General features: G+C 71.1%; 58 protein-coding genes (2 of these 58 running past the window's edge). 33 read left to right on the top strand and 25 right to left on the bottom strand.

Annotated features, from left to right (window positions below):
- Positions 1–312, bottom strand: partial view of a DMT family transporter gene (locus CLV67_RS19125; RefSeq protein ID WP_106320188.1) — the start only. The gene continues 576 nt to the left of window position 1, outside the view; the window shows 312 of its 888 coding nt (coding positions 1–312); the start codon lies at positions 310–312; the stop codon falls past the left edge of the window.
- 70 nt (positions 313–382) lie between these two features.
- Between CLV67_RS19125 and CLV67_RS19130 the strand changes: the two genes are divergently transcribed.
- Positions 383–1,297 carry a LysR family transcriptional regulator gene (locus tag CLV67_RS19130; RefSeq protein ID WP_106320190.1) on the top strand — a complete coding sequence of 305 codons (915 nt, stop codon included), beginning with the start codon at positions 383–385 and terminating at the stop codon, positions 1,295–1,297.
- On the opposite strand, the gene CLV67_RS19135 is transcribed toward CLV67_RS19130, so the two are convergent.
- From CLV67_RS19135 to CLV67_RS19145, 3 genes are read right to left on the bottom strand one after another with little or no spacing between them, the layout of a single operon-like run.
- Positions 1,287–1,802, bottom strand: coding sequence for a GNAT family N-acetyltransferase (locus CLV67_RS19135; protein WP_106320192.1), 516 nt, complete (start codon positions 1,800–1,802; stop codon positions 1,287–1,289). The genes CLV67_RS19130 and CLV67_RS19135 overlap by 11 nt on opposite strands.
- 34 nt (positions 1,803–1,836) lie before the next feature.
- Positions 1,837–2,418 carry a DUF305 domain-containing protein gene (locus tag CLV67_RS19140; protein WP_106320194.1) on the bottom strand — a complete coding sequence of 194 codons (582 nt, stop codon included), beginning with the start codon at positions 2,416–2,418 and terminating at the stop codon, positions 1,837–1,839.
- A complete protein-coding gene (locus CLV67_RS19145; RefSeq protein WP_106320196.1) occupies positions 2,403–3,161 on the bottom strand; it encodes a lytic polysaccharide monooxygenase in 759 nt (252 codons plus the stop codon). Before CLV67_RS19145 ends, CLV67_RS19140 begins: the two co-directional genes overlap by 16 nt.
- 103 nt (positions 3,162–3,264) lie before the next feature.
- Here CLV67_RS19145 and CLV67_RS19150 point away from each other — a divergent pair, with 103 nt between their 5' ends.
- Positions 3,265–3,606 (top strand): VOC family protein, encoded by a 342-nt coding sequence (locus CLV67_RS19150; RefSeq protein WP_106320198.1) that lies wholly within the window; start codon positions 3,265–3,267, stop codon positions 3,604–3,606.
- A gap of 39 nt (positions 3,607–3,645) precedes the next feature.
- A complete protein-coding gene (locus CLV67_RS19155) occupies positions 3,646–3,948 on the top strand; it encodes a DUF1905 domain-containing protein (protein ID WP_106320200.1) in 303 nt (100 codons plus the stop codon).
- Here CLV67_RS19155 and CLV67_RS52710 read toward each other — a convergent pair.
- A complete protein-coding gene (locus CLV67_RS52710) occupies positions 3,895–4,695 on the bottom strand; it encodes a TetR/AcrR family transcriptional regulator (RefSeq protein WP_106320202.1) in 801 nt (266 codons plus the stop codon). The genes CLV67_RS19155 and CLV67_RS52710 overlap by 54 nt on opposite strands.
- 52 nt (positions 4,696–4,747) lie before the next feature.
- Between CLV67_RS52710 and CLV67_RS19165 the strand changes: the two genes are divergently transcribed.
- The gene (locus tag CLV67_RS19165; protein WP_106320204.1) at positions 4,748–5,419 is read left to right on the top strand and encodes an SGNH/GDSL hydrolase family protein; all 672 of its coding nucleotides are present in this window, start codon (positions 4,748–4,750) and stop codon (positions 5,417–5,419) included.
- A gap of 686 nt (positions 5,420–6,105) precedes the next feature.
- Here CLV67_RS19165 and CLV67_RS19170 read toward each other — a convergent pair.
- Positions 6,106–8,373, bottom strand: a complete 2,268-nt coding sequence (locus CLV67_RS19170; protein WP_239166407.1) for a putative bifunctional diguanylate cyclase/phosphodiesterase — start codon at positions 8,371–8,373, stop codon at positions 6,106–6,108.
- A 48-nt stretch (positions 8,374–8,421) separates the two neighbouring features.
- On the opposite strand from CLV67_RS19170, the gene CLV67_RS51985 reads away from it, so the two are divergent.
- The gene (locus CLV67_RS51985; RefSeq protein WP_106320206.1) at positions 8,422–10,194 is read left to right on the top strand and encodes a methyl-accepting chemotaxis protein; all 1,773 of its coding nucleotides are present in this window, start codon (positions 8,422–8,424) and stop codon (positions 10,192–10,194) included.
- A 39-nt stretch (positions 10,195–10,233) separates the two neighbouring features.
- Entirely contained in the window at positions 10,234–10,896 is a 663-nt protein-coding gene (locus tag CLV67_RS19180) for a phosphatase PAP2 family protein (protein ID WP_106320208.1), read from the top strand.
- Here the strand turns inward: CLV67_RS19180 and CLV67_RS19185 are convergent.
- Positions 10,887–12,275 (bottom strand): sulfatase-like hydrolase/transferase, encoded by a 1,389-nt coding sequence (locus tag CLV67_RS19185; RefSeq protein ID WP_106320210.1) that lies wholly within the window; start codon positions 12,273–12,275, stop codon positions 10,887–10,889. The genes CLV67_RS19180 and CLV67_RS19185 overlap by 10 nt on opposite strands.
- Before the next feature lie 92 nt (positions 12,276–12,367).
- Here CLV67_RS19185 and CLV67_RS19190 point away from each other — a divergent pair, with 92 nt between their 5' ends.
- Complete coding sequence (locus CLV67_RS19190; RefSeq protein WP_170153926.1) at positions 12,368–12,973, top strand: hypothetical protein; 606 nt, start codon at positions 12,368–12,370, stop codon at positions 12,971–12,973.
- A gap of 126 nt (positions 12,974–13,099) precedes the next feature.
- Positions 13,100–13,489, top strand: a complete 390-nt coding sequence (locus CLV67_RS19195; protein ID WP_106320214.1) for a hypothetical protein — start codon at positions 13,100–13,102, stop codon at positions 13,487–13,489.
- Between the two features lie 22 nt (positions 13,490–13,511).
- Here CLV67_RS19195 and CLV67_RS19200 read toward each other — a convergent pair whose 3' ends face one another.
- From CLV67_RS19200 to CLV67_RS19210, 3 genes are all read right to left on the bottom strand, one after another.
- Positions 13,512–14,687, bottom strand: a complete 1,176-nt coding sequence (locus tag CLV67_RS19200) for an alpha/beta hydrolase (protein WP_106320216.1) — start codon at positions 14,685–14,687, stop codon at positions 13,512–13,514.
- A gap of 75 nt (positions 14,688–14,762) precedes the next feature.
- The gene (locus tag CLV67_RS19205; RefSeq protein ID WP_106320218.1) at positions 14,763–15,437 is read right to left on the bottom strand and encodes a response regulator; all 675 of its coding nucleotides are present in this window, start codon (positions 15,435–15,437) and stop codon (positions 14,763–14,765) included.
- Positions 15,434–16,564 carry a sensor histidine kinase gene (locus CLV67_RS19210; RefSeq protein WP_106320221.1) on the bottom strand — a complete coding sequence of 377 codons (1,131 nt, stop codon included), beginning with the start codon at positions 16,562–16,564 and terminating at the stop codon, positions 15,434–15,436. The genes CLV67_RS19205 and CLV67_RS19210 overlap by 4 nt, the downstream gene beginning before the upstream one ends.
- Positions 16,565–16,617: 53 nt before the next feature.
- On the opposite strand from CLV67_RS19210, the gene CLV67_RS19215 reads away from it, so the two are divergent.
- Positions 16,618–17,259, top strand: a complete 642-nt coding sequence (locus CLV67_RS19215; RefSeq protein WP_106320223.1) for a 4a-hydroxytetrahydrobiopterin dehydratase — start codon at positions 16,618–16,620, stop codon at positions 17,257–17,259.
- A 121-nt stretch (positions 17,260–17,380) separates the two neighbouring features.
- Here the strand turns inward: CLV67_RS19215 and aceB are convergent, their stop codons facing one another.
- Together aceB and aceA are read right to left on the bottom strand one after the other, a co-directional pair.
- Entirely contained in the window at positions 17,381–19,006 is a 1,626-nt protein-coding gene (aceB, locus tag CLV67_RS19220; RefSeq protein WP_106320225.1) for a malate synthase A, read from the bottom strand.
- Positions 19,007–19,035: 29 nt separating this feature from the next.
- A complete protein-coding gene (gene aceA / locus CLV67_RS19225; RefSeq protein WP_106320227.1) occupies positions 19,036–20,319 on the bottom strand; it encodes an isocitrate lyase in 1,284 nt (427 codons plus the stop codon).
- A 128-nt stretch (positions 20,320–20,447) separates the two neighbouring features.
- Here aceA and CLV67_RS19230 point away from each other — a divergent pair, with 128 nt between their 5' ends.
- Positions 20,448–21,917, top strand: coding sequence for an XRE family transcriptional regulator (locus CLV67_RS19230; protein WP_203737177.1), 1,470 nt, complete (start codon positions 20,448–20,450; stop codon positions 21,915–21,917).
- A 129-nt stretch (positions 21,918–22,046) separates the two neighbouring features.
- Here CLV67_RS19230 and CLV67_RS19235 read toward each other — a convergent pair whose 3' ends face one another.
- The 3 genes from CLV67_RS19235 to CLV67_RS19245 all read right to left on the bottom strand — a co-directional run bounded on the left by CLV67_RS19235 (position 22,047) and on the right by CLV67_RS19245 (position 24,875).
- Positions 22,047–22,556, bottom strand: coding sequence for a DUF402 domain-containing protein (locus CLV67_RS19235; protein WP_106320231.1), 510 nt, complete (start codon positions 22,554–22,556; stop codon positions 22,047–22,049).
- Positions 22,553–22,939 (bottom strand): RidA family protein, encoded by a 387-nt coding sequence (locus CLV67_RS19240; RefSeq protein WP_106320233.1) that lies wholly within the window; start codon positions 22,937–22,939, stop codon positions 22,553–22,555. Before CLV67_RS19240 ends, CLV67_RS19235 begins: the two co-directional genes overlap by 4 nt.
- A 484-nt stretch (positions 22,940–23,423) precedes the next feature.
- Complete coding sequence (locus tag CLV67_RS19245; protein ID WP_106320235.1) at positions 23,424–24,875, bottom strand: ATP-binding protein; 1,452 nt, start codon at positions 24,873–24,875, stop codon at positions 23,424–23,426.
- Positions 24,876–24,969: 94 nt separating this feature from the next.
- Between CLV67_RS19245 and CLV67_RS19250 the strand changes: the two genes are divergently transcribed.
- The 3 genes from CLV67_RS19250 (at position 24,970) to CLV67_RS19260 (ending at position 26,666) form a co-directional block, all read left to right on the top strand.
- On the top strand, positions 24,970–25,155 hold the full coding sequence (locus tag CLV67_RS19250; RefSeq protein ID WP_106320598.1) for an antitoxin: 186 nt from the start codon (positions 24,970–24,972) through the stop codon (positions 25,153–25,155).
- A 105-nt stretch (positions 25,156–25,260) separates the two neighbouring features.
- Positions 25,261–26,076, top strand: a complete 816-nt coding sequence (locus CLV67_RS19255; protein ID WP_106320237.1) for a class I SAM-dependent methyltransferase — start codon at positions 25,261–25,263, stop codon at positions 26,074–26,076.
- A gap of 32 nt (positions 26,077–26,108) precedes the next feature.
- Positions 26,109–26,666 (top strand): hypothetical protein, encoded by a 558-nt coding sequence (locus CLV67_RS19260; RefSeq protein WP_106320239.1) that lies wholly within the window; start codon positions 26,109–26,111, stop codon positions 26,664–26,666.
- Between the two features lie 119 nt (positions 26,667–26,785).
- Here the strand turns inward: CLV67_RS19260 and CLV67_RS19265 are convergent, their stop codons facing one another.
- A complete protein-coding gene (locus tag CLV67_RS19265) occupies positions 26,786–27,202 on the bottom strand; it encodes a hypothetical protein (protein ID WP_106320241.1) in 417 nt (138 codons plus the stop codon).
- 122 nt (positions 27,203–27,324) lie between these two features.
- Here CLV67_RS19265 and CLV67_RS19270 point away from each other — a divergent pair, with 122 nt between their 5' ends.
- Positions 27,325–30,204, top strand: coding sequence for an AfsR/SARP family transcriptional regulator (locus CLV67_RS19270; protein ID WP_106320243.1), 2,880 nt, complete (start codon positions 27,325–27,327; stop codon positions 30,202–30,204).
- On the opposite strand, the gene CLV67_RS19275 is transcribed toward CLV67_RS19270, so the two are convergent.
- The gene (locus tag CLV67_RS19275; protein WP_106320245.1) at positions 30,197–31,123 is read right to left on the bottom strand and encodes an alpha/beta hydrolase family protein; all 927 of its coding nucleotides are present in this window, start codon (positions 31,121–31,123) and stop codon (positions 30,197–30,199) included. The genes CLV67_RS19270 and CLV67_RS19275 overlap by 8 nt on opposite strands.
- 66 nt (positions 31,124–31,189) lie before the next feature.
- Between CLV67_RS19275 and CLV67_RS19280 the strand changes: the two genes are divergently transcribed.
- Positions 31,190–31,588, top strand: coding sequence for an SRPBCC family protein (locus CLV67_RS19280; protein ID WP_106320600.1), 399 nt, complete (start codon positions 31,190–31,192; stop codon positions 31,586–31,588).
- On the opposite strand, the gene CLV67_RS19285 is transcribed toward CLV67_RS19280, so the two are convergent.
- Both CLV67_RS19285 and CLV67_RS19290 read right to left on the bottom strand, forming a co-directional pair.
- Positions 31,585–31,872: a DUF1905 domain-containing protein gene (locus CLV67_RS19285; protein WP_106320247.1), complete on the bottom strand. Its 288-nt coding sequence runs from the start codon at positions 31,870–31,872 to the stop codon at positions 31,585–31,587. The genes CLV67_RS19280 and CLV67_RS19285 overlap by 4 nt on opposite strands.
- 2 nt (positions 31,873–31,874) lie before the next feature.
- A complete protein-coding gene (locus CLV67_RS19290) occupies positions 31,875–32,216 on the bottom strand; it encodes a hypothetical protein (RefSeq protein ID WP_106320249.1) in 342 nt (113 codons plus the stop codon).
- Between the two features lie 260 nt (positions 32,217–32,476).
- Here CLV67_RS19290 and CLV67_RS19295 point away from each other — a divergent pair, with 260 nt between their 5' ends.
- The 12 genes from CLV67_RS19295 (at position 32,477) to CLV67_RS19350 (ending at position 43,715) form a co-directional block, all read left to right on the top strand.
- A complete protein-coding gene (locus CLV67_RS19295; RefSeq protein WP_239166408.1) occupies positions 32,477–33,598 on the top strand; it encodes an ABC transporter substrate-binding protein in 1,122 nt (373 codons plus the stop codon).
- The gene (locus CLV67_RS19300) at positions 33,591–34,487 is read left to right on the top strand and encodes an ABC transporter permease (RefSeq protein ID WP_203737178.1); all 897 of its coding nucleotides are present in this window, start codon (positions 33,591–33,593) and stop codon (positions 34,485–34,487) included. The genes CLV67_RS19295 and CLV67_RS19300 overlap by 8 nt, the downstream gene beginning before the upstream one ends.
- A complete protein-coding gene (locus tag CLV67_RS19305) occupies positions 34,475–35,242 on the top strand; it encodes an ABC transporter permease (RefSeq protein WP_106320253.1) in 768 nt (255 codons plus the stop codon). The genes CLV67_RS19300 and CLV67_RS19305 overlap by 13 nt, the downstream gene beginning before the upstream one ends.
- Positions 35,239–36,255: an ABC transporter ATP-binding protein gene (locus CLV67_RS19310; protein ID WP_106320255.1), complete on the top strand. Its 1,017-nt coding sequence runs from the start codon at positions 35,239–35,241 to the stop codon at positions 36,253–36,255. The genes CLV67_RS19305 and CLV67_RS19310 overlap by 4 nt, the downstream gene beginning before the upstream one ends.
- A 113-nt stretch (positions 36,256–36,368) precedes the next feature.
- Positions 36,369–37,757: a cellulase family glycosylhydrolase gene (locus CLV67_RS19315; RefSeq protein ID WP_106320256.1), complete on the top strand. Its 1,389-nt coding sequence runs from the start codon at positions 36,369–36,371 to the stop codon at positions 37,755–37,757.
- 98 nt (positions 37,758–37,855) lie between these two features.
- Positions 37,856–38,224: an ArsR/SmtB family transcription factor gene (locus CLV67_RS19320; RefSeq protein ID WP_106320258.1), complete on the top strand. Its 369-nt coding sequence runs from the start codon at positions 37,856–37,858 to the stop codon at positions 38,222–38,224.
- Positions 38,221–38,850: an SRPBCC family protein gene (locus CLV67_RS19325; RefSeq protein WP_106320259.1), complete on the top strand. Its 630-nt coding sequence runs from the start codon at positions 38,221–38,223 to the stop codon at positions 38,848–38,850. Before CLV67_RS19320 ends, CLV67_RS19325 begins: the two co-directional genes overlap by 4 nt.
- Before the next feature lie 10 nt (positions 38,851–38,860).
- Complete coding sequence (locus tag CLV67_RS19330; protein ID WP_106320261.1) at positions 38,861–39,202, top strand: MmcQ/YjbR family DNA-binding protein; 342 nt, start codon at positions 38,861–38,863, stop codon at positions 39,200–39,202.
- Between the two features lie 34 nt (positions 39,203–39,236).
- Positions 39,237–39,986: an arylamine N-acetyltransferase family protein gene (locus tag CLV67_RS19335; RefSeq protein WP_106320603.1), complete on the top strand. Its 750-nt coding sequence runs from the start codon at positions 39,237–39,239 to the stop codon at positions 39,984–39,986.
- Between the two features lie 138 nt (positions 39,987–40,124).
- Positions 40,125–40,811: a hypothetical protein gene (locus tag CLV67_RS19340; protein WP_106320263.1), complete on the top strand. Its 687-nt coding sequence runs from the start codon at positions 40,125–40,127 to the stop codon at positions 40,809–40,811.
- A gap of 109 nt (positions 40,812–40,920) precedes the next feature.
- Positions 40,921–43,071: a sensor histidine kinase gene (locus CLV67_RS19345; RefSeq protein WP_239166413.1), complete on the top strand. Its 2,151-nt coding sequence runs from the start codon at positions 40,921–40,923 to the stop codon at positions 43,069–43,071.
- The gene (locus tag CLV67_RS19350; RefSeq protein ID WP_106320267.1) at positions 43,068–43,715 is read left to right on the top strand and encodes a response regulator transcription factor; all 648 of its coding nucleotides are present in this window, start codon (positions 43,068–43,070) and stop codon (positions 43,713–43,715) included. The genes CLV67_RS19345 and CLV67_RS19350 overlap by 4 nt, the downstream gene beginning before the upstream one ends.
- Positions 43,716–43,737: 22 nt before the next feature.
- On the opposite strand, the gene CLV67_RS19355 is transcribed toward CLV67_RS19350, so the two are convergent.
- Positions 43,738–44,775, bottom strand: a complete 1,038-nt coding sequence (locus CLV67_RS19355) for an ABC transporter substrate-binding protein (protein WP_106320269.1) — start codon at positions 44,773–44,775, stop codon at positions 43,738–43,740.
- 205 nt (positions 44,776–44,980) lie between these two features.
- On the opposite strand from CLV67_RS19355, the gene CLV67_RS19360 reads away from it, so the two are divergent.
- Genes CLV67_RS19360 through CLV67_RS19370 form a run of 3 tightly spaced genes read left to right on the top strand, consistent with a single transcriptional unit; the run spans position 44,981 to position 47,810 of the window.
- Positions 44,981–45,931 (top strand): FecCD family ABC transporter permease, encoded by a 951-nt coding sequence (locus CLV67_RS19360; RefSeq protein ID WP_239166409.1) that lies wholly within the window; start codon positions 44,981–44,983, stop codon positions 45,929–45,931.
- Positions 45,928–46,968: a FecCD family ABC transporter permease gene (locus tag CLV67_RS19365; RefSeq protein WP_106320273.1), complete on the top strand. Its 1,041-nt coding sequence runs from the start codon at positions 45,928–45,930 to the stop codon at positions 46,966–46,968. The genes CLV67_RS19360 and CLV67_RS19365 overlap by 4 nt, the downstream gene beginning before the upstream one ends.
- A gap of 23 nt (positions 46,969–46,991) precedes the next feature.
- Positions 46,992–47,810 carry an ABC transporter ATP-binding protein gene (locus tag CLV67_RS19370; RefSeq protein WP_106320275.1) on the top strand — a complete coding sequence of 273 codons (819 nt, stop codon included), beginning with the start codon at positions 46,992–46,994 and terminating at the stop codon, positions 47,808–47,810.
- A gap of 1 nt (position 47,811) precedes the next feature.
- Here the strand turns inward: CLV67_RS19370 and lhgO are convergent, their stop codons facing one another.
- The 5 genes from lhgO to CLV67_RS19395 all read right to left on the bottom strand — a co-directional run bounded on the left by lhgO (position 47,812) and on the right by CLV67_RS19395 (position 53,012).
- The gene (lhgO, locus tag CLV67_RS19375) at positions 47,812–49,005 is read right to left on the bottom strand and encodes an L-2-hydroxyglutarate oxidase (RefSeq protein ID WP_106320277.1); all 1,194 of its coding nucleotides are present in this window, start codon (positions 49,003–49,005) and stop codon (positions 47,812–47,814) included.
- A gap of 134 nt (positions 49,006–49,139) precedes the next feature.
- A complete protein-coding gene (locus CLV67_RS19380) occupies positions 49,140–50,504 on the bottom strand; it encodes a HAMP domain-containing sensor histidine kinase (RefSeq protein ID WP_106320279.1) in 1,365 nt (454 codons plus the stop codon).
- A 20-nt stretch (positions 50,505–50,524) separates the two neighbouring features.
- Complete coding sequence (locus tag CLV67_RS19385) at positions 50,525–51,223, bottom strand: response regulator transcription factor (protein WP_106320605.1); 699 nt, start codon at positions 51,221–51,223, stop codon at positions 50,525–50,527.
- 8 nt (positions 51,224–51,231) lie between these two features.
- On the bottom strand, positions 51,232–51,633 hold the full coding sequence (locus CLV67_RS19390) for an FMN-binding protein (protein WP_106320281.1): 402 nt from the start codon (positions 51,631–51,633) through the stop codon (positions 51,232–51,234).
- Positions 51,634–51,644: 11 nt separating this feature from the next.
- On the bottom strand, positions 51,645–53,012 hold the full coding sequence (locus CLV67_RS19395; protein WP_106320283.1) for a ferredoxin reductase family protein: 1,368 nt from the start codon (positions 53,010–53,012) through the stop codon (positions 51,645–51,647).
- A gap of 179 nt (positions 53,013–53,191) precedes the next feature.
- On the opposite strand from CLV67_RS19395, the gene CLV67_RS19400 reads away from it, so the two are divergent.
- The 3 genes in view from CLV67_RS19400 to CLV67_RS19410 are tightly spaced (at most 28 nt apart) and all read left to right on the top strand, a layout consistent with a single transcriptional unit that may run on beyond the window.
- Entirely contained in the window at positions 53,192–53,764 is a 573-nt protein-coding gene (locus CLV67_RS19400) for a DUF4956 domain-containing protein (RefSeq protein ID WP_106320285.1), read from the top strand.
- A complete protein-coding gene (locus tag CLV67_RS19405) occupies positions 53,761–54,528 on the top strand; it encodes a polyphosphate polymerase domain-containing protein (protein WP_106320287.1) in 768 nt (255 codons plus the stop codon). The genes CLV67_RS19400 and CLV67_RS19405 overlap by 4 nt, the downstream gene beginning before the upstream one ends.
- 28 nt (positions 54,529–54,556) lie before the next feature.
- Positions 54,557–55,644: the 5' portion of a carbohydrate-binding domain-containing protein gene (locus CLV67_RS19410; RefSeq protein WP_106320289.1), read on the top strand. It continues 793 nt past the right edge of the window; the window shows 1,088 of its 1,881 coding nt (coding positions 1–1,088); it begins with the start codon at positions 54,557–54,559; its stop codon lies beyond the right edge, outside the window.

The following is a 55,644-nucleotide window of genomic DNA, read 5'->3' on the forward strand; positions in this document are numbered from 1 at the left end:
GACGACCGGCTCGATCGCGATCAGGATGCCGGTCAGTGACGAGGTGATGTGCTGCTCGCCGTAGGTGATCAGCAGGAACGGCCCGACGATGTGCACCGCGGAGAGCAGCGCGACCACGCGCATCCGCCCGCGCAGCGCACCGAGCGTGCCGCGCATCAGGGCGAACGGGATCAGCACTGCGGCGGCGATGGCGGTACGGCCGGCCACCACGACCACCGGTGACAGGTCCTCGATCGCGATCTTGATGAGGAAGTACGGGATGCCCCACAGGAACGAGCAGAGCACGAAGAGAAGCCAGGCCAGACGATTCACTCCTACAGCCTGGGGCCGTACGGTAGTAAGCGGAAGTGGCCACCTACTGATGCCGTGTTAAGGATTACTTATGATCGACGCGCGCCGCCTGCAGGTGCTCACCGAGGTCGCCCGCCAGGGCAGCTTCAACCGCGCGGCCGCCGAGCTGCGTCTCACGCCGTCTGCGGTCTCCCAGCAGATCAGCGCCCTGGAACGGGCCGTCGGCACCCCGGTCGTACGGCGCAGCACCCGCGGCGTCGAGCTCACCGAGGCGGGCCGGGTCCTCACCGAGGCCGCCGACGCCATCGCGGCCGAGCTGCTCAGTGCCGAGCAGGAGATCGCGCGCCTGTCGGCCCGGACCGAGCGGCTGACGGTGGCCACCTTCACCAGCGGCGGGCAGCGTATCCTGCCGCACGCGCTCACCCGGTTCACCGCCCAGCGGCCCGACGTGGAGCTCACCGTCATCGAGAGCGAACCGGAGGCGAGCCTGCCCCTGGTCCGGTCCGGGGCGGCCGACCTGGCGCTGGTCTACCACTACGACGGCGTGCCGGCGATACCGCCCGGCGTCGAGTGGACGCCGCTGCTCGACGACCCGATGTGGATCGTGCTGCCGGCCGGGCACCGCCACGCCGGGCGCACCGCGCTCGCCCTGGCCGAACTGGCCGGCGAACGCTGGGTGCAGGGCTGCCTGTCGGTCGCCGAGATGGTCGAGCACTACGCGGCACTCGCCGGGTTCGAGGTGAACACCGCGTGCCGGGGCACCGACTACCAGTTCGCGCAGTCGCTGGTCCGGGCCGGGGTCGGCATCTCGATGATCCCCGAGGTGGCGCTCACCGCCGACGCCTCCGGACTCACCGCGGCCCGGCTCGTCCCACCCGGCCCCTGCCGTTACGTGGGAGCCGCCATCGCACGGCGGCGGCGCACCGATCCGCTCGTCGCGGGCCTGCTCGCGATGCTGCGCGAGACCGTGCAGGCGCTGCCCGCGACGCCGCTGGCTACAACGTGATCCAGTACCGCTTGAGGGCGCCCAGCTCGGTGTCGCGCACGTCCTCCAGGACGCCGCCGTTGCGCTCGATCGTGCGGGCCGAGGCGATGTTGGGGACGTTGCAGGTCACCAGTACCCGCTCCAGCCCGATCTTGCGGGCCTCCGCGAGGATCTCGCCGAGCGCCCAGGACGCCAGGCCGTGCCCACGGGCGGAAGGGCGCACGCCGTAACCGATGTGGCCGCCCGCCTCCAGCAGGAAGTCGTTGAGCTCGTGGCGCAGGGCGATCGCGCCGAGATAGCGGTCGCCCTCCACCATCCACCGGAACGTGCACGGCACCCAGCCCTCCGGAGCGGCGTGCTCGGCAGCGTTCAGCCGGGCCACCCACTCCGCGAAGCCCTCCGGCGTGTCCACCTCTCCGGCCTCACGCAGACCCGCGCCGTCCTGGTGGACGCCGCGGCCCCACTCGTCGCGGGACTCGATCCAGGAAGCGTGCAGGCGGGCGGTCGGTGCGATCAACTCAGGCATGCGCCGACCGTACCCACCTCGGTCTATCGGTTTTTCATCCGGCGGCCAACGCGAGAAGTCGCTGGATCTGCGATTGCCGCGCCTCCGTCATCTTCTTGGCGAGATCAACCGCTTGCGGGTACGAGCCACCGGTGGCCTCCATCCGGATGGTCTCCATGGCGTTGTGCAGGTTGCCGAGCAGCAGAGCCACGGCGGCGCGGTCGAACTCGGCGCCCTGGAATCCGCCCAGCCCGGTGAAGTCCTCCTCACGCAGCGAGTGCAGGTCCCCGTGCCCGGCGTGCAGCCCGGCCGACGGGTCCGCCTCGAGCGGCCGCTTCCACTGCTCGAGCCAGCCGCGCATCGTGTCGCTCTCGGTGCGCCACTGGCCGCGCAGCTCGCCGGCGACGGCCTTGATCTCCGGGTTGGACGCCCGGCTCTCGGCCATCTCCGCGACCCGGTCGCCCTCGGTGATCTGCGCCAGGCCCATCTGCAGGAACATCACGTCGGTGTCGTTGAACGAGGCGGACTGCGGGGCGGCCTGCGGCGAACCTCCGCACGCGGCCAGCAGCCCGAGCAGCAGCAGGGAGAGGGCGGCCCGGAGAACCGGACCGCCCGTTCCTGCTAGACGGCGGCCCACAGCGCCGCGGTGTACGGGGGCTCCCACCCGGCCAGCGCGGTGTGCGCCTGCCGGCACTGGTAGGAGGCTCCGTTGTAGGTGACCCGGTCACCGGCCTTGTACGCCGTACCGGCCGCCCACGTGGTCGAACCCGGGTTGGTCGGCGCCGGAGTCGTCGGCGCCGGCGTGGTCGGCCTCGGCGTGGTCGGGGTGGGGCTCGGCGTGGTCGGGGTGGGCGTCGGGTTGGTGGCCCCGCCGAAGTTCAGGTCCACGCACGAGTAGAACGCGTTGACCGTGTCGGAGATGTTCCACCGGGCCAGCACGGTCTGCCGTCCGCTGTAGCCGGCGAAGTTGACCGTGTGCTGCTTGGTGGCCCCGGGCTGGGCACCGTTGTCGTTGAAGGACGCCACCAGCTTGTTGCCGATGAAGTACTCCCACGTCGCGGTCCGGTGCCGGGCGGTGATCACCCAGTTGAAGGTGACGCTCGACCCGACGCTGGCGGCCGGCCAGTTCTTCGAGTTGTCGTTGAGGACGGTGAACCGGCTGCCGCCGCCGTTGCACTGCGTCGAGCCCTTGGGGGTCTCGACACTCTGCGGCTCGTAGACGATGTCACCACAGCCGGAGACCGCGCCGCTCGCGCAGTTGGCCTGACGGCTGGGCGGGGATGAGATGTAACCGTGCGCGGACGCCGGGGAAGCGGCCACGAAGAGGGAACCGCTGACCGCTGCGACGGTCAGTGCGGGAAGGGTGAACCTGCGTCGCATGCATTGCTCCTTGTGAAGGGGGCTGCGTGTTCACCAACGTAAATTAAAGAGTCTTAACAGTAAATACTGTTAAGGAATCTTTAGGGTCTCGTAGACTGTTGTGATGTCCGTAGACCTGTTCGCCGGAATCTCCGTGAGCGACTATCCGGCGGCGCTCGACTGGTACGAGAAACTGCTCGGCGAGCCGCCCGCGTTCTCCCCCAACGACGTCGAATCGGTGTGGCAGGTCGCCGAGAACCGGTTCGTCTACGTCGAGCACCGGCCGGCCCACGCCGGGCACGGCCTGATCACCCTGTTCGTCGGTGACTTCGACGATCGGATGAAGGCGATCACGGCACGCGGCCTGCAGCCGGACAGGGAGGAGACGTACGAGAACGGCGTGCGCAAGACCACCTACGTCGACCCGGACGGCAACGAGTTCGGCTTCGGCGGGGCACCGCTCTGACACGGCGTTCCTGTCGTACCCCCGTGGCATGCTGCGCGGGTGCGGGTGGAATTCGAGAGTGAGCTGTGGATCTGGGACGCGCGGCGCGACGAGAGCTGGACGTTCGTCAGCCTGCCCGTCGACGCCTCGGAGGAGATCCGCCATCGGGCCGGCGGCCTGCGGCGCGGCTTCGGCTCGCTGCGGGTGAGGGTCGCCGTCGGCGCGACGGTCTGGACCACGTCGATCTTCCCGGGCAGCGGGCGTGGCGCCTACGTGCTGCCGGTCAAGCGGGCCGTGCGCACCGCCGAGTCACTCGCCGCGGGCGACGTCGTCTCCGTCGCCGTCGAGCTGCTGGACCTCTGACTCCCGGAACGCCCTGCCCACCGACGCCTCGGCCCGGTCCAGGCGGTCCCCGGCCCCTACCGCGAACCCGACCAGGAAACGCCGCAGATCCGCATATCCGGCTGCCCGCCCCGCTCCTGCGCCATCCGGCCGTTCCGCGCCCGGCCGTTCCGCGCCCGCACCTTCTCCGCTTTGTCCTTCTCCGCTCCGTCCTTCTCCGCTCCGTCCTTCGCCATCCGGCCCTTCAGCAGCGGGACGTCCGGGATAGAAGCCTGCCAGTTCCAGGCTGACCAGGCCGTGCACCAGGCACCAGGACTGCCGGGTCAGCTCCCACGGCTCGGCAGCGCGGAACCGGCCGGACTCGATGCACCGCGCGATCGAGTCCCGCGCCACCCGCAGCGTGTACGCGCCGATCGCACGATCCTCGCCGCTCTGCTCGACGCCGGCCGCCCCGAACATCACCCGATACAGATGCGGGGCTCGGTGTGCGGCCCGGCGGTAGGCGAGCGCGAGAGCCGCACAGTCGGCCACCGCGTCATCGGTAGCCGGAACCCGCGCGAGCTCGGCGGCCAAGCGGGCGAACCCCTCGTGGATGATCGCGCGCACCACCGCCGGCATTCCGCCGAAGTGCGTGTACACCGCCATGGTCGACGTGCCCGCCGCCCGGGCCAGGGACCGCGCCGACAGCGCGCCGGGCCCCTCCTCCGCCAGCACCCGCGCACCCGCCTCGACGAGTTCCGTGCGAGGGTCTCGACCCTGCTTCACCACTCCCCTACCATAACGAGTGTTATGACATAACACTCGTTATGGAGGCGATGCCATGGTCAAGGTCCAAGCGGCCGGCGGCCCCGTGCACGGCCACTCCCCCGGCCCGGACCCCGAGCTACGCCTGGCCGTCCTCGGCGACTCCTCCGCGGCCGGTTTCGGAGCCCCGGACCACGAGACGGCTCTGGCAGGTCAGCTCGCCGGAGCCCTCGCCGGCCACCTCGGCCGAGCCGTCTCGTGGCGCGTCGCCGCCCGCGGAGGCGCCACCGCCCGTACCGTGGCCGCCCTGATCCCCGCCCTCTCGGACCCGACCACCGGCCGCCATCCCGACATCGTGCTGGTGGTCGTCGGCGTCAACGACACCACCCGGCTCCGCCGCCCGGCCGCCTTCCACCGAGACGTGAGCCGCCTGATCAGCAGCATCCGCGGCCACCTGGCCACATCGTCCGCGGGGACACGGATCCTGCTGGCCGGCCTTCCCCCTGTACACAGATTCCCAGCGCTGCCCGCACCGGTCCGCACGCTGTTCGGCGCCCACGCCCGCCGTCTCGACCGGCAGCTCGCCGCTCTCGCCGCCGCCTCGCCGGACACCCACCACCTGCCGGTCGGCGATCTGCCCCTGGACCAGCCGGGCCTGTTCGCCGAGGACGGCTTCCACCCCGCACCCGCCGCCTACCGGGTATGGGGCGAGATCCTCGCCGCCAGGGCCGCCCCACTACTGACCTGACGACGCCCGCCCCGAACTCGCTTCCCCCGTGGTCATCCGCGATCCGATCCACACCACGAATCACCACGAAGGCGCTTTCTCCGCAGCGTGGTGACCCACGCCCACCCGCAAGCCGCAGCCGCACCTCACCCACACGGGCGCGCTCAGGCAGGCAGCGTGGTGACCTGCGCCCACCCGCAAACCGCACCTCACCACGCTGCGCCCAGCCGCCCGCAACGTGGTGACCTGCACCCACCCGCACGCCAAAAGTCACCACACGGGCGCGCCCGGGCAGACAGCGTGGTGACCTGCGCCCACCCGCAAACCGCACCTCACCACACACGCAAGCGCTGCCCGCAGCGTGGTGACCTGCACCCACCCGCAAACCGAAAGTCACCACACGGGCGCGCTCAGGCAGACAGCGTGGTGACCTGCGCCCACCCGCAAACCGCACCTCACCACACACGCAAGCGCTGCCCGCAGCGTGGTGACCTGCACCCACCCGCAAACCGAAAGTCACCACACGGGCGCGCCCAGGCAGACAACGTGGTGACCTGCGCCCACCCGCAAACCGCACCTCACCACACACGCAAGCGCTGCCCGCAGCGTGGTGAACTGCGGTCGGAATCGGGCCGCGGGTCGCCCAAGGGCGGCGGGGACGACGGCCAAGAGGCGGGCGAGCGCCAGCTGAGACCGACCGCGGCACGTCAGCCGGCGGGGACGGCGGGGACGGAGGCGGCGGGGACGGAGGTGCGGGCGGCGGCGGGGACGGAGGTCAGCTGGGCCATGGCCGGGCGGCCGAAGTGGTAGCCCTGCGCGCGCCGGTATCCGAGGCGGTACAGCTCGGCCGCCTGCTCGGCGGTCTCGACACCCTCGGCCACGGCGACCAGGCCCAGGCCGTTCGCCACGTGGATGAGCGAGGTGGCGATGACGGCGTGGCGGCCGGCCATGGTGACGTTCTCGACGAAGGACTTGTCGACCTTCAGGATGCGGACCGGCAGGGTCTGCAGGAGCCCGAGCGAGCTGTGGCCGGTGCCGAAGTCGTCGAGCGCGATCTCGACGCCGAGCTCGGTGAGCTCGCGGACGGCCCGGACCGCGGCGCCGCCACCGAAGACCGCGGTCTCGGTGACCTCGACGATGAGACGGGCCGGGTGGACGCCGGTCTCGGCGAGGATGGCGGCGACCACGCCGACGAAGCCGGGTTCGGCCAGCTGGCGGGCGGAGATGTTGACGCCGAAGCGGTACGGCGCAACGCCGTTGCGCCACCAGTCGGCGTATTGCAGGCAGGTCGTCCGGAGGATCCACTCGCCCAGCTCGACGATGAGTCCGGTGCGTTCGGCGACCGGGATGAACACGTCGGGGCTCACGTAGCCGCGGTCCGGGCGCCACCAGCGCACGAGGCTCTCGACGGCCACGCAGTTACCGGTCGGCAGTTCGACGATGGGCTGGTAGACCATGTGGAACTCGCCGTTGTCGAGGGCGGTGCGCAGCTCGGCGCCGAGCCGGGCCTCCTCGTCGTTGCCCCGGTCCAGGTCGGTGGAGTAGCGGCGGTGCCGGCCACCGTCGGACTTGGCCGCGTACATGGCGACGTCGGCGCGGCGCAGCACCTCGACCGGGTCGGTGCCGTCGGCGATGCCGATGCTGGCGCCGACGAGCAGGTCGTGGCCGCCGGCCAGGATCGGCTGGTGGATGGCCGCGCGTAGGCGTACCGCGCATTCGTCGCCGATGTCGCGGGGCAGCATGACGGCGAACTCGTCGCCGCCCATCCGCGCCGCCACCGCGCCGGGCGGGAGTTCGGCGGCGATCCGTTTCGCGACGACGGCCAGGAGTTCGTCGCCGACGGCGTGGCCGAACCGGTCGTTGACGGCCTTGAAGCCGTTGAGGTCGAGCAGCAGCACGGTGGGTGCGCCGGCGGTGACGGCCTTGCCGAGCCGCTCCTCGAACGAGCGGCGGTTGGCGAGGCCTGTCAGCGCGTCGTGCATGGCGAGGTCGCCGAGCCGGGACGCCTGCACCTTGACGTACTGGACGAGACCCCACATCCGCAGCACCACCAGCAGGAACATCACCACCGCGCCGGTGCCGAGAGCCGCCCAGTCGATGCCGGCCGGGTCGCCGGTGCCCTGCAGGAACAGCAGGCCGGGGGCGATCAGCGTGAACGCGGCGAGGACGGCGAGCCGCCGGGCGCCGATCCGGTGCACGTCGAGGACGGTGTCGGGGCGCTGCCGCATGGACGGGTGCAGGGCGGCGGCGCCCCAGCACGCGTAGGCCATCAGGAAGCCGGAGTCGACGAAACCGCCGGTGTACTCGGCCGTGCTGGACATGGTCGTGTAAATCAGGTCGCAGGTCAGCATGATGACCGAGCCGACGGCGAGCAGCCGCAGGCTGGGGGTACGGTTGCCGGGCCGGGTCAGCATCCGGGCGACGCCTGCGGTCAGCAGCACGTCGGCCAGCGGGTACCCGATGGTGACGAGCCGCTCCAGCAGGGGCGCCCCGGCGTCGGAGAGGGTGGGGCCGACCACCCACACCCAGAAGATCAGGCCGATGCCGGTCGAGATGATCGCCGCGTCGATGAGGCCGCCGCGCTCCCGGTCGCCGTGGCCGCGGCCGAGTTTCGACAGCGACGCCCAGAGCAGCGGGTACGCGCACAGGTAGAGCAGGTCGGCCCAGTACGGATACGGGTACTCGCCGAGCCGCAGCTCGGTCACGTCGTAGGTGATGTCGCCCGAGACGAAGGTCAGCACCCCGGCCGCGAACAGCGCCCACGCCCGCCAGTGCCCGGGCCGGTTGCGCACGATGCCGACGATCATGACGGCCACCGACGACAGGCCCACCGTGTTGACGTAGATCTTGGCCGGCACGGTGTCATCGGGCACCAACGGGAAACAGAGAGCGGCGGTGGCAGCCACCACCAGCCAGCCCGCCCACAACGGCACCCGCTTCAGCACGACCTCCGCATCGTCCGTGACCGCGGTCACTTGAGAATCCGGCCTCAGAGGGTCCCGGTTCGAGCCGAACAGACCCGTGTGGGGCGATTCCGGCCGGCCGCGGCACTGCACCGTGGCGAATTACTTCCGGTGCTGGGTCTGGTCGCGGCCATGCTGGTCATCCTCGGGGTGCCGGTCTACCTGGTGACGGTGTCGGCGTTCGACCGGGTGGAGCGCGCCGAGGTGGGCCGGGAGGGCGAGGAGCTGCGGGTCGCGATCAGCGCCCAGGCGCAGCGGTTGCGTGACTTCGGCGTGACCAACTCGATCTGGACCGAGCTGTACGAGAACGTGGCGGCCGGCGACGCCCGCCAGTTCACGATCGACCTGCCACCGGATGTGCTGTCGGACCAGTACGGCATCTCCGGCGCGATGGTGGCCGGCAAGGACGGCCGGATCCGGGCGGGCGGGAAGATCTCGGGTACGGAATACGCCCCCGCTCCGGCACCGCTGGACGACCCGGCCACGCTGTCGGCGTACCTGCGCGACGGCGAGCCGGGCGAGTCGAAGTGCGGGCTGACGAGTGTGACCGGCACGCCGACCGAGTTCTGCAGCTTCCCGGTTTACCGGGACGAGGGCGCCGGACCGTCGAACGGCCACCTGCTGGTGTTCCGCGAGCTGGACGAGGCGGGCCTGGCGGCGCTGGCGGGACAGACCGACGACGAGATCACCATGCGGCCGGATCCGCGCGAGGACGCTGTGGTGCTCCGCGAGCTGGACAGCATGTTCGGCACGATCACGGTGACGACCGCGCTGGTGGACGACGCGATCGCGGTGGCCTGCACTCTCACCGGTGTGGACGGGGTGCCGGTCACCTTCGAGGGCCTCAACGAGCGGCCGATCCACGCCCAGGCCCACGCCACGCTGCTCCGGCTGGGCGTCGCGGTGCTGGTGGCGGTGACGATAGCGGGCGCGGCGATCAGCATGGCGATGCGCCGGGCGGTGCGCCATCACGTGAAGCCGCTACGGCGTACCACCGAGAAGATCATGAGTTCCCGGGACCTGACGCTGCGGGTGCCGCCGTCCGACGACGCCGACATCAACGTGGTCGCCGCCGCGATCAACGACATGCTCGCCGCGATCGACCGGCACGCCGCCGAATTGGCCGAGCTGCGGGCCCGTGAGGTGCGCGAACGTGAGCGGGAGGCGCGGGAGCGCGGGGCGCAGCGGGAGGAGATGCTGCGCCGGGTGGAGGCCGAGTCGGAGCAGATCATCGGCGGGGTGGCGTACCAGCTGGGTGACGCGGTCCGCGGGGTGGACGCGGTGAAGGCCTCGGTGCAGGACATCAACACCGGGGCGGTGGCCGCGCACTCGGCCACCGAGCAGATGGCCGACCACGCGGCGACGGCCGATCAGGCGGCCGAGGCGCTCACGGTGAGCCTGCCGGCGACCCGGGAGATGGTGGCGATGATCGCGTCGATCGCCGGGCAGACCCGGATGCTGGCGCTGAACGCGACGATCGAGGCGGCCAGGGCCGGGCACGCCGGGCTCGGGTTCGCCGTGGTGGCCGACGAGGTGCGCAAACTGGCCGACGACACGGCCGAGTCCACCGAGCGGATCACCGCCACGCTGAACACGCTGACCAGCACGGCAACGGACGTGTCCGGCGCGGTGGCCACGATGACGGACACCATCGCGAGCGTACGGGCGGCGATCGGCCAGGTCCGGGCGGTGGCCGACGCGCAGCACCAGACGATCACCGGGCTCGTCGATCAGGTGCAGAACGCGATCGGCCAGATCAACGACTTCTCCACCGATCGCACCCGCCTGACCGACCGCCCGGACGGAACGGGCAGCGGGCTCGAGTTGTTCTGACAGGAGCTTCGCAGGTTGGCTGTGGGGTAATGGTTCGTCATGCGGCCTGATCTTCCCGAGTTACGAGCCGGCGCAGTCGCCCTGGTGGCGGTTCTGCCGCTGATCCCGTTCGCCCTGATCGCGGTGCTCGTGTCCGGTGGCTGGGAGCCACTGCACGAGTTCGACCGGGATGTGACGGACGCGCTGAATCAGGCCGCCAACGCGAGCCCGCTCCTGACCACCGTGATGACCTGGCTGACGTATCTCTTCCACCCGAACGTCTTCCGGGCCGCCGCTCTCGTGCTGGTGATCTGGCTGGTCCGTCGCCGGGCCAGGCGGACCGCGGCGTGGGTGGCGGTGACGATGATCGCCGGTGGCCTGCTCGGTGGCCTGCTGAAACTGCTGTTCGAACGGGCCCGGCCCGAGCTGCCGGAGGCGGTGGCCTCCGCCGTCGGCTATGCGTTCCCCTCGGGGCACGCCCTGAACAGCGTGCTGGGCGTGGCCGTCTTCGTGGCCGTGTTTCCGAGGCTCGGGTGGCTCTGGATCATCCCGCCGATCACGGCGCTGACACGCGTCTTCCTCGGCGTGCACTGGACCAGTGACGTGATCGCCGGTCTTTTGCTGGGCGCCGCGGTCCCGGCGATCACGCTGGCCGTCTTCCGGCGGTTCGCCGCCCGGACCCCGCAGCGGGTGCCGGACGGCGAGCCGGTTCGTCAGCTGTAACGCAGCAGCGGGGCGTCGATCTCCTCCCACCGGGCCCGCAGTTCGGCGGTCAGCGCCGGCTGCCTGGCGGCGAGGTTGGCTTGCTCTCGCGGGTCGGTCTCGATGTCGTACAGCGCGTCGGCGCCGGTCGCCGTGAGCCGCAGGTACTTGTACCTCCCCCGCCGCAGCGCGCGCCCGGACCTCGTACGCCAGAAAAGGTCCCTCTCCGGGGCGTCCGCGCCGCGCAGCAGGTATCCGGCGAAGCTGGCGCCGTCGAGCGGGTAGTCGGGGTGCGGTTTCGCCCCGGCGATCTCCAGTAGCGTGGCGGTCCAGTCGTGGGTGACGACCGGCTCGTGGCTGACCTGGCCGGAGCGGATCCGGGCCGGCCACCGGACGATGGTGGGCACCCGGATGCCGCCCTCGCTGAGGCTGGCCTTGTTGCCGGTGAGCGGCCAGTTGTAGGAGAACCGCTCGCCGCCGTTGTCGCTCTGGAAGATCACCAGGGTGTCGCGTTCCTGGCCGGTCTTCCGCAGAGCGCCGAGCACCTGCCCGATCCGCTGGTCAAGATTTTCGACCATCTTCTTGTACGTCTCCAGCGAGCCGCCGTCGTTGTGGAAGATGGCCTGCGCGTTGCCGGCCTTGATCCTGGCGGTGATCTCCTCGCTGACCGCGGTGTCGCCCGGCGCCTCCCACGGCCAGTGCGGGCTGGTGAAGTTGAGGTGCAGCAGCCACGGCCTGTCGTGGGTGCGCCGCACGAACGCCTCGGCCCGGTCGGCGATGACGTCGGTGTAGTAGCGCCCGTCGTTCTCGACCGGCGTCTCCCCCTCGTACAGGTCGTACTTGCCGGTGTGGCTGTACTTGGAGTAGTAGTCGACGCCGCCGGAGTAGTTGCCGAAGAACTCGTCGAAGCCGCTGCGCAGCGGGCTGAAGTGCGGCAGGAACCCGCCGTGCCACTTGCCGATCAGCGCGGTGGCGTAGCCCGCGGCCTTGAGCAGCGAGGGCAGCGTCGGGTGGGCGGCCGGGATGCCGTCGGTGGCGTTGGCGGCGCCGATCGGCTCGGGCAGGCCGCCGGGGGTGCGTCCCGGGAACCGTCCGGTGTAGAGCGCGACGCGGGTGGGCGAGCAGACCGCGCCGGCCGAGTACCCATTGGTGAACCGCACGCCGGCACGGGCCAGCCGGTCCAGGTTCGGCGTCTCGATGAGCGGCGAGCCGTAGCTGCTCAGGTCACCCCAGCCGAGGTCGTCGGCGAGGATGAAGAGGATGTTCGGGCGCTTCGAGCGGCCCGGCACCGCCTGGAAGGACCGCTCGGCGGCGGAGGCCTCGGCGGGGATGGCGGTCGCGGCGGCGGCTCCGGCGAGCACGCCGAAGACCCCGCGGCGGGTGGTCCCACTACTGGTCACGTCATCTCCTGTGGATCGAGGAAGGCGAACCGCACATTACCTACCGGGCCGATAGGAGCAAAGGAATTGTCGGAATGCGGGACACTGTGTTCGTGCTTCGATGGATCACGGCCTGGCGCACCGAGCGCGTCTCCCAGCCCTGCCCGCTACCGCCCGGCGCCGCACTCCGGCACATTCACGACGGCATCGATGCCCGCCGCCGCCACCTCGTCTCCCGCGAACTGCTGGCCGATGCGGACTTCGTGATCCTCGGCCGGGCCGACGACCGTGGCATCCGGATCTGCGCCGCCCGCCCGCACATGAGCAACGATTTCCGGACCCACCTGTACGCCCGGTTCGTACCGGACGGATCCGGCAGCCGTCTCGAGGGCCGTCTGGGCTGGCGGCCGTCCGTCCGTCTGCTCACCGCCACCCTGAGTGGCGGCCTGGCGTTCCTCTGGTTCGCCATCCTCGGCTTCGCCGGCCGATCGCTGACCACCGGCGGCCCGGTCCGGCAGTCCCTGGCCGCCCTGCTCGTGGTCGCCGTCGTCCTGGCGGTCCTGGTCGGCATCACCGCGGGCGGCGAACGCCTCGCCCGCGCCGAGACGGCCCACCTCCGCGCCTGGCTCACGGCCCGCCTCGACACCCCCGCGGCGCCGCCTCCCCCGGCCCCGCCCGCGCCCCGGACGGGCCCGATCCGGCCGTCCGCCCCCGGCTGACGGCTATCTGTCTGAGGGGACAGATACGCCCAGGTCAGGGACATCTACGCATTGCCCGGCCCACCCTCCGGAATCCAACGTGGAGTCCGCCGGTCGCCGAGGGAGCGACCGGGAAGGAGGAATCGGATGCGCATCACCAGCCTGTCGAAGCGAGTGGTGGCGGTGGTCCTGGCGGGGGTGTTCGGCGCGGCCGCGGTGGCGACGCCGGCGCTCGCCGTCGCACCGAGCTACCAGCCCTACGGGGCGGGCAGCATCTTGTCGCTCTACAACGACGCGGGAACCATCCTGGTCGGCCGGATCACGGTCACCGCGCACCCCAGCGCCGGCTGGAACGTCGAGGTCTGCGACCGGCATTCGGACGGCTATGTGGTGACCGGCCGGTTCGACGCGGGCGCGAGCGGCGTGGTCGCGGTGTCGAGCCCGAACTACAACCAGTGCGCCTACCGGCACTTCTCGACGATCAACAAGTACCGGCTGGCCTGGAACACCTACGCCACCGGCTGGTATCTGCCCTGACGACCGCGCCGGCCCGGGGTGCTCAGCCCCGGGTCGGCCGGGTCAGGAAGTCGAGCAGGATCTGCCGGCTGGTCTGGGCCGCGATGCTGCCGTAGGCGTCGTCGAACGCGTGGACACCGAAGGCCAGCGTCTCGACCCGGACCTCGGCGCCGCTGCGGGCCAGCACCGCCCCGAACTCCTCGACCGCCGGGACGGCGACACCACGGTCCCGGTCGCCGACGACCAGCAACGTCGGCATGAGGCCGGGCGTGACGTGCGCGCTCGGTGACACCTCGCGGTAGCGCTCCGGGTGCTCGGCGGGCGTGCCGCCGGTGAACCAGGTCGCCGCCTCGCGGCTGCCGTCCACGTTGATGCTCCACATCTGCTCGACGTCGAACCCGGGATAGAACCCGATGGCCGAGGCGGGCGGGGCCGGAGTGGAACCGCAGGGTGACGTGATGGTGCGGTCGTGCAGGCGGTACGCCGCGTTCAGGGCGAGGACGCCGCCGGCGGACATGCCACCCAGCGAGATCCGGCCCGCGTCCACGCGGTGCCGGGTCGCGTTCGCGTGCACCCAGCCGAGCGCGCACACCACGTCCTGCGGCGCCTTGTCCCAGGTCGGCGTGGTCGCGGTGGCCAGCCGGTAGTCGATGGCGTAGGCCGCCACACCGTGGTCGGCGAGCCAGCGTGCCGTACCCCGGAGGTCGCTTTTGTCGAAGGTCCGGAAGCCACCCGCGTGAGCGAACACGACAGCGGGTGCGGTGGTGCCCGGCGCCACCTCGGGGAGGTAGGCGTCGACGGTGAGCGGCTGCCCGCCGGGGCTGGCGTAGACCGTCGACTCGTCGGGCGTGACGCCGGGATAGGCGAGCTGGGTGAAGATGTCGCCCACGGACAGGTCGGCACCGGCGCGGACGGCGTCCCGGATCTGGAGGCCGGCGATGACGAGCACGCCCGCCGCGGCGGCCGCCGTGATCACGGTGAGCGCCCGGCCCCACCGGACCAGACCTGCCCACCGGGCGATCAGTCCGCAGGCGGTCCCCATCAACGCGAGAATCACGATGTGGAACGGCCACTGACCGGCCAGCACCGGGCCGGCGATCCCGGCCTTGGGTATCGCCGGGAACCAGGCACCGAGCACGATGGCCGCGGCCAGGAAACCGAGCAGGGAACCGGCGACGGCGAACACCACCCCGACCGGCGTGCGAAGGTCGAATCTCATGGACGCGACGCTAGGTGCGGGACCCGCGCGCGGGCGTCACGCCGGGGAGCCAGGTCGAGGCGTACCTCTCAGGTACTACAGGTCGACACGCCCGGGCCTGACGATGCCCGTCTCATAGGCGAAGACCGCGGCCTGCGTACGGTCGCGAAGCTGAAGTTTGGTCAGGATGCGGCCCACGTGCGTCTTCACGGTCTGCTCGGCCACCACGAGCCCGGCGGCGATCTCGGCGTTCGACAGCCCCTGCGCGACCAGGGCCAGCACCTCGTTCTCCCGTTCGGTGAGCCGCTCGGCACGGGCCGTGGCGGGCGCCCGCCGGGGACCGCCGAGGCGCGCGAACTCGGCGATCAGGCGCCTGGTCACGGCCGGTGACAGGATGGCGTCACCGGCGTGCGCGACCCGGATCGCCTCGGCCAGCTGCACCCCGGAGGCGTCCTTGAGCAGGAACCCGCTGGCTCCGGCGCGCAGCGCCTCGTAGACGTACTCGTCCAGGTCGAAGGTCGTCAGCACCAGCACCCGGGCGTCGAGGCCGGGGTCGGCGGCGATCCGGCGGGTGGCCTCGATGCCGCCCAGCCGCGGCATCCGGATGTCCATCACGATCACGTCGGGACGCAGTTCGGCGGCCCGCTCGACCGCCTCGAGCCCGTCGGCCGCGGTGCCCACCACCGTGATGCCGGGCTGGGCGTCGAGCAGGATCGAGAACGCCTCCCGGACCATGGCCTGGTCGTCGGCGATCAGCACACGGATCGTCATCGCGGGTTCTCCTCGACGGGTAGCAGGGCGGACACCTCGTAGCCGCCGTCCGGTGTGGGTCCGGCGGCCAGCTCACCGCCGAGCATCGCGACGCGTTCCCGCATCCCGAGCAGGCCGTGCCCGCCGCCGGCCGTCCTTCCGGCCGAGACCGCCGCGGGCCCGTTGACGACGTGCACGCGGAGCCCCGCATCCGAGTGCGCGATGCCGACGGTCGCACGGGACCCCGGAGCGTGCCGCAGCGCGTTGCTCAGCGCCTCCTGCACGATCCGGAACGCCGACAGCTCCACACTCGGCGGCAGGCTCCGGCCGGCGCCTCCGACGGTCGCGGTCACGTCCAGCCCCGCCGCACGGACCTGCGTGACCACGTCGTCGAGCTGGTCCAGCCCGGGCTGCGGGCCGTCCGGTGCCGGACCGCCGTCGCGCAGCACGCCGAGCACCTGCCGCAACTCCCTGAGCGCCTCCAGCGCACCGGCCCGGATGCTGCCGAACGCGGCGACGAGCTCCTCCGGCGGCGCGGCGACCCGGTGCGGCGCGGCGTCGGCCTGGATGGCCACCAGCGACATGTGGTGGGCGACCACGTCGTGCAGCTCCCGCGCGATCCGGGCCCGCTCCTCCAGCAGCACGCGCTGCGCCCGCTCCTCCGCCAGCCGCTCGCGCGTCCGCCGATGGCTCCACCCGGCGCCACCGGCGACCGCGGCCAGCACGAACAGGACCAGCGCGAACACGGCCTCCGCCGATCCCACGACCGCGACACCGCTGACCACCACGGCCACTGCCGCGACTTCCGGCGGGTTGCGCAGGGCCAGGAGGAACAACACCCCGGCGTGTACGACCGGAGCCCACAGCTGATTGGCCGGTGTGGGAGGGTGCATCACCGGGATGGCGGCGAGCAGGCCCAGCGACAGCCACCACGCCGGAACCGGCCACCGCAGGGCGACCACCAGCGTGACCGCGTGCACGGCGGCCAGCATCATGGCCCGCTGGTCCGCACCGGTCAGTGCGAGCACACCCGCCCCGGCCACGACACCCGCATGCGGCAGCCACCGCAGCGCGCGCACCCCCGCCATCGGCGGCAGCGGCTGAGCCCGTACCGCCACCAGCCCACGGACCTGATCGATCACACGCACGGGCCCCATCCTGACAGGCGGCCGCAGCCCGCCCGTGATGCGAGCATGAGGACATGACGAAGCTGACTGGGCCGGAGATCACCGAACGGGCACCGCGGGGCTGGGTGTACCTGCGAAACGCGCTGCGGACCCGGCTGCGCACCGGGGACTTCGCGACCGGGCTGGCGCTGGTGAACACGATCGGCACGGCGGCCGAGGCAGCGAATCACCATCCCGACCTGGATCTGCGGTACACGTATGTGGACGTGCGGCTGAGAAGCCACGACGTCCACGGGGTGACCGAGCGGGACCTGCGACTGGCCGCGACGATCAGCGAGCTGGCGGACTCGGTCGAGGTCACCGCGGACGGGAACGACCTGACGGTGCTGGAGCTGGGGCTGGACAGCCCGACGTTCCCGGCGCAGGTGGACTTCTGGGAGGCGGTGCTGGGTTATCCGCGCGACGCCGACGGCGACCTGCTCGACCCGTACGCGAAAGTGCCGTTGATCTGGTTTCAGAAGTCGGGGAGCGAGGAGCCGCGCCAGCGCTGGCACCCGGACCTGTGGGTGGACCCGTCCGAGGTGCAGCCGCGCATCGACCGGGCGCTGGCCGCCGGAGGCACGCTGGTCAGTGACGCGGACGCGCCGAGTTACTGGGTGCTGGCCGACCCGGAGGGCAATCGGGTCTGCCTGTGCACCTGGCAAGGGCGGGAGTAGCACTCCGGCTGTCGCGCACCGCCTGTCTCAGGTGCCGTGAGACAGGCGGTGCGCGACAGCCGGAGAAACTCTGCGAACGGGGCGGCGTGGACCGAGACCACGCCGCCCCGCCCTCAACCGATCAGGCCGCGACAGGAGCCTGAGCGGTCGCCGGAGCCGCCACCCCACCCGACAGGTGCCGTAGGTATGCCGGCAGGGTGAGGAACTCCGGGCAGGTCCGCTCGGAGAGCAGGACCGTCAGCAGAGTCCGCGCCTGGCCGAAGCAACGGGCCGCTTCCTCGTCCAGGGCGCCGGTCTCGCTGAGGACATCGAGCTCCTCGCGGAGCATCCGGCCGACCAGGACCGCCGAGACCGGCACACCGTAGTCGGTGGGGGTGCCCGACGAGATCCACTGCCAGAGCTGGGCCCGGCAGATCTCGGCGGTCGCCGCGTCCTCCATCAGGCCGCCGAGCGCCACCGCGCCCCGGCCGCCCAGCCACGCGGCGATGTAGCGCAGTGCCACGCTGACGTTGGTCCGCAGTGCCACCTCGCTGACGGTGACCGAGCTGGACTTGACGTCGAGCAGTTCGGCGGCGGTGACCCGCACGTCGTCGCGCTTGCGCACGATCTGGTGCGGCTCGTCGCCGAGCCACTGGTCGAACACCTCGCGGCAGGTCTCGACGAGGCCCGGATGCGCGACCCAGGAGCCGTCGAAGCCGTCGCCGACCTCGCGCCGCTTGTCCTGGCGGACCTGGTTGAGGGCCCGCTTCGCGGCGACCGGGTCACGGCTCGGCACGACCGCGGCCATGCCGCCGATCGCGTGGGCGCCGCGCTTGTGGCAGGTCTTGACCAGCAGTTCGGTGTACGCCCGCATGAACGGCGCCGTCATGGTGACCTGCGAGCGCTCGGGCAGGACCACGTCCGGACGGTTCTTGATCATGCTGAACAGGTAGTCCCAGCGGCCCGCGTTCAGGCCGGCCGAGTGCTCGCGCAGCTCGTACAGGATCTCCTCCATCTCGAACGCGGCGTTGATCGTCTCGATCAGGACGGTGGCCCGGATCGTGCCGCGCGGGATGCCGAGGTATTCCTGGGCGAAGACGAAGACGTCGTTCCAGAGGCGGGCCTCCAGGTGCGACTCCAGCTTCGGCAGGTAGAAGTAGGGTCCGCTGCCCCGGTCGATCTGCTTCTGCCCGCTGTGGAACAGGTACATACCGAAGTCGAACAGCGACGCCGACACGGCCCGGCCGCCGATGCGCAGGTGACACTCCGGCAGGTGCCAGCCACGCGGCCGCACCATGATCGTCGGCATCTGCGAGCCGATCTCGTAACGCTTGCCGTCCGGGGCGGTGAAGTCGAGGGTGCCGTCCAGCGCGTCGCGCAGGTTGAGCTGGCCCAGGATCACGTTGTCCCAGGTGGGCGACGTGGCGTCTTCGAAGTCGGCCATCCAGACCTTCGCGCCCGAGTTGAGGGCGTTGATGGTCATCTTCCGCTCCGGCGGGCCGGTGATCTCGACCCGCCGGTCGGTGAGGTCAGCAGCGGCCGGGGCGACCTGCCAGGACAGGTCGTCCCGGACGTGCTGGGTGGAGGACAGGAAGTCCAGGTCGGTCGTACGGGTGGCCCGGCGGCGCCGGCGGCGCTCCAGCAGCTGCACCCGGCGGGCGCCGAACTCGCGGTCAAGCGCCACGATGAACTCGACGGCCTCAGCGGTCAGGATCTCGGAGTAACGGCCTGCGGTCGTACCGGTGATGGTGATCTCTTCGGCGCCCATTGTCTCTACCTACCTGTCGCTGTCGCTGATCAGAACTGCTCGGCCTCGGTGGAACCCGACAGCGCCGTGGTGGAGCTGTCCGGGTTGAGAGCGGTGGAGACGGCGTCGAAGTAACCGGTGCCGACCTCGGCCTGGTGCTTGGTGGCGGTGTAGCCGTCGGCCTCGGCCGCGAACTCGGCCTCCTGCAGCTTCACGTAGGCGCTCATGCCGGTCTGGGCATAGCCGCGGGCCAGCTCGAACATCGAGTGGTTGAGCGCGTGGAAGCCGGCCAGGGTGACGAACTGGAACTTGTAGCCCATCGCGCCGAGCTCCTTCTGGAAGCGCGCGATCGTGTCGTCGTCGAGGTTCTTCTTCCAGTTGAACGACGGCGAGCAGTTGTACGACAGCAGCTTGCCGGGGTGCTTGGCGTGCACGGCCTCGGCGAACTTGCGGGCGAAGTCGAGGTCCGGCTTGCCGGTCTCGACCCACAGCATGTCGGCGTAGTCGGCGTAGGCGACACCGCGGGCGATCGCGGCGTCGTCGCCCGGGGTGACCCGGAAGAAGCCCTCGGAGGTGCGCTCGCCGGTCACGAACGGCTGGTCACGGGGGTCGACGTCGGTGGTCAGCAGGTCGGCCGCGAGGGCGTCGGTGCGGGCGATCACCAGGGTCGGCACGCCGGCGACGTCGGCCGCGAGGCGGGCCGCGTTGAGGGTGCGGATGTGCTGCTGGGTCGGGATGAGCACCTTGCCGCCGAGGTGGCCGCACTTCTTCTCGCTGGCGAGCTGGTCCTCCCAGTGCACACCGGCGGCGCCGGCCGCGATCATGCCCTTCATCAGCTCGAACGCGTTGAGCGGGCCACCGAAGCCGGCCTCCGCGTCAGCGACGATCGGGGCGAACCAGTCGCGCTCGTACTTACCGTTCGAGGTGTCGATCTGGTCGGCGCGCAGCAGCGCGTTGTTGATCCGCCGGACGACCGCGGGGACCGAGTTCGCCGGGTAGAGCGACTGGTCGGGGTAGGTGTGACCGGAGAGGTTCGCGTCGGCGGCGACCTGCCAGCCGGACAGGTAGATCGCCTTGAGGCCGGCGCGCACCATCTGGGTCGCCTGGCCACCGGTCAGCGAGCCGAGGGCGTTGATGTAGTCCTCGGTGTGCAGCAGGTCCCACAGCTTCGCCGCGCCGCGCTCGGCCAGGGTGTGCCGCTCCTGCAGGGTGCCCCGCAGCCGCACGACGTCCTGCGCGGTGTAGTCACGCTTGATGCCGGCCCAGCGGGGGTTGGTCGCCCACTCCCGGGTGAGGTCCTCAGCGGTACCGCCCCGGTTCTCGAACTCAGTCATCGGAAAATCCCTTTCCTGCCCTGTCGCGTTCTTCCTCGTGGAAGAACTTCACTCTCACGGATCTCACCAGCCCCCCTGAAGGCCCTTCCCAAGGAAAGAAGTGCAAAAATTCTGTTAGGGTGAAACCCGTGACCGCTTCACCTTCTTTCGGTTCTCCAGCGAGCCCCGAGCCTTCGGTCGATCTCGTCACCCTCGGGCAACGTCTCCGGCACCTGCGCCGCACCCGCGGACTGACGCTCGAACAGCTCAGCGACGCCGTCGGGCGCGCGCCGTCGCAGCTGTCGCTCATCGAGAACGGCAAGCGGGAGCCCAAACTGTCGGTGCTGCAGGCGATCGCCGGCGCGCTCGGCGTACCGATGCAGGATCTTCTCCGTTCCGAGGCCCCGAGCCGTCGCGCCGGCCTGGAGATCGAGCTCGCTCACTTCCAGAAGAACCCCGCCTACCAGGCATTGGGCCTTCCGGTCGTACGGGCGGGGCGGCGCCTGCCGGCCGACGCGCTGGAGTCACTGATCGGCATGCATCGCGAGCTCAACCGGGTGCTCACCGAGCAGACCGCCACACCCGAGGTGGCCCGGCGGGCCAACGCGCAGCTACGCGCGGACATGCGCCGCCGTGACAACTACTTCGCCGAGATCGAGGCGGCGGCGGCGAAAGTCCTTCAGTCGGTACGCCACACGACCGGCCCGCTGTCGCAACGCGGGATCCTCGACATCGCCGCCCAGATCGGGTTCAGCCTGCACTACGTCAACGACCTGCCGAGCTCCACCCGGTCGGTCACCGACCTGAAGAACCGCAGAATTTATCTCCCACAGGTGGCCAGCGGTAAGGGCCACGACCCTCGGGCCGTCGTGCTGCAGACACTCGGGCACTTCGTCCTCGGCCACAACGACCCGTCCGACTACGGTGACTTCCTGCGCCAGCGGGTCGAGGTCAACTACTTCGCGGCGGCACTGCTCATGCCGGAGAAGTTCGCCGTCGACTTCCTCGCCGAGGCCAAGACCGACCGGGCACTCGCGATCGACGACTTCCGCGACGCGTTCGGGGTCTCCTACGAGACGGCGGCGCACCGCTTCACCAACCTGGCCACGCACCACTTCGGCATCCCGGTGCACTTCGCGCGCGTCCACGAGAGCGGGATCGTCTACAAGGCGTACGAGAACGACAACGTCCGCTTCCCGTCGGACGTGACCGGCGCGATCGAGGGCCAGCCGGTGTGCCGCAAGTGGGCGTCGCGGACCGTGTTCGAGGCCGAGGACCCGTACTCGTCGTTCTACCAGTTCACCGACACGACCGCCGGCACGTACTGGTGCACCGTCCACGTGGAGGCGACCGGTTCCGGGCTGTTCTCGGTCACCGTCGGCACGCCGTACGAACACGCCCGCTGGTTCCGTGGTGGTGACGTGTCCGGGCGTACCGTCTCGCACTGCCCCGACCCCGACTGCTGCCGCCGCCCGCCGGCCGAGCTGATCGACCGGTGGGCCGGCAACGCGTGGCCGAGCGCCCGCGTCCACTCGCACCTGCTGGCCGCCCTGCCGCCGGGCACCTTCCCCGGCGTCGACAACCGCGACGTCTACGACTTCCTGCAGCGCCGAGCCTGAGAGTTCTCCCAGGATGACACCGGAAACGTCGTAGGTGGACGGTAGTTTCGGGCCATGCGGCGGCTGCTGGTGGTGGACGACGAGGCGACCGTACGGGAGCTGCTCTCCGAGGCCCCGCGGTTCGCCGGCTCAGCGTTCGGCGGCCCAGTCGTCCAGCCTGCGTCGCGCCTCGGTCTCGAACGGCTGGACCTCCGCGCTGAGCCTGGTGAACAGCTCGTCGCAGGTGGCCCGGGCCGCGGCGACGACCTCCGGCGGGTAGCCGTAGCGGACCTGGTGCTCGGCGAACTCGTCCTCGTCGAGCACCAGGACCGAGCCGTCCCACTTCCGGATCACGTCGAGGTCCAGGTCGCAGGCGTGGACCACCCCGCCGTCGATCCGCGGGCGGTCGGTGATGTCGATGTAGACGGCGATCGACGTGTGTTCGGTGGGCGCGTTGACCGAGGCGATCCAGTCGCCCTCGGCGGGCACCAGCATCACGAAGTCGTGCCCCTGAGGGAAGTGCCGGCCGTCGCCGCGACGCATGCTGATCCCCTTCCGGCCGCCGAGCCACACCCCGAACCCGTCCTCGCCGAGCCGCTCCAGCTCGCACTCCCAGTGCCGCCGCCCACCCCACTTGGTGAACCGCACGTCCACCGTCATGCCGGCACCGCGGCCACGGCCTCGATCTCGATGAGCAGGTCGGGCCGGAACAACCCCGCCACCCGCACGAGCGAACTGGCCGGCGGCCGCGCCACGTCGACGAACTCGTCCCGGATCCGCCGGATCGCCGGCAGCTCGTCGACGCCGGTCACGAAGTAGGTCAGCTTGACCACGTCCCCCCAGCCCGCGCCGGCCGACGCCAGCACCTCACCCAGATTGCGGAAGACCAGCCGCGTCTGCTCCTCCCACCCCTCCGGCACCTTCCCATCAGCGTCGATCGCCACCTGCCCGGACGTATGAACGACCCGGCTGCCCGGCCCGACCACGACGGCATGGCTGTAACCGTTCGCGGACGGCACCGCGGGAAACTCAAGGCTCGGCATCCGTCCACCCTAGATACTCACCCCACCCGCAGCAGCCGATTTCCCGCCGCGGCCACCGCCCACTTCCTGCCCGCCGCCTTGGACGCCTACCGCGGGGCGCGCCCGGACTTCCCGGCACGACTTTGGCTCGCCGACGGGTGTAGGTCACCACACTGCAAACCAGCGCCCCCCACGTGGTGACCCACGGCTCACCGGCGGGCACAGATCACCACACTGGCAGGTGAAGCGCCTCGCGTGGTGACCCACGGCTCACCGGCGGGCACAGATCACCACGCGGTGGAGCGGGGCATGTGGGCCGGAGACATCGTGGAGGCGAACGACAGCAAACGGCAGGTTGAGACGAACGAGCAACACGCGGCCATGACAAGCGCGAACCGGCCGGCCGCGACAAGCGCGAACCGGTCGGCCATGACAAGCGCGAACCGGACGCCACGACGCGGGTGAACCGGCCGCGGTCAGGGCGAGGGAGAGCGGACGGCCGCGGTCAAGGGGTGGTGGCCGGGCCGCCGCGGAGGTTGCGGACGGCGGTGAGCAGGTCGTCCTGCGTGATGGGGCCGGCCGGGCCGCCGCGGGCCTCCTGCATCGCCTTGGCGAGCTGCACCCGGCGCAGCACCTCCTTGATGTCGGCGCCGGTCATGCCGGTGGCGGCCACGCCCAGGACCGGCGGGTCGAGGTCGTCGGCGAACATCCGGAAGCCAGGCCTCTCGTGGGCGCTGATCAGGGCGCGGATCATCTTGCGGAAGATCTCCGCGCGCGCGTGCTCGTCCGGCTTCGGGACGCTGATCTTCACATCGAAGCGTCCGGAACGGATCAGTGACTCGTCGACGCGGTGGGGGAAGTTGGTGGTGGCCACCACGATGACGTTCGGGTTCTCCTCAATGAGGTCGTTCATCTCCTGCTTGAAGATCCCGGCGACGGCGTTGAGGGCCTGGCTGGCCGCGTCACCGCCGGCCCCGGCGTAGCTGACGATCGAGTCGAACTCGTCGAACAGGATCAGCGTCGGCGTCCGGTAGCCGCGGGCCTCCCGGAAGATCTGCTTGATGTTGCGCTCGGAGCCGCCGAGCCACTTGTCGAGGATCTCCGGGGTACGGATCTCGCGGAAGTCAGCGCCGATCTCGTTGGCCAGGGCTCGGGACAGCATCGTCTTGCCGGTGCCGGGTGGCCCGTACATCAGCAGGCCCTGAGGGCGACGGGCGCCCCACCGTGCCATCGCCTCGGGATGCCGGAAGGAGACGGCTATCTGGCGTAGTTCGGCGACCACGTCGGCGAGCCCACCGACCATGTCGAGCGTGACCGACTGCGTGGTCGCCGGGTTGCGCGGCAGGTTCTCCCGGCTGACCACGTAGTGCCGCCCGGCCAGCGATCCGGCGCCGGAGAGCTCGGTGACGGCCTGCAGAGTGAGGGTGACGAACGCGCGCAGGTGGGTGACACCGACCTCGTCACGCGGCACCCGCGACTCGAGCCGGGCGACGGAACCGTCGTCGGTCCAGGTCACGGTCGCCTCGATCCCGGCGGCGGCGTCGGCGAGAAGTCCGGGTTCGCGTTCGACCGGCTTCTCCAACCCCAATCTGCGGTACGCCGCGGCGGCGGCCGTGCCGACGCCGTCCACGATCCGGGTCACCACCTCGTCGCCGGCGGCGATCCGGCGGGACAGGAGCAGGCCCAGCGGATCACGGCCGAGCACCAGCGCGCGCATGCGCTGCTCGGTGTCGGCGAGCGCGACGATCCGGGCGATGAACACGTGCTCGGATCCCCCGGTCCCGTCGACGGTCAGGTCGACCCGCTGCACCGGGTCCGGCCAGTCGGCCCGCCGCAGCAGCTCGACCGGGTTGGCCCGGGCGGCGGCCAGTACGGTGGCGGCGTCGATCAGGTCGACGGTCGCACCCCCGTGCTCGAAGGTCTCGGTGTGCGGCCGGGCGAAACTCGCGTCGGTCATGGGTTGTCCCTCCGCGGTGTGGATACCCCCCAGCGTGACACGCATGCGCACGACCGGCCGGTTTGGCCGGCGCGGAGCCGGGCATCCCGGGTCCATGAGTGACTTCCTGAACAAGGCCAAGGACTTCGCGGGCAAGCACGACGAGCAGGTGGATCAGGGGCTGGAGAAGGCCGGCGACCAGATCGACGAGCGCACCGGCGCCAAGTACTCCCAGCACGTGGACCGGGGTGTGGACGAGGCGCAGAAGCGGACCGGCGAGGGCGACACGGTTCCGCGTTGAGGCCGGGCGCCCCGGGTCGAGAACGGTGGCATGCCACTGCCGATCGAGGTCCGGGGGACCTGCGCCGAGAAATGCGCTGGCCCGGGGCGTGACCGCCTTGCCACGATGGCCGGTGTGGACCAGAAGATCAGGGAGATCGTCAGTTTCTACACCGGTTACGACGAGGCGGGCCGGCTGGACCGGCGCGCCTCGTTCCAGCTGGAGCGGATCCGGACGCTGGAGCTGCTCGAGCAGCACCTGCCTCCGGCGCCCGCCTCGATCCTGGACGTGGGCGGCGGTCCCGGCGCCTACGCCCGGCCGCTGCTCGGCGCCGGTTACCGGGTCCGTCTCATCGACCTGGTCCCCGCGCACGTCGAGCAGGCCCGCGCCGGGCAGCCGCCGATCGACGCGGTCGTCGGCGACGCCCGCGAGCTGCCCGAACCGGACGGCTTCCACGACGCGACGCTGCTGCTCGGCCCGCTCTACCATCTGCAGGACCGTGGCGACCGGGTGCGGGCGCTGAGCGAGGCGGTCAGGGTGACGCGCCCGGGCGGTGTGGTGGTGGCCGCGGCGATCTCCCGGTTCGCCGGCCCGATCGACTTCGCGGTCACCGGCCGGCTCGGCCCGGCCATCGTCGAGGAGACCCGCCAGATCCTCACCGACGGCATCAACCATCCGGGGCTCGGGTTCACACACGCCTACTTCCACCGGGTGGCGGATCTGATCGCCGAATGCCGGGAGGCCGGCCTCACCGGGATCACGGTGCACGGCGTCGAGGGCCCGGCGTGGGGCGCTGCCGAGGCGGCCGCCGGAACACCGGCCGAGGAAGTGGTCTTCGACGGCGCGCTGAAACTGGCCCGGGTCTGCGGCACCGAGCCGGAGATCGTGGCCGCCAGCGCACATCTGCTGGCCGTAGGTGTACGCGAGACGTCCGGACGATGACGTCGCGGTGATCGGGGTGGCAGGATGTCGGCATGCTGGTCGTGTTCGCACACAGCACCACCGGGTCGACCGTGGCGACGCTCCACCGGGCCGACGGCGTGATCCTGCAGCTGCCCGGTTACGACCGGAAGTATCGGGTTCCCCACGACCTCGCGCACTTCGCCACCGAACGCACCTTCGAGATGTCGGGCGGCGTCTTCGGCTCGATCGCCGCGGGCGCCGTCTTCTCCAACATGCGTGTCCTGAGCGGCCGCCCGCGCCACGACGCGGCGCTGCGCAGCAAACGGGTGCTGGACGCCCACAAGGAGAGCCTGAGCCTGGCCGAGGTGATCGCCGGCATGGTCCACCACGCGGTGGAGACGGGCATTCCCGAGCAGGCGCCGGCTCTGGCCCGCAAGGCTTGGGAATCCCGCGGGGCCGGCGATCCACCCTGGACCGACGAGCAGGTCGCCGAGGCGGTCCGCCTGCTGTCCGAGCTGGCCGCCGACTTCGAGGCGCAGGGGCAGGTCCGCGCGACCTGGCCGGATCACCTCATCGCGCCCACTCCCCCGGCTCGCGGCATCCGGCGCGGTCGCCGCGGAAGAACCTGAAAATCCTCCTTCGGTACGGCTACGCGGCACCCTGGGTTGTCATCCTCAGCCTGGTGAGCGGCGCTCCCGGTCCCAAGGCCGCTCACGGGCTGAGGCGGCCCCGGACGTCACCCCGCAAGTCAGCGGGCGGCCCGGCGACGACGCAGGCGGCGCAGCTGCTGAAACACCTCGTCCAGCCCGGCGGCCAGCACCAGACCGCCGATCACCCGCAGCCACATCGGACGGTCCGGGCTGAGCACGCCCATCAGACCGCCGACGATCAGGAGAGCGGGCCACCACCAACCGCCGTCGTCGTCCTTCTCCGGCTCGACCTGGCTGAACGGGTCCCGTCCGATGGCGTCGCGGGCGGCGTCGCGCAAACGGATCCTGCTGAACTCCCCCGCCCGCGCCGCCTCGACGGTGGCGTCGAGGACGGGCCGGAGCCGATCGAGTTCGTCCTCGGTGAGCACGCTCTGCAGCGGCCGCGGCGCGGCCTCGAGAACGACCAGAACCGCCCGTCCCATCGGTGCCGAACGCCAGCCGATCTCCGCGGTCATCACCCTCCACCCGCCCGTCCGGCCCGCCAAGGTAGCGCACCCCGCCAACCCGCGCCGGCGACCGTTCCCAGCAGGCGGTCGGCACCCCCGTTTGACGAGCTCAGCTCGGCTACTCTGCGCCGATGCGCTACCGCATCCTCGGGCCGCTGTCGGTCATGGACGGCGACCTGCCGGTCACGATCTCCGCGGGCCGGGATCGGGTCGTGCTCGCGATGCTCCTGATACGACCGGGCCAGATCGTTCCGCTGAGCCGGATCGTGGAAGCGGTCTGGGACACCACACCGCCGGCGACGGCCCGTGGCCAGGTGCACACGTGCGTGTCCCGGTTGCGACGGGTGGTGGCGGCCGACGCGATTCTCAGCGATCCGGCCGGGTACGGGATCCGCGTCGGCCCCGACGATCTGGACGCGCTGGTGTTCGCGCGGCTCGTGGACGAGGCCCGGGCCGCCGGTGATCCCGGGAAGGCGCGTACCGCGTACCGCAAAGCTCTGGATCTGTGGCGTGGTGAGGCCTTCGCCGAGATCGACGCTCCCGCCGTGCGTCTGGCCGCGGCCGCCCTGGACGAGCAGCACACCCTGGCCGCCGAGGACTGGGCCGCGCTGGAACTGGCCGCGGGCCGGGCCCGTGAGCTGCTCGCCGACCTGGTGCCGCTGGTCGAGCGGTTCCCGCTGCGGGAGCGTCTGCGCGGGCATCTGATGCTGGCCTACCAGCAGACCGGACGGCAGGCCGACGCGCTGACGGAGTATCGCCGTGCCTACGACAGGTTGCGCGACGAGCTGGGCATCGAGCCGGGACCGGAACTGCAGGCGCTGCACCGCGAGATCCTGTCCGGCACTCCGTCAGGCGCCATCAGATGCCTTCCGCGTACGGTCCGCGACTTCACCGGCCGTGCGGCGCTGACCGACCGCCTGCTGGAGAGGGTCGACACGGGCGAGCCGGCGATCGTGGTCGACGGGATGGCCGGGTCGGGCAAGACGACCCTGGCCCTGCACCTGGCGGCCCGGGTCGGCGACCGTTTCCCCGACGCGCACCTCTTCATCGACCTGCACGGACATTCCGAACAGGACCCGGTCGAACCGCAGGCCGCGCTGCTGATGCTGCTGCGGCAGCTGGGCCTGTCCGCCGACGCGATCCCCGGCGATCTGGCCGGGCGGGTCGCGCTGTGGCGCAACGAGGTCTCCCGGCGGCGGGTCCTGGTGGTCCTGGACAACGCCGCCACCAGCGAGCAGGTCGCCGACCTGCTGCCGTCCTCGCCGGACAGCATCGCCCTGGTCACGAGCCGTCGCCGGCTCGCGGGCCTCGACGACGTCCGCCCCGAGTCGCTGCCCCTGCTCGCCCCGGCCGAGGCGACGACGCTGCTGCGGCGCATCGCCGGTGACCGGGTCCGCGCCGAACCGGAGGCCGCCGCCGAGGTGGTCCGCCGCTGCGACGGTCTCCCGCTCGCGGTGCGGCTGGCCGGGGCACGCCTGGCGCAGCGTCCGCGCTGGCGGGTCACCGACCTGGTCCGGCGCCTCACCGACGCCGCCCTGCCCGAACTGGCCGTCGAGAACCGGACCGTGATCAGCGCGTTCGCCCTCTCCTACAGCCACCTCGACGAACCCGCCCGCCGCTTCTTCCGGTTGCTCGGCGTCTACCCGGGTGCTCTCGTCGACGCTCCCGCGGCCGCGGCACTCACCGACCTGCCCCTGACCCGGGCCGGCGACCTGCTGGACGAGCTGGTCGACGTGCACCTGATCGAGGAACCCGCCCCCGGGGTCTACCGCCTGCACGACCTGCTCCGCGAGTACGCCGCCGCGCTCGTGACCGAGGAGGAGCGCGCCCCGGCCCTGCTGGGCGTGCTGAATCTGGAGACCCACGCGCTGCTTGCGACGGTGACCGGTGTGCAGCGCCCGCTCGTCGCCCGCGATCTCGGCACCGTCCCCGCGCCACGGGCGGACCTGCTGACGGCGATCACCGATCCGGAGGCGCGGCTGGAGCGGCAGCGGGCCGCCCTCGGCGCGTTCATGGACGCGGCCGACACGGCCGGTGAACCGCGTTATACCTGGTGGATCCCGCGAGCTGCCTGGTACCTGCTGTTCTACCGCGGGTACAACGAGGACGTCGCACGGCTGAGCGGACACGCGCTCGCCGTCGCGAGGGAGAAGGGTGACGACGACGGGGTCGCCGCCATGGCCAAGAGCGTCGCCTCGTACCACTACCGCACCGGGGCGTACGAGCTCGCGCGTCACCATCTCGGCATAGCCATGGAGATCTGGGAGCGGCGTGGTGAGCCCACCGCGCTCGCCGCCGGGCTCAGCAACCTGGCCGCCATCCAGAACGCGATGAACCGCTACCCGGAGGCCGCCGCGTCGGCGTTACGCTCTCTGCACCTGGCCGCCCGCGCCAGGGGGTCGTACCAGATGCCGGTCGCGCTCTTCCAGCTGAGCACCGCCTACCAGCGGCTCGGCCGGTATGAGGAGGCGCTGCGGATCGACCGGTTGCGGCTGCTCGCGATCGATCGCGGCGAGGGCCATGAGCGGGCCGGATGCCTGCTCCAGATCCAGCGGAGCAAACTCCGGCTGGGCCTCGCCACCCCGGAGGCGGCCCAGCGGTACGTGGAACTCGCTCTCGGGATCGTCGTCCGTCGCGGCCTGCCGACCATGGAGATGGAGGCCTGCGCCGAACTCGGTAACGTCCTCACCGAACAGGGCCGCTACGCCGAGGCCCTGGTCCAGCATCAGCGGGCCGTCGAACTCGCCGAGCGGGTTGGCGAGATCCGGACCCGGGCCGACATCCTGCACGACCGGGCGCGGACCCTGCTGCGCTCCGGTGACATCGCGGCCGCCCGGGACGGCTTCGAACTGTCCCTGGCGACGGCACGGCGCTGGGACCAGCCGTACGCGATCGCCCGCGCCGCCGCCGGACTGGCCGCATGCCTCGAACCGGCGGACCCGGAACGGGCCCGCCGGCTGCGATCGGAGTCGCGCGCCCTGTTCGACCAGGTCGGGGCCGGGGCTACTTGACGTAGGTGACGGTCACGTTCGGGTCGGCGGCGTCACCGGTGGTGTAGACGTACTTCTTGGCGGCGCTGTCGCCGGTCTGGGCGAGCAGCCATTGCGCCGACCAGCGAGCGGTCGTCTCGACGCCGACCGCCTGGTTCAGGGTCTGCGCCGACGGGTCCGGGGCGGCCCCTGCCGGGTTCTGCGCGTCGGTGATGCCGTAATGGTTGGCACCGGCCAGCTCGATGAAGGCCTTCGGCGTGCCGGCGGTCAGGTTGTAGGTGCCCTCGCCCTCGTCCGGGGTCGCGACGCCGTCGGCGAGACCCTGGATGTAGGCGACCGGGACGGTGTTGAGCACGGGCAGGATCAGCGACGTGCCGGTGAGGACGTTGTTGCCGCCGTACGTGACGACCGCCTCGAGCTCGCCGGGTGCGACGTTGGCGATCGCGCAGAACGGGATGACGCAGAGACCGGAACTCAGGCTGAGCGCGGTCGCGGCGCCGAACGAGTGGCCGGACAGCACCAGGGTGTTCTCGTCGATGCGCCGATGAAGCGGTGACGCAGGGTCGTCGTCCTCGGCCTCGGCCCAGTCGACGGCCCAGCCGGCCTGGGCGCCCTCGGGGAAGAGGCCGCTCTGGCCGAACAGGCTGCGGGAGTGGTTGGGAACGGCTACGACGAAGCCGTACGAGGCGAGCGTCTCCGCATACGTGGAGTAGTGCGACTTGTCCACGTTGGCGCCCTGCAGGAGGAGTGCGACGGGCAGCCGGGTGCCGGTCGTGGGGTAGTAGACGTCGGTGCTGTCGCCGTTGATCGTCGTCGCGTAGCTCGCTACCGCCGGGGTGGCGTGCGCGGGCGACGGGGCCACGGTCAGTGCCGTGACCAGGGCGGCGGCCGACACGGCGGCAGCCGCCCGTTTCCAAGAACGGAACGATGTCACATTCATGGATACGGACTATGTCGATCAATCGGTACGCCGTCAAGTGGCGTGATTTTCTGCGAGGATCCCGGAGTGACTTCCGCATCCCGGTACCTCAGCGAGCACATCGACCTGCCGGCCGACCGCGTGTACGAGTTCGCGGCCGACCCGGCGAACCTGCCGCAGTGGGCGTCCGGCCTGGCCACGACGGTCACGAAAGAGGGCGACCGCTGGCTGATCGGCGACGACGGCGCCGAGCTGATCTTCGCCCCACGCAACGACCACGGCGTCCTGGACCACTGGGTCCGGCCACCCGGCGGGGACGAGGTCTACGCACCGATGCGCGTCATCACGGCCGGCAAGGACACCTCCGAGATCATGTTCACGCTGCTACGACTGCCGGGCATGACCGACGAGGAGTTCGACCGCGACGCCGGCCTGGTCCAGGCCGACCTGACCCGCCTCAAGGAGATCGTGGAGAACGCGGCCTAGATGTCGATCTCGAGCTCGACGGCGACCGGGTCGCCCGCGTCCAGCGACTCGGCCTTCCGCACGGCCGCCTTGATCGGGACGAGGTAGCCGCCGTCCTTGGGGAACAGCGACGTGGTCCACTGCGAGCCGCCGAGGCGGACGGTCACCGGGATCATCCCCCAGCCGTACGTGACCAGCGACGACGCGTCGGCGAGGGCCTGGCACTCCGCCTCGGGGACCGGGACGAAGTGATGCGGGGCGGGTCCCCGCCAGTAGATGATCTCGCCGTCGAACGTCAGTCGCATCGTCACTCCGTGTGCTTCACCCGTACCACAAGAGCCGCCGCACCCAGCAGGACCTGAAGGCCCGGCACCGCGAGCACCACCGCCAGCATCGGGCCCTCCGGGTCCATGCCAAGATGCAGCACCATCATGATCGCGCTCAGCGCGAGCAGAGTCACCCACGCCGCGCGGTCGCCCGGCCGTCGCCACAGCGAGACGCCGCAGGGGACGCAGACCAGCGCGAGCGCGCCGAGCCCGGCCAGGAACGCGGGAGCGTGGCCGGCGTGCGCGCCGGCGAGCGCGAGATGCACGGCGATGCCGGCGGCGCCGATCGCCGCGGCGAGCCGGGCGGGAAGGGCGCGCGTCACCAGACCGTCCTCCTAGGAGCGTCGCAGAGGTCGATCGGCGAGTCTGCCGACCGGAACGATCTTCCGCAAGGTTGGTAACAGGTAGCCAACGACTGCTTTCGATCATCATCGTGGCGTGGAAAAGTGCAGGCAAACCCCAGGCGACGGCGGAAGGGCCGAATTCGCCCCCAGGTCTACTGCCGTACGCCTTCCCTCCACCCGGCACTTCCATGATCCACCAGCGCGCATCGGGTCTCCGGTGCCGCAGAAGGAGGAACACAGTGCGTACCCTCGCCCGCTCAGCGGCCGCCACCCTGACGGCCGCCGCGATAGTCGCTTTCGCCGGCGCCTGCTCGCCGCCGGAGAAGGAGTCGGAGGCCGCCACGAGCGGCGCCGCCACCGCCACCAGCGCCGCCGACCTCGGTGGCCTGGACGCCCTGATCGCCGAGGCCAAGAAGGAGGGCGCGCTCAACGTCATCGCGCTGCCGCCCGACTGGGCCAACTACGGCGAGATCATCAAGGCGTTCGGCGACAAGTACGGCATCAAGGTCAACTCGGCCCAGCCGGACGGCTCGAGCCAGGACGAGATCAACGCGGCCACCCAGCTCAAGGGCCAGGACACCGCGCCCGACGTGTTCGACCTCGGCATGTCGGTGGCGACCGCGAACACCGCGATCTTCGCCCCGTACAAGGTGGAGAAGTTCGCCGAGATCCCGGACAGCCTCAAGGAGGCGAACGGCGCCTGGGTCAACGACTACGGCGGCTACATGTCGATCGGGTACGACAGCGCCAAGGTGCCCGCCCCGACGAGTGTCGCCGACCTGCTGAAGCCGGAGTACAAGGGCAAGGTTGCGCTCAACGGCGACCCGACGCAGGCCGGTGCCGCATTCGGTGGTGTGCAGATGGCGTCGCTGGCCAACGGTGGCACCGTCGAGGACATCGCCAAGGGCGTCGAGTTCTTCGCCGGCCTGAAGAAGGCCGGCAACTTCCTGCCCGTCGACCCGACCTCGGCGACCGTCGAGTCCGGACAGACCCCGGTCGTCTTCGACTGGGACTACCTGAACGCCGCGCAGTCCAAGAAGCTGCCGACCTGGAAGGTCTTCGTGCCGTCCAACGCCGTGCTCGGCTCGTACTACGTGCAGGCGATCAACAAGGATGCTCCGCACCCGGCGGCGGCCCGGCTGTGGCAGGAGTTCCTGTACTCCGACGAGGGCCAGAACCTGTGGCTCAAGGGCGGCGCCCGCCCGGTCCGCGCCGACGCCATGCAGAAGGCCGGCACCATCGACGCGACCGCGTTCGCCGCACTGCCCAAGGTGGAGGGCACCCCGGTCATCCCGACCGAGGCGCAGAGCACCAAGGCCAAGGAGTACCTGACCGCGAACTGGGCCAAGGCCATTGGCTGAGATCGCCGCGGACGCTCCGCAGCGCGTGGCCCGGCGGCCACGCCTGCGGGGCGCCGCCCTGCTCGGTACCGTGCCGTTCTTCGCGTTCGTGACGATCTTCCTGATCATTCCCACGCTGGCCGTGGTGATCGGCGCGTTCACCGGAGACGGCGGCCGCGGGTTCACCCTCGACAACGTGCGCGCCCTCGGCGACGAGTACATCGTTGCGGCGTTCGGCCGCAGCATCACCCTGTCCGCGTCGAGCGCGATCATCGGCGCGGTGCTCGGTGCCCTGCTGGCGTACGCGCTGGTCACCGGCAAACCCGACGGGCTGCTGCGCCGGATGGTCACGGCGGCGGCCGGGGTGCTCGCGCAGTTCGGCGGCGTCACGCTGGCGTTCGCCTTCCTGGCGACCATCGGCCTGTCCGGCTTCGTCACCGTCTGGCTTCAGGAGCACGGGCTCGACCCGTACGCCAACGGGGTCTGGCTCTTCGAACTTCCGGGGTTGACCCTCGTCTACACCTACTTCCAGATCCCGCTCATGGTGATCGTCTTCCTGCCCGCGCTCGACGGCATCCGGCCGCAGTGGCGTGAGGCGCACGTCAGCCTGGGCGGCAACACCTGGCAGTACTGGACGCGGGTGGCCGGGCCGTTGCTGGCACCGGCGTTCCTCGGTTCCACGCTGCTTCTCTTCGCCAATGCCTTCTCCGCGTACGCCACCGCGGCGGCCCTGGTCAGCCAGGGCAGCCCGATCGTGCCGCTGCAGATCCGCGGTGCCCTGACCAGCGAGGTCGTCCTCGGGCAGGCCAACCTGGGCAAGGCCATGGCGCTCGGCATGGTCGTGGTGGTCGCCGTGGTGATGACCGCCTACTCGCTGCTGCAGAGGAGGACCGCCAGATGGCTAGGGTGATCTTCCGCTGGACCGTGCTGTCCGTGATGGGCGTGTTCTTCCTGCTCCCGCTCGTCGCCATGGTCGAGTTCAGCACCCGCGACCCGGAGACCTGGCCGCTGCTGGTCGACTGGCCCCGGCTCAGCTCCGAGTACCCGGCCCTGGCCGAGGGCATCCTCGCGTCGCTGGCGCAGGCCGCGCTCACGTCGGTGCTGATGCTGGCGCTGCTGGTGCCGACGGCGGTCTGGGTACGCCTGCGACTGCCGGGTCTGCGCCGGCTGGTGGAGTTCCTCTGCCTGCTGCCGCTGACCATCCCGGCGATCGTGCTGGTCGTCGGCCTGGCTCCGGTCTACGCCTGGGTCAACTACCTGATCGGCGGCTCGTCGCTGACGCTGGTGTTCGCCTACACGATCCTGGTGCTCCCGTACGCGTACCGCGCGATCGACACCGGCCTGTCCGCGATCGACGTGAAGACCCTGGCCGAGGCCGCCCGCAGTCTCGGCGCCGGCTGGACGACCGTGATCTGGCGTGTCGTGCTGCCGAACATCCGGTCGGCCGTGCTGTCGGCGGCGTTCCTGACCGTGGCCCTGGTACTCGGCGAGTTCACCATCGCGTCGCTGCTGCACCGCACCAACCTGCAGGTCGCCATCGAGTACCTCGGTAAGAGCAGCGCGACCGTCTCGGTGGCGGTGTCACTCGCGGCGCTGCTGCTCGCGTTCGCGCTGTTGCTCGTGCTGTCCCTGGCGGGCTCTTCGAAGAAGGGGAAGACCTCATGACCGGCGTCGCCGTTCACCTCGACGGGCTGCGCCGCACGTTCGGCGCCGTGCACGCCCTCGACGACCTGGACCTGTCGATCGAGCCGGGCGAGCTGGTCGCGCTGCTCGGGCCGTCCGGCTGCGGCAAGACCACCGCCCTGCGGATCCTGGCCGGGCTGGAGGAGGCGACCGCCGGGCGGGTGCTGGTCGACGGCCGCGACGTCACGCGACTGCCGGCCAACAAGCGTGACATGGGCATGGTGTTCCAGGCGTACAGCCTCTTCCCGCACCTGAACACGTTGCAGAACGTCGAGTTCGGGTTGCGCCTGCGACGGTCGTCGGCGAAGAACCGGGCCGCGGAGATGCTGGAGCTCGTGGGCCTGTCCGACCTCAGGGACAGGTATCCGCACCAGCTCTCCGGCGGTCAGCAGCAGCGGGTCGCGCTGGCCCGGGCGCTGGCGATCGAGCCGCAGGTGCTGTTGCTCGACGAGCCGCTGTCGGCGCTGGACGCCAAGGTGCGGGTGCAGCTGCGTGACGAGATCCGCCGCATCCAGACCGAGGTCGGCACCACCACGCTGTTCGTCACGCACGATCAGGAGGAGGCCCTCGCGATCGCCGACCGGGTCGGTGTGATGCGCGCCGGACGGCTGGAGCAGCTGGCCACACCGTCGGAGGTGTACCTGCGGCCGGCGACCGCGTTCGTGGCCGACTTCGTCGGGCTCAGCAACCGCCTGCCGGGAACTGTCACCGGCGACACCGTCGAGGTTCTGGGTCACCGGCTGCCGCTGGTCACCCCGCACGCGGACGGGGCGGTGACCGCGCTCATCCGGCCCGAGGCGATCGAGGCGGTCCCCGATCCGGACTCCACGGTCAAGGTGCTGACCAGCAGTTTCCTTGGTTCGCTGAGCCGGGTCACGGTGTCGGTGGACGATCACCTCGTGGTGGCGCAGGTACCCAGCGGACGGCTGCCGGACCTGCCCCCCGGCACACCGGTGCGGATCACGATTCAGCCGGTGGCGGTCGCCCTGGAATAGACGGCGCTTATCACAGGGGTTACAGTCGGAGGCCCTGGGAGCGCTCCCAGCGCGGGTTCCCCCACTGCCGTTCCCCAGCGGCGGCCCGCGACCATCCCCCGAGGTGATGTTTCGTGAAACGCCGTACCGCCACCATCCTAACCACGGTGCTAGCCGTGGCCGCGGCCTCGACCGCCGCCTTCTTCGCGCTCCCGGCGAGCGCGGAGACGGCGGCGTTCACCGTCCAGAACGCCTGGAGCAACGGATACCAGGCCCAGGTGACCGTCAACAACAACACGTCGTCGCAGATCAGCACGTGGAAGGTCGAGCTGACCTTCCCGGCCGGGACGACCGTCGCCCAGTCCTGGAACGCCACGCAGGCCGGCAGCGGCAGCACCTACACCTTCACGCCCGCGGGCTGGAACGCCACAATCGCGGCCGGAGCCTCCACCAGTTTCGGCTTCATCGTCAACGGCGCCGGCCGCCCGACGAGCTGCCTGGTCAACGGTCAGGCCTGCACCGGCACGACCCCGTCCTCGCCGTCGCCCAGCGTCCCGTCCTCGCCCAGCCCCAGCGCGAGCACCTCCACGCCGCCTCCCACCAGCGGCACGCCGGTGCAGGTCAACGGCCAGCTGCGGGTCTGCGGCACGAAGCTGTGCAACGAGAGCGGCCAGGCGGTCCAGCTCAAGGGCATGAGCACGCACGGTATCCAGTGGTTCCCGAACTGCTACACCGACGCCTCGCTCGACGTGCTCGCCAAGGAGTGGAACTCCGACCTGTTCCGGATCTCGATGTACGTCCAGGAGCAGGGTTACGAGACCGACCCGGCCGGGTTCACCAACCGCGTGAACAACCTGGTCGAGGAGGCCACCGAGCGCGGCATGTACGCGCTCATCGACTTCCACATCCTCACCCCGGGCGACCCGGCGTTCAACCTGGAACGCGCAAAGACCTTCTTCGCGCAGGTCTCGGCCCGGCACGCGAACAAGAAGAACGTCATCTACGAGATCGCCAACGAGCCGAACGGCGTGAGCTGGGCACAGATCAAGAACTACGCCGATCAGGTCATCCCGGTGATCCGGGCGAACGACCCGGACGGCGTCGTGATCGTCGGCACCCGCGGCTGGTCGTCGCTGGGCGTCTCGGAGGGCTCGAACTCCTCCGAGATCGTGAACAACCCGGTCAGCGCGTCGAACGTGATGTACGCCTTCCACTACTACGCGGCGTCGCACAAGGACAACTACCGCGCCGAGGTGGAGCGGGCCGCGGCCTCGCTGCCGCTGTTCGTGACCGAGTTCGGCACGGTGACCTACACCGGTGACGGCGCGGTCGACGTGGCCAGCAGCAACGCCTGGTTCGACCTGCTGGACCGGCTCAAGATCGGTTACGCCAACTGGACGTACTCCGACGCGAGCGAGGGCAGCGCGGCCTTCAAGCCGGGCACCTGCAACGCCGGCTCCTTCGCCGGCACCGGTTCGCTGACCGAGTCCGGGGCGCTGCTGCGCAACCGCATCCGCGCCTGACCCGCGAACTCCGCCGGGCCCGCCTCCCTTCCACCGGGCGGGCCCGGCGGTCTTTAAAGCTTGCACTTATATAAGTCGCATCTGATAGGGTTCCGCTCGTGCATGCGTTCGATGTGCTCGGCGATCCGGTCCGCCGCCGGATCCTCGAGCTGCTCGCCGAGGGCGAGCTGACCTCCGGAGCCGTCACCGCCGTCATCCGTGCGGAGTTCGGCATCACCCAGCCGGCCGTGTCCCAGCACCTCAAGGTGCTGCGTGACAACGGTTTCGCCACCGTGCGCCCGGCGGGCGCACGCCGTCTCTACGCGGTCGACCACACCGCGTTGCGGCAGGTGGACGAGTGGCTGGCCCCCTTCCGGAGGTTCTGGGCGCCGCACCTGTCCGCGATGGCCACCGAGGTGGCCCGCGGCAAGCGCCTGCGGCGACTGGCCGAGGGCGCGGGACCCACCGATGCGAGGAGCGGAAGATGATCGACGTCAAGGAGCAGATCAACCAGGTACGGCGTGCCGTCGGCACCCGCGTGCTGGAGGCCGGTGAGGCCCGGGTGATGACGATCAGCCAGGTCTACGACACCGACCAGGACGATCTGTGGGACGTGGTCACCAACCCGGAGCGGATCCCGCGCTGGTTCCTGCCCGTCTCCGGTGACCTGCGCGAGGGCGGGAAGTACCAGTTCGAGGGGAACGCCGGCGGCACCATCACCAAGTGCGACAAGCCGAATCTGGTCGCCGCCACCTGGGAGTTCAACGGCGGGATCAGCTGGGTCGAGGTCCGCATCACGCCCGAGGGCGACGGCGCCCGGTTCGAGCTGGAGCACGTGGCCCTGGTCGACGAGGAGCACTGGGAGCAGTACGGCCCCGGCGCCGTCGGGCTGGGCTGGGAGGGCGCGTTCTGGGGGCTGCGCAACCACCTGGCGGGGGCGGAGGGAACGATCACCCCGGAGAACGCGATGGAATGGTCGATGTCCTCCGACGGCAAGGACTTCCTGCGACTCAGCTCAGACGCGTGGATCGAGGCCGACATCGCCTCCGGCACCGACCCCGGGCGCGCCCGCCGGCAGGGGGACAACACCCTCAAGGCGTACCTCGGCGAATAGGGTTGTCCGGGTGACCGGTGCGGAACTTCTTCAGTACTGTCTCGCCAAGCCCGGAGCCTGGCAGGACGAGCCGTGGGAGGGTGACGTCGTCGCCAAGGTGGGCGCCAAGATCTTCGCCTTCCTGGGCGGCGGCGGCACCGTCGGCGTCAAGTGCGGCAAGGGCCGCGACCTGGCCGACGAGTGGCTCGCCCGCTATCCGTCGGACGCCACGGCCAGCGCCTACATCGGGCGGCACGGATGGAACACGCTGCGGCTCGGCGGCGCCATCCCGGACGACGAGATCCTCGAGGCGGTCGACGCGTCGTACGAGGCCGTGGTCGCGGCGCTGCCGAAGAAGGACCGCCCGGCTTGACCTCAAGGGGGCTTGAGGTCGGATGCTGGGGCACATGGACGTCAATGCCTATCTCGACCGCATCGGAGCGCCGCGCACCGGGCCTGAGGGCGTGGCCCGGCTGCGCGCGCTCCATCGGGCCCACCTGACCACGGTGCCCTTCGAGAACCTCGACATTCACCTCGGCACCCGCATCTCGCTCGACACCGAAGACCTTTTCGACAAGGTCGTACGGCGGGCGCGCGGCGGATTCTGTTACGAGCTCAACGGCCTGTTCGCGGTTCTGCTGGAGGAGCTCGGCCACAGCGTCGTCCGGCTGGCCGCCCGCGTGCACGGCGGAGAACGGCTCGGCCCGCCGTACGACCACCTGGTCCTGCTCGTCGACGGGCGCTGGCTTGTCGATGTCGGATTCGGCGACCACAGCGAGTACCCGCTGGACTTCGGCTCGCGTACCGACCAGGACGATCCGGCCGGCCGCTTCCTGCTGGCCGACACCCCCGACGGGGACGTGGACGTGCTGCGCGACGGCAAACCGCGGTACCGCATCGAGACCCGGCCCCGGACGCTCGACGACTTCGTGGCCACCTGCTGGTTCCAGCAGACCAACCCCGGCTCGCACTTCACCGTCAAGACCGTGTGCACCCTGCTCACCGACGGCGGCCGGGTCACCCTCAGCGACCGGACCCTGATCGTCACCACCGGTGACTCCCGCGCCGAGACCGAGCTGTCCGATGACCAGGCGCTGCTCGCGGCCTACCGCGACCACTTCGGCATCCACCTCCCGGCCGGCACCACGTTCCGCTGATCTTCACGGCGGGGCGGGACCGGGGTGTCCCGGGAAAGCGGGACGGGTGTCCGTGGAAACCGGGACACCGGGCGGGAGAGCTTGTGCCGGCGGGCCGCGCGGCCCGCGTACAGCATCCCGGTCTTCAAGGAGCTTTTGATGAGTCACGTCCCGGATCTCGCCGCCCCGCCCGCGCCCGTCACCGCGCAGCCGCGCGGCTGGGCGGTCGCCGGAGTCCTCGCCGGTGCCGCCGGCTTCAGCGCCCTGGTCCTCGAGTCGGGACTGGCGATGTTCGACCAGAAGGAGGCGTACGCCGACGCGGCGCTCATGTACGCCGAGACCCACGACCGGAGCCTGATCATCGCGGTGTTCCTGCCGCTGATGGTCCTGGCCGCACTGACCGCCGCGATCTTCGGCGCCGGGCTGCGCCGCTGGCTGGCCGCCCAGTCCCCGGCCGGTTCGCTGCTGCCGGAACTCGCCGGGTGGGGCGCGCTGCTCGTCGCCGCGCTCAGCCTGGTCGGGTCCGGGCCGGTGACCGAGGTGTACTTCCAGGTGCTGCACACGTACAACCCGGCCGACCCGGACATCGCGATGACCCTGCAGCGGCTGCTCGACACCCTGCCGTGGGTCTGGACGGGCCTGCTGCTCAGCACCGGTTCGCTGACCGTCGCCGCGCTCCGGCACGGCGCCGCGCCGCGCTGGCTGGGGTGGGTCAGCGCCGTCTTCACGGTCCTGATGATCGCCGTCAACGTCTTCCCGCAGCAGTACCTCACCGGCTACCTCGGCGCGATCTGGCTGGTCATCGCCGGTGCGGGTTTCGCTCTCCGCCGCCGCCCGGCTGTGTGAGGCGCCGGGGGTGCTGCCGGTGGGGTGGGGCTGTACGGCCGGTTGGAGGAGGCACGATCGGACGAGCGGTCACGGCGGAGACGGCTGACATCATGGCCGCGTGCGGGGGATGTCGACGGGGCGCTGGTCCGGGGATCGGGTTGCGGCGGTGGTCGTCGCCGGGAGTTCGCTGACGATCGCGGGCGTCGCGGTGCTGATGCTGCCGTTCTCACGGTCGGACGAGGCGTGGACCGAATGGTTCTATCTGAACGACGTGATCGTGGGCGTCGTGTACGGCCTGATGGCGGGTCTGCTGATCGGGCGCGGGGCCCGGGTCGTCGGCGGGTTCGCCGGGCTCGCGGCCATCGGGTGCGGGGTGGCCGCGGCGGGGCAACGGTATCCGCTGCTGGACGTCGCGGGCGGGCCGCCGTTCGCGGAGGTGTTCCTGGCGCTGCTCGGGACCGCGTGGGTGCCGGGGACGCTCGCGTTGATCACCGTGGTGCCGTGGCTGGTGCGCGACGATCGGCTGCCGGGGTACGCCCGGGTCGCCGTCGCGGCCGGGGTGCTGGTCAGCGCGACGATCACGCTGATGCGCGTGGTCCGGCCGGTCAATGGACTGATCCCGGCCGGCAACCGGGAGTGGGACGCGTTCGTCGAGGAGACTCTGCCCGTACAGATGGGGATCGTGGTTCTGCTCGGGCTTCTGGCCGCCGGTGACGCGGGACTGCGGTGGCGGCGGCTGCCCGAGGAGCGGCGGCGCGGGCTCGGCTGGCTGACCATCGGCGCGGGGTTGATGGCGTTGTCGTTCGTGCCACTGGCGTTGCCGTTGCCGGTGTCGGTGCCGCTCGTTTCCGCGTCGGTGACTCCGGTGCTGCAGATGGCGGCGCAGGCCTTCTTCCCGGCGGCGACGCTGGTCGTGGTGCTGCGGCAGCGGCTGTGGGGCATCGACGTGGCGGTCAGCCGGGCACTGCTCTGGTCGCTGCTCACCGCCGGGTCGGTGGCGGCGTACGTGCTGGTCGCGCAGGCCGTGGTGTGGCTGGTGCCGCTGCCGGACGGCACGCCGGGGGCGGTCGCGGCGGCGGTTCTGGCGGTTGCGGTGTTCCCGGCCCGGACCTGGCTGCAGGCCCGGGTGGATCACCTGGTGCGCGGGCCGTCGGCGCGGCCGGGTACGGCTGCCGAGCGGCTGGCCCGGCGGATCGGGACGGACGAGAGCGGGCCGGTCCAGGGCGCCGTGGAGGCGATCCGCGAGTCGGTGCGGCTGCACTACGTGCGCCTGGAGACCGGCGACCCGGCCGGATCGATCATGCCGACGGGAGACAGAACGGTCGTTCTGGCGAAGGGTGAGGCAACGGCAAACCCTCCCACCCAAGACAGAACGTTCATTCCCGCGAAGGGTGAGGCAACGGCAAACCCTCCCACCCAAGACAGAACGTTCGTTCTCGCGAACGACGTGGCGCCCGTGCTGGCGGAGGCCGGGACGCCGGGTGGGCCGGAACTCGTCGTGCCGCTGACCTACGGCGGAGCGGCTGTCGGGCGGCTCGTGGTCACCGGCGCGCCGGGCGAGCGCCTCGACGGGCGTACCAGAAAAGATCTTGATGTTCTCGCCGGACCCGTCGCGGCGGTCGCGCAGCTCGCCGTGCGTGGTGAGGAGCTGGCTGCGGCCCGGGCGCGGACCACGGCGGCCCGGGTCGAGGAGCGGCGGCTGCTGCGCCGGGAGTTGCACGATCGGCTCGGGCCCACGCTCGTCGGGATCGGGCTGACCGTGCAGGGCGCCCGCAACATGCTCGGCGCCGGACGGGCCGCGGAGGCCGATGAGCTGCTCGGGCAGTTGCGGGCCGAGCTCGATCGCAGCGCCGAGGACGTACGGACGCTGGCGCGGGCACTGCTGCCGCCGTCGCTGGAGCGTGACGGGCTGGGCGCGGCGGTCACCGAGCTGGCGCAGCGGCTCGGCGGCACCGATCTGGCGGTGACCGCCGAGGTGTCCGGTGACGCCGGGAGCCTGCGTCCCGAGGTGGCCGCGGGACTGTACGGAATCGCGGCGGAGGCGCTGGTCAACGCGCGCCGGCACGCCCGTGCGGCGGCGGCCGCGGTGCGGCTGACTGTGGCCGGGGACGCGGTACTCCTGGAGGTGACCGACGACGGCCGTGGCCTGGACGTGGCGGCCGAGCCGGGGATCGGCCTGCAGTCGATGCGGGAGCGGGCCGAGGAACTGGGTGGCACGCTGTCGCTGGCGGGGGCCGCGCCGACGGGTACGTGCGTACGCGTGGAGGTGCCCCGATGAGTGTCCGCGTGGTGATCGTCGACGACCATCCGATGTTCCGGATGGGCCTGAGGTCGCTGCTGTCCTCACTGGACGGCCTGGAGGTCGCCGGGGAGGCCGCGGACCTGCGCACGGCCCTCGACCTGGTGGCCGCGACACGGCCGGGCGTGGTGCTGATGGACCTGCACCTGGAGGCCGGCGGTTCGGGGGTGGAGGCGACCGCCGAGCTGGTCCGCCGCGACCCGGACGTGCGGGTGCTGGTGGTGACGATGCTGGACGACGACGACTCGCTCTTCGCGGCGATGCGGGCCGGGGCACGTGGCTATCTGCTGAAGAACGCGGGTCCGGACGAGCTGGAGCGGGCGGTACGCGCGGTCGCCAACGGGGACGCGCTGTTCTCCGGTCCGATCGCGCAGCGGGCGCTGGGGTTCCTGACCGGCGCCCGGCAGTCCGGGTCGCCGTTCCCGGAGCTGACCCAGCGGGAGCTGGACGTGCTGGACCTGGTGGCGCGCGGGCTGGACAACCTGGCGGTGGCCCGGCGGCTCTCACTGAGCGACAAGACGGTCCGCAACTACCTGTCGACGATCCTGATGAAGCTGCGGGTCGCGGACCGGGCGCAGGCGATCGTACGGGCGCGGGAGGCGGGGCTGGGCGGCGTGCCGTGACCCCGCCTCCGGGCGGCCGTCGTCAGGCGAGCTTCTTGGACTTCGTGATCGCCGCGGTCAGCGCCTCGAGCAGCGGGGCGGAACCGGCCCACGAGTAGATCGGCACGGCCTGCCACGGGAAGACCTGGTTGGCCTTGACGGCGGGCAGCGCGCTCCAGCCGGGCTTCGCGGCCAGGTCGTTGGGCTGCAGGGTGCCGGTCCGCGCGTCCAGGAAGATGATGTCGGCGTGGTACTTGTCGGCGTTCTCCCAGCTCAGCGACTCGTAATAGTCACCGCCGTCGGTCTTCTCCGGGACGATGATGTCGACGCCCAGCTCCTTGAAGTACATGAGGTCGGAGGACACCTTCGGGTTCGACACGTAGAAGATGTCGGCGGCGCCGGAGCCGGCGAGCACCTTGATGCCGCCGCTGGCCTTGGCGGCCGCGGACAGATCGGCGGCGGCCTTCTCGAAGCGGGCCTTGGCCTCGGTGACCTTCGGCGCGTCGAGGTCGGCGCCCAGCGACTTGGCCAGTTCGGCGTACCGCTCGATCGGCTTGGTCAGCGGCACCCGGCCGACGGTGATGGTGGCGGTCGGCGCGAGCTTGAGGATCTGGTCCTTGCTCTCGTCCGGGATGTACCAGTACGCGCCCGGGTCGAACATGTGGGTGATCAGCAGCTCGGGAGCGAGCGCGGCGTACTTCTCGACGGAGAACTCACCCCACGCGTTGCCGATGATCTGGACCTTGCTGATGTCCAGCGAACCGGCCTGCGGCTCGGCGGTGCCGTCGGCCTTCTTCGTCTCACCGAAGACGCCGACGATCGAGTCCTGCAGGCCCAGGTCGGCCAGCGCCGCGGCGGTGCCCGTGAAGGCCACGACCTTCTTCGGCGTGCTCGGGGCGGTCAGCGCCTTGGGCTGGTCGTCGGTGAACGACCAGGGGCCGGCGGCGGCGTTGGAGGCGGCCGGCGACGACCCGGTCTCGTTCTTGCTGCCACCGCAGGCGGCGAGCAGCGCGCCGGCACCGACCGCGCCACCAGCGGCCAGCAGGCCACGACGGGACAAAGAAAGCTGCGAGTACTTCATCTTCAAGTCTTTCTGGGGTACGACCGGCCCTTCGACCGCGTGCGATGGTTAGGCTAACCTAACGAACCGAACGCGCGTCAACAGGATCTAGAACACCCCGGACGGGAGAACCGCACTGTCCACCTACGACACCCCCCTCGACCAGGGGGTACGCACCAGCGCGCCGCCCCGGCCGGGACGGCGCGCCTCCGTACGCCTGTTCGGTTTGCTCCTCGCCCTTCTGGTCCTCGCCGCGGTGCTGGTCCTGAGCATCGGGCTCGGCGCCCGATTCCTCTCCCCCGGTGAGGTGTGGGCCGGGCTGTGGGACTCGTCCTCCGCCTACTACCACATCGTTCACGACAGCCGGCTGCCGCGGACGCTGCTCGGCCTGATGGTCGGCACGGCGCTCGGACTCGCCGGCGCGATCATGCAGGCGCTGACGCGTAACCCACTCGCCGACCCGGGCCTGCTCGGCATCAACGCCGGCGCCTCGGCGGCGGTGGCCACCGCGGCGGTCTTCTTCGGCGTCGGGACCTTCTTCGGGTACGTGTGGTTCGCGCTCGCCGGTGCCGCGATCGTCACGGCCATGGTGTACGCGGTGGGCGGCGGCCGCTCGGCGACACCGGCCCGCCTGGCGCTGGCCGGAGCCGCGCTCAACGCCACACTTCTCTCCTATGTGTCCGCCGTGCTGCTCGGCGACACGCAGGCCATCGACCGGATGAAGTTCTGGACCGCCGGTTCGCTGGCCAGCGCCGACTTCGCCACCGTCGAGCGGCTGCTGCCGTTCTTCGCGGCCGGGCTGGCGACGGGACTGCTGGCGGCCCGGCCGCTGAACGCGCTGTCGCTCGGTGACGACGCGGCCCGCGCCCTGGGCGCCCGGCCCGCGGTCATCCGCACCGCGGTGATCGTGGCGGTCACCCTGCTCTGCGGCAGCGCGACCGCGGCGTGCGGCCCGATCGTCTTCGTCGGCCTGCTCATCCCGCACATGGTCCGCCCGTTCACCGGGCCGGATCTGCGGTGGATGCTGCCGTACACGGCGGTGCTGGCGCCGGTGCTGCTGCTCGGCGCCGATGTGCTCGGCCGTGTTCTCGGCAGCCCTGGTGAGCTGCAGGTCGGCACGGTCACCGCGGTCGTCGGCGGCCCCCTGTTCCTCTATCTCGTGCGAGCCGCCAAATGACCGCCGTCCTGGAGAAGCGCACCGCCCGCCCGATCGGCCGGAAGGCGGGCGTCCGGCCCCGGGCCGTGGTCGTCGGGCTGATCGCGGTGCTCGGCACGTTCGTGGTGAGCGTGTTCAGCCTCGGCACCGGCGACTTCGACATCGCCCCGGCCGATGTGGTGACGACCCTGTTCGGCGAGGGCAACCCGGCCCACGAGTTCATCATCGGTGAGCTGCGGCTCCCCCGGCTGATCACCGCGATCGCCGTCGGCGCCGCCCTGGCCGCCGGTGGCGCGGTCTTCCAGTCGCTGGTCCGCAACCCGCTGGGCAGCCCGGACATGCTCGGCGTCACGAACGGCGCGAGCACCGCGGCGCTCACCGTGATCATCCTCGGCGGCACCAGCACCCAGCTGTCGATCGCCGCGGTCCTCGGCGGGCTGGGCGCCACGCTGCTGATCCAGCTGATCGCCGGCCGGGCCCTGCACGGTTTCCGCTTCATCCTGGTCGGCATCGGCATGGCGGCGATCCTCACCGGCATCAGCGGTTACCTGCTGACCCGTGGTGTCCAGATGGAGAACGCCCGTGCGCTGCTCTGGCTCACCGGCAGCCTCGACGGACGCGACTGGGGTCAGGCGAAGCCGATGCTCGTGGTCCTGGCGATCGTGGTCCCGGTTCTGCTGCTGGCCTGCGGTCCGGGTCTGAAGATCCTGGAGATGGGCGACGACTCGGCGTCCGCGCTGGGCGTGCCCGTGCCGCTGCTGCGCAACGGCGCGCTGCTGTCGGCCGCGCTGCTCGTGTCGTTCGCGGCGGCCAGCGCAGGGCCGGTGAACTTCGTCGCGCTGATCGCCCCGCACCTGGCCAAGCGCCTCACCCGGGCGCCGGGTCCGAACCTGCTGCCGTCGATCGCGGTCGGCACGCTCCTGCTGACCGGCGCCGACTTCGCCGCCCAGCATCTGCTGCAGGAGCGGACACTGCCGGTCGGTGTGGTCACCGGCCTGGTCGGCGGCGGATACCTGGTCTGGCTGCTCACCACCGAACGCCGGGCCGGCCGGATTTGACGAACACAGCAACGGGAGAAGAGATGACCGGTCAGACGCCTCGGCTCAGCGGGAACGGGATGACGCTCGCGTACGACAAGCGGGTCATCGCCGAAGAGCTGAGCGTCGAGATCCCGGACGGCTCGTTCACGGTGATCATCGGCCCCAACGCATGCGGCAAGTCGACCCTGCTCCGGGCGCTGTCCCGGCTGCTCAAGCCGTCCACCGGCGCGGTCCTGCTGGACGGCAGGGACGTGCACTCGCAGCCGACGCGCACGGTCGCCAAGACGATAGGGCTGCTGCCGCAGTCGTCGACCGCGCCGGACGGCATCACGGTGGCCGAACTGGTGGCCCGTGGCCGCTACCCGCACCAGAGCATCCTGCGCCGCTGGTCGGCCGAGGACGAGCGGGTCGTCACCGAGTCGATGGAGGCGACCGGGGTGGCCGACCTGGCCGACCGGCACGTCGACGAGCTCTCCGGCGGCCAGCGGCAGCGGGTGTGGCTGGCCATGGCGCTGGCCCAGCAGACGCCGCTGCTGCTGCTCGACGAGCCGACCACCTACCTGGACATCGCGCACCAGATCGAGGTGCTCGACCTCTGCGCCGAACTGCACGAGCGCCAGGGCCGGACGCTGGTGGCGGTGCTGCACGACCTCAACCACGCGGCCCGGTACGCCAGCCACCTGATCGCCATGAAGTCGGGGAGGGTGGCCCGCTGCGGGCAGCCCGGTGACGTCCTCACCGCCGAACTTGTCGAGGAGGTGTTCGGGCTGCCGTGCCGGGTGATCGACGACCCGGAGACCGGCACACCGCTGGTCGTCCCAGCGGCGCGCCGCCTGGCCACTTCCCCTCAGCAGGTCTGATTCACTCGAATACCTGCCCCACCACGTGCTCGGCGATCGCCAGGGAGGACGTCGCGGCGGGTGAGGGCGCGTTGCGTACGGCCGTGATCGGACCCAGCCGGTGGATCCGGAAGTCGTCGACGAGGCTGCCGTCACGGTCCAGTGCCTGCGCGCGCACCCCGGCGCCGGCCCGGTACACGTCGTCGGCGCCGATCTCCGGGACGTACCGCATCGCCTCGGCCATGTAGCGGCTCTTGGACAGCGAGCCCCGGACCTCCTTGACACCGGTCCGCCAGTGCTTGCGGGCCATGTGCCAGGTGCCGGGCCAGGCCGCGATTCCGGCAAGATCAGGGACGGAGATTCTGGTACGGGTGTAGCCCTCCCGCGCGGTCGCCAGGACCGCGTTCGGGCCGACCTCGACAATGCCGGTGACACGGCGGGTGAAGTGCACGCCGAGGAACGGGTAGCGCGGGTCCGGAACCGGGTAGATCATGCCCCGGACCAAATCCGCCTTCTCGTCACTGACACGCATGTACTCGCCGCGGAACGGGATGATCCGCGGCTCGGCGACATCACCGGCCAGGCGCGCGACCCTGTCGGTGTGGATGCCGGCGCAGACGATCACCCGGTCGGCGGTGACGCTCTGCTCGCCGGACTCGATCCGGATCGAGCCGACGTTCTTCCTGATGGCGGTGACCGGGAAGTTCAGCCGTACCTCCCCGCCCGCTTTGCGGATGTCGTCGGCGAACGCCCTGGCGACACCGGGGAAATCGGTGATCGCGGTCTCCGGCGAATGCAGCGCGGCCAGTCCGGCGGCATGCGGTTCGATCTCACGGATCCCGGCCGGGTCGACCCTGCGCAATCCCGGTACGCCGTTCTCACGCGCCCGCTTCTCCAGGTCGTTCAGGCGTCCCAGTTCGTCCTCCCGGACCGCCACGACGAGTTTTCCGCATTCGTCGTACGCGATGCCGCGTTCCGAGCAGTACTCGCGCAGCAGCAGCCGCCCCCGCGTGCAGAGCTCCGCCTTCAGGCTGCCCGGTGTGTAGTAGATGCCCGCGTGCACGACACCCGAGTTGTGTCCGGTCTGGTGCTGCCCGACCTCGGACTCCTTGTCGACGACCACGACCCGGGTACCCGGCCGCCGCAACGCGATCTCGCGTCCGATGGCCAGGCCAACGATGCCGGCCCCGACGATCCCGATGATCTCGTTCGCCACGTGTGTCGCCTCTCTGGTGGTGCCATCCGGCGGCGGCCTCGGCTACCGGGGTGGATGACGCGGAACCTGACCCTGTTATGGAACCGCATCGTGCCTGCCCCGCCGCCGGGCAGGTAGCCCGGCAGCGGGGTATCTCACGCGGTCGCGGGCAGCCGGACCGTGACGACCGTGCCGTGCGGCTGGTTGGGACCCGCCGTGACGGCGCCACCGTGCTGAGCGGCGGTCTGCGCGACGATCGCCAGGCCGAGCCCGGAGCCGGGCATGGCACGGGCCGCCGGAGCGCGGTAGAAGCGGTCGAAGACGTGCGGCAGATCCTCCGCCGCGATACCCGGCCCGCTGTCGGCGACGGTCAGCACGCCACCGGCCAGACGGGTGGTGACGGTGGCGCCGGGCGGACTCCACTTGGCCGCGTTGTCCAGCACGTTCACCACCATCCGCTCCAGCTCACCGAACCGGCCCTGGACGGTCACCGGGGCCAGATCGGTGTCGAAGATCAGACCCGGCGCCCGGATCCTGACCCGGTTGATCGCGGCCGTCACCACCTCGGCGAACTCCACCTGCTCGACCGTCTCCCGGCTGCCCTCCTCACGGGACAGCTCGACCAGCTCGGTGGTGAGCGTGGCCAGCTCGCGGACCTGGGCGTCCAGGTCGTCGAGCAGTTTGACCCGCTCCTCGGGCGGCAGCCGGTGCGCCAGTTCGGGCTGGTGCTCCACCGCGAGCAGGAGCTCGACGTTCGTCCGGATGCTGGTCAGCGGGGTACGCAACTCGTGGCCGGCATCCTCCACCAGGGCCCGCTGAGACTGCCGGGACGCGTCGATGGCGGTCAGCATCGCATTCACCGAACGACCCAGACGGGCGATCTCGTCGTCGCCGGACACCTCGATCGGCCGGGTCAGGTCCATCGACACGGCGACATCCTCGACCGCCTCTGTCAGGTGGTCGACCGGGGCCAGCCCGGCCCGTGCCACCGTGCGCCCGAGCACCGCGGCGCCCGCGATCCCGGCCGCACAACCGATCGCGAGCAGCACCGCGAACAGGGCCAGCGCCCCCTCGTCCGGCGACGGGTCGAGGCCGACCTGCACCGCTCCCCCGCCCTCGATCGGGACGGTCAGCATCAGGTACTCACCGGGGCCGATGGTGATCTTCTCCTGCGCCTCCGGATGCCCGGCCGTGGCGATCGCGACGGCGGCGCCGGTGACCGGCAGGCGGACGGCGCTTCCACCGACCACCACGCCGCTCGGGTCGAGGATCTGCCAGCAGGGCCCGATCTCCTTGTCGTCGGGATCGGGGCGGGCGCCCTGGGCCTGCAGCCACTGCCACGGGTTCTCGGCGATGGTCCGCGCGTCGGACAGCAGCTCGGCGGAGATCTTGTTCTGCTGGATGCCGCGCACGGTCAGCCAGGCACCACCCGACACGATCAGCACGGTGGCCGCCACCGCCCCGGTCACCAGCAGCGACAGCCGGTCGTGCAGCGGTCTGCTGCGCCACCAGGCTTTCACGGAGCTCCTCCCCGGAGCACTCACAGGGGCTCCTCCCGGAGCACGAAACCTACACCCCGGACCGTGTGCAGCAGCCGGGCGTCGCCGTCGGACTCCAGCTTGCGGCGCAGGTAGCCGAGGTAGACGTGCAGGCTGTTCGACTGCTCGCCGAAGTCGTAGCCCCAGACCTGCTCGAACAGGGCGGTCCGGGACAGCACCTGCCGGGGGTGGCGCAGGAACGCCTCGAGGATGCCGAACTCGGTACGGGTCAGCTTCAGGGCGCGTTCACCCCGCCAGACCTCCCGGGTCGCCGTGTTCATCCGTACATCGGCAAAGGTCAGAAGATCTTCAGAAGGCTCCCCGCCGGCCGTCGACACGAGCGCCGAGCGACGCAGCAGGGCCCGGATCCGGGCCAGCAACTCCTGGAGCGCGAACGGTTTGACCAGGTAGTCGTCGGCGCCCGCGTCGAGCCCCGCGACCCGGTCGCCGACGCTGTCCCGGGCGGTCAGCATCAGCACCGGCACCACCACCCCGTCGGCACGCAGCCGGCGGCACGCCTCGAGACCGTCCATCCGCGGCATGCTCACGTCGAGGACCACCGCGTCCGGCTCGCCGGCCCGCACCACGTCGAGGGCGGCAAGACCGTCAGCGGCGGTCTCGACCTGGTAGCCCTCGAAGCGCAGGGTCCGGCCGAGCGAGTCACGCACGGCCGCGTCGTCCTCCACCACCAGGATCCGCATGAGGTCCATTAAAGCCGGGCGGCGTCGATCGCCGACTGCAGTGACTGCTTGTAGCCGCCACTGGTGTAGGTCGCTCCGGACACCGAGTCGATGTCCGCGCCCTGTGCCGCCAGGGTGGCCTCGATCAGCTGCGGAAGGGCCCGCGCGCTGATCTCGTCGTGCCGCTGCCCGCCGGTCGGATGGACGGGCACGCTGACCGAGGTGATCTTCCCGTCGGCGACGGTGATCACCACCTGGACGTCGCCCTCCTCGGTCCGCACGGTTTCGCCGGTGTAGGTCTGGCCCTCCCCTGCCGGAGTCGCCGCGACGGTGGTGGCGGGAGCGGCGGTGAGACCGGTGCTGGTGCGGTAGCCGAACAGCAGCACGAGCGCCGCCACGGTGGAGAGCAGCCACAGGCTGATACGTCGCATCGGAATCCCCCTTACCAGGCGAAGAGCTCGGTGTGGACACGGTCGGCGGGAACCCCGGCCGCGATCGCCGCGGCGCGGGCCGTCGCGGCCCATTCCTCGGGGCCGCAGATGTAGACGCGGGACTCGGCGATCTGAGGCGCCACCTGCCGCAACGCCTCGGCGTCGCCGGTGCCGGCCAGTTCGCCGGGCAGCCAGGAGGCGCTGCGGGCCCGGGGCCCGGTCAGCGGCACGATCCGTACGCCGCGCCGGGCCTCGAACCACTCCAGCTCGCTACGGAACGCCAGGTCGGCCTCGGTGCGGGCCCGATAGACGAGGGTGGCGTCACCGTCGCGGTACGGCAGCTCGCCGAGCAGCGACAGCAGCGGGGTGATGCCGATACCGCAGGCCATCAGCACGACCGGCTCCCCGGCGTACGACTCACCGGTCAGTTTTCCGTACGGGCCCTCGAACAGCACGCGGGTGCCGGGCTCGAGCCGGGCGACGCGGGAGCTGCCGTCGCCGGAGTCCTTCACGGTGATCCGCAGCGTGTCGCCGTGCGGCGTGGCGGACAGCGAGAACGGGTTGGCGCGCGTCCAGCCGGGGCCGTCCAGGAAGCGCCATCCGAAGAACTGCCCGGCCCGGACGGGCAGCTCGGCGAGCCGGTCACCGGTCAGATAAACCGAGGTCAGACCCGGCCCTTCGGCGACCACGCGGCTCACCGTCAGGCGGTGCTTACGGTTGCGCAAGACCGGCAACCCGATGCGGTACGCGAGGACTGCACCGGCCGCGGCCAGGTAGAGGGCCCACCAGTAGGCGCGGGCCCAGGCCGTGCCGGTGAAGTCGGCGCCGGTCCAGATCTGGTGCGGCAGCGCGAGCCCGACGCCCAGGTAGGCGTAGAGGTGCAGCAGGTGCCAGGACTCGTAGCGCAGCTTTCTCCGGGCCGCCCGGATCGAGGTGGCCACCACCATGACCAGCGCGAGCGCGCCCGCGGCGGCGAGCAGCATGCCGGGGTACGTCCAGATCAGGTCCCACAGCGTGACGAAGAAGTTCGCACCGGCCGCGTATCCGCCGGTGATGGTCACGATGTGCAGGACCATCAGCCAGAACGAGGTGAACCCGGTCCACCGGTGCCAGCGGGCCAGCCGGTCCTGCCCGAAGGCGCGTTCGACGACCGGGATCCGGGCCATCAGCAGCACCTGGATCAGCAGCAGGTCGGAGGCGTACAGGCCGGTGAGGCGGCCGATCGCGGTGATCGCGTCGCCACTGGTGAGGTCCGACAGGCCGCCGTTGCCCACCCAGAGCCCGGTCACGATCAGCAGGCTCAGTGCGGCGGCGGTCGTTCCCACGCCGGGCGTGGCCCGGCGTGGGAGTTGAACAGCGGGCGCAACGGTAACGGTCATGGGGGCAACCCTGGCGCGATCTTCTAAGACCCCGCTGGACTGTTTCTAAGGGTCTGCTAAGAGCCGTGCCGGTGTGACGGCGGACTCACGTGATCGCCATAGAGGGCTCACAGGATGCGGACAGCGACGTCCGGCGGAATGGAAACACCTGATGAACGCCACCTGAAGGAAGCCCTCCTGTGACCACGTTGCTCGCCGTCGCCGCGGATCTCATCGCGATCGCCGTCCTCACGTTCGGTGTCTACTTCCCCCGCCACCGGCGGCGGGACCTGGTCGCCGCCTTCCTCGGAGTGAACATCGGCGTCCTGGCGGTCGCCAGCGTCCTCGGTTCCTCGACGGTGGGCGCGGGGCTGGGGCTCGGGCTGTTCGGCGTCCTGTCGATCATCCGGCTCCGCTCCGACGAGATCAGCCAGCACGAGATCGCGTACTACTTCGCGGCCCTCGCGCTGGGCCTGATCGCCGGTCTCGGCGACGTGATGGACGCGCTGCACCTGGGTCTCATGGCGCTGGTCGTGGCCGCTCTCTTCGTCGGCGACCACCCGGCGCTGTTCCGCCGGCACCGCAATCAGCTGATCCGGCTCGACGTCGCCTACACCGACGAGGACACGTTGCGCGCCCATCTCGAGACGATGCTCGGCGGGCGGGTCACCAACGTGATCGTCAAGCAGATCGACATGGTCAACGACAGCACGCTCGTCGAGGTCCGTCACGTGGCCCCGGCGTCGCGCCTGGAGAGGGCCGGCGCCCGATGACCGTCGTCACCGAGATCCCGCTGTTCCACGGGTTCGCGCCGATCACGCTGGACGAACTGGTCGGCGAGGCCGCCCTGCTGACCCGCCTGGACCGCAAGTACGTCCTCCCGGCCGCCGCGCTGCCCCACCTGCTGGACCGGATGCCGGCCGGGGTGCGGGCGCTGCAGATCGACGGCCGGCGCGTCTTCGGTTACCGGTCGATCTACTTCGACACGGCCGGTCTCGACAGCTTCCACGCGGCCGCCCATCGGCGCCGGCGCCGCTTCAAGGTCCGGGTGCGGACCTATCTGGACAGTGGGCTCGACTTCGTCGAGGTGAAGACTCGCGGTTCGCGCGGGGTCACGGTCAAGGAGCGGATGCCGTACGCCGGGGACGGCTCCGATCTGGGCCCGGAGGGCCGGGCGTACGCCGCCGGGGTGCTGTCGGGCGCCGGCATCGACCCGCACGTCCACGATCTGCGCCCGGTGATGGCGACCTTCTACCGGCGCAACACCCTCTACGTCCCGTCGACCGGCAGCCGCGTCACCATCGACACCGGCCTGGCGTGGCAGCTCGCGGACGGCAGAACCGTCCTCATGCCGCACTCGGTGATCGTCGAGACCAAGTCCGGCCGGGTCGCCTCGGACGTCGACCGGCTGCTCTGGTCGCTCGGCCACCGGCCCGCCTCCATCTCCAAGTACGCGACCGGCCTCGCCGCGCTGCGCCCCGAACTGCCCTCCAACCACTGGCGTCCCGTTCTGCGCCGCCACTTCTCCAGCCTCTGATCCTCACCGCTTTCGAGAAAGGGTCCTGATGAGACTCCGCAAGAAGGTCATCGCCGCCGTCAGCTCCCTTGCCCTGGCCTCGGCCGTCCTGGCCGGATGCTCCTCCCCGGAGGGCGCCGGGACCACCGCCGTCGCCGCGACCAGCGTGGCCGCCGCGTCCGTGGACGGCACGCAGAACGCCTCCGCGGTCCTGAAGGCGAACAAAACGGTGCACACCGCGGCCGCTTCCTCGGACTCGGTCGCCGTCGACCTGACCGGCAGCTCGGCCACGTCGTCGAGTGACGCCGTCAAGGTCGACGGCGACACGGTCACCATCACCGCGGCCGGGACGTACCGGATCAGCGGACAGCTCGACGGCCAGATCGTCGTGAACGCGCCGGACGCCGCCGTGACGCTGATCCTGGACGGCGCCGAGATCAGCAGCGGCACCACCGCAGCGATCGCCGCGACCGAGATCGATCAGCTCGTGCTGTCGCTCGCCGACGGCAGCACCAACACGCTGTCGGATGCCTCGTCGTACGCCGGGGACGCCGATGTCAACGCCGCGCTGTTCAGCGCCGGGGATCTGACCGTCACGGGCTCCGGCAGGCTGACGGTCAAGGGCAACGGCAACGACGGCATCACCAGCAAGGACGGCCTCCTGGTCGGCTCCGGCACGATCACCGTGACGGCGAAGGACGACGGCCTGCGCGGCAGGGACTACGTGTCGATCGTGGACGGTGCCGTCACGGTCACCGCGGGCGGCGACGGGATCAAGGCCGACAACGACGAGGACGCCGACTCGGGTTACGTGGTGATCTCCGGCGGTACGGTCGAGCTGACCAGCACCGGCGACGGCGTGGACGCGGTCACCGACATCGTGCAGACCGGTGGCACGCTGACCGTCGCGGCCGGTGGCGGGCACACCGTCAAGCCGGCCGACGACGCCTCCGCCAAGGGCCTCAAGTCCGGTGTGATCACCGTCCTGGAGGGTGGCACGGCCACCGTCGACGCCTCGGACGATGCGGTGCACAGCGACGGCGCCGTGCACTTCAACGGCGCGAAGGTGACCGTGGCCAGCGGTGACGACGGCGTGCACGCCGAGGGCCAGCAGATCGTGGACGGCGGCAGCCTGTC

The organism is Actinoplanes italicus, assembly GCF_003001815.1.
GTDB classification, from domain to species: domain Bacteria; phylum Actinomycetota; class Actinomycetes; order Mycobacteriales; family Micromonosporaceae; genus Actinoplanes; species Actinoplanes italicus.

Bases quoted from the DNA above. Each gene is read 5' to 3' on its own strand.
- CLV67_RS19275 (WP_106320245.1), bottom strand. From the start codon at position 31,123: ATGAATGTGACATCGTTCCGTTCTTGGAAACGGGCGGCTGCCGCCGTG.
- CLV67_RS19145 (WP_106320196.1), bottom strand. From the start codon at position 3,161: ATGCGACGCAGGTTCACCCTTCCCGCACTGACCGTCGCAGCGGTCAGC.
- CLV67_RS19255 (WP_106320237.1), top strand. From the start codon at position 25,261: ATGGCCGGTGTGGACCAGAAGATCAGGGAGATCGTCAGTTTCTACACC.
- CLV67_RS19200 (WP_106320216.1), bottom strand. From the start codon at position 14,687: ATGAGATTCGACCTTCGCACGCCGGTCGGGGTGGTGTTCGCCGTCGCC.
- CLV67_RS19130 (WP_106320190.1), top strand. From the start codon at position 383: ATGATCGACGCGCGCCGCCTGCAGGTGCTCACCGAGGTCGCCCGCCAG.
- CLV67_RS19260 (WP_106320239.1), top strand. From the start codon at position 26,109: ATGCTGGTCGTGTTCGCACACAGCACCACCGGGTCGACCGTGGCGACG.
- CLV67_RS19195 (WP_106320214.1), top strand. From the start codon at position 13,100: ATGCGCATCACCAGCCTGTCGAAGCGAGTGGTGGCGGTGGTCCTGGCG.
- CLV67_RS19325 (WP_106320259.1), top strand. From the start codon at position 38,221: ATGATCGACGTCAAGGAGCAGATCAACCAGGTACGGCGTGCCGTCGGC.
- CLV67_RS19345 (WP_239166413.1), top strand. From the start codon at position 40,921: ATGTCGACGGGGCGCTGGTCCGGGGATCGGGTTGCGGCGGTGGTCGTC.
- CLV67_RS19350 (WP_106320267.1), top strand. From the start codon at position 43,068: ATGAGTGTCCGCGTGGTGATCGTCGACGACCATCCGATGTTCCGGATG.
- CLV67_RS19250 (WP_106320598.1), top strand. From the start codon at position 24,970: ATGAGTGACTTCCTGAACAAGGCCAAGGACTTCGCGGGCAAGCACGAC.
- CLV67_RS19395 (WP_106320283.1), bottom strand. From the start codon at position 53,012: ATGACCGTTACCGTTGCGCCCGCTGTTCAACTCCCACGCCGGGCCACG.
- CLV67_RS19270 (WP_106320243.1), top strand. From the start codon at position 27,325: ATGCGCTACCGCATCCTCGGGCCGCTGTCGGTCATGGACGGCGACCTG.
- CLV67_RS19180 (WP_106320208.1), top strand. From the start codon at position 10,234: ATGCGGCCTGATCTTCCCGAGTTACGAGCCGGCGCAGTCGCCCTGGTG.
- CLV67_RS19305 (WP_106320253.1), top strand. From the start codon at position 34,475: ATGGCTAGGGTGATCTTCCGCTGGACCGTGCTGTCCGTGATGGGCGTG.
- CLV67_RS19385 (WP_106320605.1), bottom strand. From the start codon at position 51,223: ATGCGGATCCTGGTGGTGGAGGACGACGCGGCCGTGCGTGACTCGCTC.
- CLV67_RS19240 (WP_106320233.1), bottom strand. From the start codon at position 22,939: ATGCCGAGCCTTGAGTTTCCCGCGGTGCCGTCCGCGAACGGTTACAGC.
- CLV67_RS19405 (WP_106320287.1), top strand. From the start codon at position 53,761: ATGACCGTCGTCACCGAGATCCCGCTGTTCCACGGGTTCGCGCCGATC.
- CLV67_RS19365 (WP_106320273.1), top strand. From the start codon at position 45,928: ATGACCGCCGTCCTGGAGAAGCGCACCGCCCGCCCGATCGGCCGGAAG.
- CLV67_RS19285 (WP_106320247.1), bottom strand. From the start codon at position 31,872: ATGCGACTGACGTTCGACGGCGAGATCATCTACTGGCGGGGACCCGCC.
- CLV67_RS19235 (WP_106320231.1), bottom strand. From the start codon at position 22,556: ATGACGGTGGACGTGCGGTTCACCAAGTGGGGTGGGCGGCGGCACTGG.
- CLV67_RS19135 (WP_106320192.1), bottom strand. From the start codon at position 1,802: ATGCCTGAGTTGATCGCACCGACCGCCCGCCTGCACGCTTCCTGGATC.
- CLV67_RS19370 (WP_106320275.1), top strand. From the start codon at position 46,992: ATGACCGGTCAGACGCCTCGGCTCAGCGGGAACGGGATGACGCTCGCG.
- CLV67_RS19265 (WP_106320241.1), bottom strand. From the start codon at position 27,202: ATGACCGCGGAGATCGGCTGGCGTTCGGCACCGATGGGACGGGCGGTT.
- CLV67_RS19150 (WP_106320198.1), top strand. From the start codon at position 3,265: ATGTCCGTAGACCTGTTCGCCGGAATCTCCGTGAGCGACTATCCGGCG.
- CLV67_RS19335 (WP_106320603.1), top strand. From the start codon at position 39,237: ATGGACGTCAATGCCTATCTCGACCGCATCGGAGCGCCGCGCACCGGG.
- CLV67_RS19165 (WP_106320204.1), top strand. From the start codon at position 4,748: ATGGTCAAGGTCCAAGCGGCCGGCGGCCCCGTGCACGGCCACTCCCCC.
- CLV67_RS19340 (WP_106320263.1), top strand. From the start codon at position 40,125: ATGAGTCACGTCCCGGATCTCGCCGCCCCGCCCGCGCCCGTCACCGCG.
- aceA (WP_106320227.1), bottom strand. From the start codon at position 20,319: ATGACTGAGTTCGAGAACCGGGGCGGTACCGCTGAGGACCTCACCCGG.
- CLV67_RS19205 (WP_106320218.1), bottom strand. From the start codon at position 15,437: ATGACGATCCGTGTGCTGATCGCCGACGACCAGGCCATGGTCCGGGAG.
- CLV67_RS19215 (WP_106320223.1), top strand. From the start codon at position 16,618: ATGACGAAGCTGACTGGGCCGGAGATCACCGAACGGGCACCGCGGGGC.
- CLV67_RS19390 (WP_106320281.1), bottom strand. From the start codon at position 51,633: ATGCGACGTATCAGCCTGTGGCTGCTCTCCACCGTGGCGGCGCTCGTG.
- CLV67_RS19355 (WP_106320269.1), bottom strand. From the start codon at position 44,775: ATGAAGTACTCGCAGCTTTCTTTGTCCCGTCGTGGCCTGCTGGCCGCT.
- CLV67_RS19310 (WP_106320255.1), top strand. From the start codon at position 35,239: ATGACCGGCGTCGCCGTTCACCTCGACGGGCTGCGCCGCACGTTCGGC.
- CLV67_RS19245 (WP_106320235.1), bottom strand. From the start codon at position 24,875: ATGACCGACGCGAGTTTCGCCCGGCCGCACACCGAGACCTTCGAGCAC.
- aceB (WP_106320225.1), bottom strand. From the start codon at position 19,006: ATGGGCGCCGAAGAGATCACCATCACCGGTACGACCGCAGGCCGTTAC.